Raw genomic sequence first — 52,118 nt, forward strand, 5'->3', positions numbered from 1 at the left:
GCGCGCGTGCGGAGTTTGAGCGCACTTCAACCAGCGTGTCTTCCATCTCCTGGATCATCAACCGCACCAACTTCTGCGGATCTTCAGCCTTTTCCAGCAACGCATTAATGTTGGCGTTCACGATGTCGGCAAAACGAGAAAAAATACCCATAATGTAATCCTCACTTACTGTTCTGATATCGGGCAATGCCCTGCTGCTGTTCTAATGCACTTCGCATGCCAACTTTTTAATCTATTGAATTATTTGAAAATATCCAATTTTACCTGTCGGGATAAATAGGGTAAATTGGTGAATAACACTAACAAATGGTGAATTTCATCATGGCAGGATACAAAGATAATCTTCTGGGCGAAGCGAACAGCTTTATTGAAGTTCTGGAGCAGGTTTCTCATCTCGCGCTGCTGGATAAACCTGTGCTGGTCATTGGGGAACGCGGTACGGGGAAAGAGCTTATCGCCAACCGCCTGCACTATCTCTCCCCCCGCTGGCAAGGCCCGTTTATTTCACTTAACTGCGCGGCGCTCAACGAAAATTTACTCGATTCCGAACTTTTTGGTCACGAAGCTGGCGCCTTTACTGGCGCGCAGAAACGTCATCCGGGTCGGTTCGAACGCGCCGATGGCGGCACGCTGTTTCTTGATGAACTGGCGACCGCCCCGATGCTGGTACAGGAAAAACTGCTGCGCGTTATTGAGTACGGAGAGCTGGAACGTGTCGGCGGTAGCCAGCCGTTGCAGGTCAACGTACGACTGGTTTGCGCCACCAATGCCGACCTGCCGCGGATGGTGAGTGAAGGCACGTTCCGCGCGGACCTGCTGGATCGTCTGGCTTTTGATGTGGTCCAACTCCCACCGTTACGCGAACGTCAAAGCGACATCATGTTAATGGCTGAACATTTTGCCATTCAGATGTGCCGTGAGATCGGGTTACCGTTGTTTCCAGGGTTTACCGACGAGGCCAAAGAAACGCTCCTCCACTACCGTTGGCCGGGCAATATTCGTGAGCTGAAAAACGTCGTGGAGCGTTCAGTTTACCGACACGGGACCAGCGATTACCCGCTGAATGAGATTGTGATTGACCCGTTCAGGCGTCACACCACACCGCCGCAGGCGCAGGAAACCAGAGCTGCATCCGTAACCTTACCGCTGGATCTGCGTGAATTCCAACAGCAGCAGGAGAAGGAATTTTTGCAAAGCAGCTTACAGCAGGCGAAATTTAATCAGAAAAAAGCCGCTGAATTATTAGGTCTGACCTACCATCAGCTCCGTGCGTTACTCAAGAAACACCAAATTTAGCGTACAGGGGCAGACGTTGGACGCGAGGGTTAAAACAGTTTACCATGATGCAATTACTGTATAAAAAAACAGGTTAATCATGATGACTCTGGCATTAGTTGGCGAAAAAATTGACAGAAACAGATTCACTGGTGCGAAAGTTGAAAATAGCACATTTTTCAACTGTGATTTTTCGGGTGCCGACCTCAGCGGCACTGAGTTTATTGGCTGCCAGTTCTATGATCGAGAGAGCCAGAAAGGGTGTAATTTTAGTCGCGCTATCCTGAAAGATGCCATTTTCAAAAGTTGTGATCTATCCATGGCGGATTTCAGGAATGTGAGCGCGCTGGGAATCGAAATTCGCCACTGCCGCGCACAAGGTTCAGATTTTCGCGGCGCAAGCTTTATGAATATGATTACCACACGCACCTGGTTTTGTAGCGCCTATATCACCAATACCAACTTAAGCTACGCCAACTTTTCAAAAGTCGTACTGGAAAAGTGCGAGCTGTGGGAAAACCGTTGGATGGGTACTCAGGTACTGGGGGCGACGTTCAGTGGTTCAGATCTTTCCGGCGGTGAGTTTTCGTCGTTCGACTGGCGGGCCGCAAACTTTACGCACTGTGATTTGACCAATTCAGAACTGGGCGATCTCGATGTCCGGGGTGTTGATTTGCAAGGCGTCAAACTGGACAGCTACCAGGCATCGTTGATCCTGGAACGTCTTGGCATCGCTGTCATTGGTTAATATTCAGGGAGCGGTGCCTGCCGCCCCCTGCCCTTAAACAATATTGTCCGCGCTGGCTTTCCCCCGCGGACGTTTCGACTCAGCGAACATAGACGTCAGAGAGTTCCGGTCCCCCCGTCAGAACACCATACCTGACCGGATGTATAGCTGTTCTCTTCAGCCGCTAAAGTGACATACAGAGGGGCAATTTCTACCGGTTGGCCTGGCCGACCGAGCGGCGCATTTGCGCCAAATTTCTCAATTTTTTCCTGTGGTTGGCCGCCGCAACACTGCAATACCGTCCAGTACGGTCCAGGCGCGACAGCATTCACACGGATCCCTTTGGGTGCCAGTTGCTTTGCCAACGATTTAGTAAATGCCACTATCGCCGCCTTGGTCTGAGCATAATCAAGCAGGATCTCACTTGGCTCATAAGCCTGTACCGACGAGGTGTTAATAATCACGCTGTCTCGTGAGAAATGAGGAACAGCCGCTTTGGTGATCCAAAACATGGCGTAGACATTGGTCTTGAATGTCGCATCAAACTCTTCTGTGGTGAGGTCTACGATCGATTCACAAAATTGCTGACGACCGGCGTTATTCACCAGGATATCCAACCCTCCCAGCGCTTCTACCGCCTGTTTTACCAGATGGTTACAGAAAGTTTCGTCACGAATATCACCGGGAATCGCCGCGACTTTTCTCCCTGCTTTTTTTATCAATTCGACAACCTCACGCGCATCGTCCTCTTCTTCAGGTAAATAATTAATCGCGACATCGGCGCCTTCGCGGGCATAAGCAATGGCAACAGCACGCCCAATACCTGAGTCACCTCCGGTAATTAATACCTTGCGACCATTTAACCTGCCGCTTCCCTGATAGCTTTCTTCGCCATGATCGGGACGCGGTTGCATTTTTCCAGCCAGACCCGGAAAAGGTTGTTTTTGATGTGGAAAAGGCGGCTGCGGAAAACGTTCTGAATTAGTTTTATTGGTGGTCTGTTTTCCTTTATTTAGGTCAGTCATTCAATCACCTCTCATGAGTCATCATTCATCGCAAAGACTAATAAGCGTAGAACAAAATGAATGACATGACCTTTATAATTTACCCACAACTTAATTTTTGCCAAATATTAACCTGGTCCTTACGATGATAACTTCACATTGCGTTGAGATATTTACTCGGATAAGTCCTGGTTTATTTATTTGTTCTTCCAGGCTGTAACTTCTTCAACCAATACCGCCAGGCTAAAACGTACCGCCTTTTCTATAACGTCCTGGCAATCCCCGGAAAAATATTCCCGTTTTGTTATTATCCGCCCGCGGAAATTCCACGCAAACCACACCGTTCCTGCGGGAGTACCATCCTCCCCACCTTCCGGCCCCGCATATCCGCTAATGGCTATGCTGATGTCGGTTTCGGCTTGCTCACGTATCCCTACAGACATCTCACTGACCGTTTGCTCACTAACGGCGCTATATTTCTCCAGCGTACTGGCCCGCACGCCGAGCATTTTCTGCTTGGCGCGATCGCTAAAGGTTATAACGCCGATATCATAAAATTCTGCGGTATCCGCCTGTGCACAAAGCGCGGCGGCCAAGTTACCTCCTGTACAAGATTCTGCGGTAGTCAACGTTAAACCGCGATCAATAAGCGTTTTTGCAACCCGTTTCGTCAGTTCATTGCGTGTTTTTGCGTCATTGTACTCCGTGTTCATTACCGCCTCGTTAATTCTCTTCAGGAATGACAGAAATATGTCCGTTACGTTCCAGAATGGCATACTTGATTTTACTGGATTCGGTAATCCCCTGATTTTGTCGCGCAGCGACTAATATATCGTCAAGAGAAACATCCACTTTCTTCATTTTATCCAACAAAGGTATCCCGTGATCAAGCAGGATAACCGGAGAGCCATCCAGTACAGATTCTGCCCCACCTACCTTTTTCTTAATGAAACCAAACAGAATATCAATAGTAACCAGTGTGACAATCGTGATCATGGCGCCGGTTAGCGAAAAATCATTACCCAATAAGGCTTGCTGAGTTGCTTCACTGATAATCAGTAATAAAATCAGATCGAAGCTGGTCATTTGTAACAATGCCCGGCGACCGGCTATTTTGAAAACCACCAGCAAAATAAGGTAAATGGCTAATGCCCGGAAGACCATCTCCATACCCACCTCCTAAGGATAAATAAATTGTCTGAAGCGGATTTCAGGTTCGCCATTTAGCCGGAGAAAACTCATTACACTTCCTGGCTTCACGGGCGTAACCTGCAGCCAGACAGTAAAATCCTGCGTTGCTTCAGAATCATTGTAGACAAGGTAAAGATCGTTACCCTTGCTGTACATGCTGTCTGGCTGCGGCCAAATATTTTCCATCTCATAAAACTTGTTGAAATCGCCGCCAATGCGCAACGTCATGTTCACAGAATCATGCTTCTGTGCCGAGATTTTAAATTGAAATTCCGTTTGCAAACGACCAAATTTTTCGAATTGTAACTCTGTTGTCTTTAAGGTGTTTTTTCTCGTTACCTCACTTAAATATCCGCCGGAAAACGCTCCCGCCGTAGCAAGTAAAACAATGCAGAGCAAACAGATAAAACCAATCTTGTGAAAGCCTGATTCAAAATTCAGAAAACGCTGACTCTCTTTCACTCCTTGCAAATGGGCTTTCTCTCTGTTCATTTCACCGCCTCGCTTATATCACACCAATCCTTTGTTTTATTGAAAAATTATCATTTGAGACTTATCCCACTCGCCAGATTAATAAATAGCAACCAAACTTAATAAGTCAAATCAATTTCTATGGAGGCTCTATGAAAATATCTTTCGCCCCCTTACTGTGTTGTTTTTTATTGCCATCAGCGTTTGCCGATGATAATGGTGGATTGAAAAAAGATACCGCCCCGCCACCTGCCCACGCACTGGATGAAGGATATCGCGGCACTGAAGATGCAAGAATCATGACCGTCCAACAAGCTAAAACTATGCATGACGGAGCGACTATCTCTTTACGGGGTAATCTCATTGAGGGTCAAGGAGGAGATAAGTTTATCTTCCGTGACAAAACCGGCACGATCAATACGCTTATTCCGCTTGCCGTCTTTGATGGCCGAACGGTAAAACCCGATCAAATGATCAGGATTAACGGTAGCCTTGACGCTAAAATGCAACCGCCGGTGGTACGCGTTAATAAAATCCAGAAGTAATTCGACATACGGGAAGATATTCACTCTTCCCGCCTCATTCTTGTTTATTTTCCTCTGATTCTGCAGACATTCCTCCCACACAACAGACTCATTTTTCCCGTCAGACACCTCCCGCCATTGAATCCGGCGTTTAAGCGAGTCAGAGGTGCCATGAAAATGCTAAGATAGCTAATAGAGGATATGCAAAGTGGATAGCAGGTATGAATTTTGACCAACTGGCGATGTTGAATTCGCGGTTATCAACCCTGCAGCCCCCAAACACAAACGGTAATGGCAAATGTCATTAAGTATTAGTAAGATAGCTTCTTTATATATAACCCTTTAAAATTATGCGCCTGGTTTTATCATCTCTGATCGTGATGGCTGGACTTCTGAGTGGTCAGGCTGCAGCTGCGCCTGAGCAGGCCTCGTACGCTGATATTCGTGACAGTGGCTTTGTCTATTGCGTCAGCGGGCAGGTCAATACGTTCAATCCACAAAAAGCGAGCAGCGGTCTCATCGTAGACACATTAGCGGCCCAATTGTATGACCGACTGCTTGATGTCGATCCCTATACTTATCGCCTGGTGCCAGAACTGGCTGAAAGCTGGGAAGTATTGGATAACGGCGCAACCTACCGCTTCCATTTACGTCGCGATGTTCCGTTTCAAAAGACAGCCTGGTTCACGCCCACCCGCAAACTGAATGCGGACGATGTGGTATTTACCTTCGAGCGCATCTTTGATCGCCAACATCCGTGGCACAATATCAATGGCAGCAGTTTTCCCTATTTTGACAGCCTGCAGTTCGCCGATAACGTCCAAAGCGTGCGCAAGCTGGACAACAACACCGTTGAATTTCGCTTAAATCAACCCGACGCCTCCTTCTTGTGGCACCTTGCCACACATTATGCCTCGGTGATGTCGGCAGAATATGCTGCCAAATTAGCCAAACAGGATCGCCAGGAATTACTTGACCGACAGCCCGTCGGCACAGGTCCGTACCAACTTTCAGAAAATCGTGCAGGCCAATATATTCGCCTGCAACGGCATGAAAAATTCTGGCGAGGTACCCCCTTGATGCCACAAGTCGTGGTGGATCTCGGCTCTGGCGGAACCGGCCGTTTATCGAAATTACTGACCGGCGAGTGCGACGTGCTGGCCTGGCCGGCTGCCAGCCAGCTCAGCATATTGCGTGATGATCCTCGACTGCGTTTGACGTTGCGTCCTGGGATGAATATCGCCTATCTGGCGTTCAACACGGATAAACCGCCGTTGAACAACCCTGCCGTACGACATGCGCTAGCGCTGGCCATTAACAACCAACGGTTAATGCAATCTATTTACTACGGTACGGCGGAAACCGCAGCATCTATTTTGCCTCGCGCCTCGTGGGCTTATGACAACGAAGCTAAAATTACTGAGTACAACCCGGCAAAATCGCGCGAGCAATTAAAAGCGCTGGGGCTGGAAAATCTGACGTTACAACTTTGGGTCCCCACCAGTTCTCAGGCCTGGAACCCCAGTCCGTTGAAAACCGCAGAGCTGATTCAGGCTGATATGGCTCAGGTGGGTGTGAAAGTGAAGATCATCCCGGTAGAAGGTCGTTTTCAGGAGGCGCGATTAATGGATATGAACCATGATCTGACGTTGTCCGGCTGGGCAACTGACAGTAACGATCCTGACAGCTTTTTCCGACCGATGCTCAGTTGTGCCGCCATTAACTCACAGACCAACTTTGCCCACTGGTGCCATCCGGAGTTTGACAGCATTTTGCGCAAAGCCCTCTCTTCGCAACAACTCTCCTCGCGAATTGATGCCTACGACGAAGCGCAAAATATTCTCGCGCGCGAGTTGCCGATCCTGCCGCTGGCCTCTTCGCTTCGTTTGCAGGCTTATCGCTATGACATCAAAGGGTTGGTGCTCAGTCCGTTCGGCAACGCTTCTTTTGCCGGGGTTTCCAGGGAAAAGGCTGACGAGGTGAAAAAACCATGATTATCTTCACCCTGCGCCGTTTTTTATTACTGCTGGTCACCCTGTTCTTCCTGACTTTTATTGGGTTCAGCCTGAGTTACTTCACACCTCATGCGCCGTTACAGGGCGCATCGCTGTGGAACGCCTGGGTATTCTGGTTCAATGGCCTGATTCACTGGGATTTTGGTGTGTCCAGTATTAACGGCCAGTTGATCTCAGAACAACTCAAAGAGGTGTTTCCGGCGACCATGGAACTGTGCATTCTGGCCTTTGGTTTTGCACTGATGGTCGGGATCCCGATAGGCATGTTGGCGGGCATAACACGTAATAAATGGCAGGATCGCTGTATCAGCGCATTGGCTCTGATGGGCTTTTCTATTCCGGTTTTTTGGCTGGCGCTGCTGCTGACGTTGCTCTTCTCACTGACCCTCGGCTGGCTGCCCGTTTCCGGGCGTTTTGATCTGCTCTACGAAGTTAAGCCCGTTACCGGATTTGCCATTATCGACGCCTGGATCGCCGACTCGCCCTGGCGCGATGAAATGCTGGTCAGTGCGATCCGCCATATGGTGCTTCCGGTGTTAACGCTCTCCGTTGCACCGACGACGGAAGTTATTCGTTTGATGCGTATCAGCACCATTGAGGTCTTTGATCAAAACTATGTTAAAGCGGCGGCTACTCGTGGTTTGTCACGGTTAACGATTTTACGCCGTCACGTACTGCACAACGCTCTCCCACCGGTTATCCCGCGCCTGGGTCTACAGTTTTCCACCATGCTGACGCTGGCGATGATCACCGAGATGGTCTTTAGCTGGCCAGGTCTTGGCCGTTGGCTGATTAACGCGATTCGCCAGCAGGATTACGCGGCGATTTCGGCGGGTGTGATGGTGATAGGCTCACTGGTTATCATCGTTAACGTCATCTCTGATATTTTGGGTGCTATGGCTAACCCTCTGAAACATAAGGAATGGTATGCCTTACGATAGCGTCTACAGCGAAAAGCGCCCGCCGGGTACGCTGCGCACCGCATGGCGCAATTTTTACGGCGATGCAACCGCAATGATCGGCCTGTATGGCTGTGCGGGGCTGGCGATTCTGTGTATTTTTGGTGGTTGGTTCGCGCCTTACGGCATCGACCAGCAGTTTCTCGGCTATCAGCTTTTACCGCCGTCATGGTCGCGCTATGGCGAAGTCTCTTTCTTCCTCGGGACTGATGACCTGGGGCGTGATGTTTTAAGCCGCCTGCTCAGCGGTGCGGCCCCAACCGTGGGCGGTGCGTTTGTCGTAACTCTCGCCGCCACGCTGTGTGGCTTGTTACTGGGGGTGGTTGCCGGAGCAACGCACGGTTTGCGTTCCGCGGTGCTGAATCACATTCTGGACACCCTGCTGTCGATCCCTTCACTGTTGCTGGCGATTATTGTGGTGGCTTTTGCCGGGCCGCATCTGACTCACGCGATGTTTGCCGTCTGGCTGGCGCTGCTGCCGCGGATGGTTCGCTCCGTCTACAGCATGGTGCATGACGAGCTGGAAAAAGAGTATGTTATTGCCGCTCGCCTTGATGGCGCAACCACGCTCAATATTCTGTGGTTCGCCGTTCTGCCCAATATTACCGCCGGGCTTATCACTGAAATCACCCGTGCGCTGTCGATGGCGATTCTGGATATCGCCGCGCTGGGTTTTCTTGACCTTGGCGCGCAGTTGCCATCACCGGAATGGGGAGCCATGCTCGGCGACGCGCTGGAGCTGATTTATGTCGCTCCGTGGACAGTGATGCTGCCAGGCGCGGTGATCATGATAAGCGTGCTGCTGGTTAACCTGCTGGGTGATGGCGTGCGCCGCGCAATTATTGCGGGGGTGGAATAATGCCATTACTCGATATCCGCAACCTGACCATTGAATTCAGAACCGGCGACGACTGGGTAAAAGCGGTTGACCGTGTCAGCATGACCCTCAATGAGGGGGAAATCCGCGGGCTGGTCGGCGAGTCCGGCTCCGGCAAGAGTCTGATCGCCAAGGCTATTTGCGGCGTCGCCAAGGATAACTGGCGCGTAACCGCAGACCGTATGCGCTTTGATGACATCGATCTCCTGCGCCTTTCCGCGCGTGAACGACGCAAGCTGGTCGGTCATAACGTTTCCATGATCTTTCAGGAACCGCAATCGTGTCTTGACCCGTCCGAGCGTATTGGACGACAGCTGATGCAAAATATTCCAGCCTGGACCTATAAGGGGCGCTGGTGGCAGCGCATCGGCTGGCGCAAACGCCGGGCGATTGAGCTTTTGCACCGCGTCGGGATAAAAGATCATAAAGATGCCATGCGCAGTTTCCCGTATGAACTGACCGACGGCGAGTGTCAGAAGGTAATGATCGCTATTGCACTGGCGAATCAGCCGCGCTTGCTGATTGCCGATGAACCGACGAACGCGATGGAGCCAACGACCCAGGCGCAAATATTTCGCCTGCTGACCCGGCTGAACCAAAACAGTAATACTACCATTTTGTTGATCAGCCATGACCTGCAAATGCTCAGCCAGTGGGCGGACAAAATCAACGTAATGTATTGCGGACAAACGGTGGAAACGGCGCCCAGTAAAGATCTGGTGACGATTCCACATCATCCTTATACGCAAGCGTTGATCCGCGCCATTCCTGATTTTGGTAGCGCGATGCCGCATAAAAGTCGTCTGAATACCATGCCAGGAGCGATTCCATTGCTGGAACAATTACCCATCGGCTGCCGTCTGGGGCCGCGCTGCCCTTATGCTCAGCGTGAATGTATTGAAACCCCACGACTGACCGGAGCAAAGAATCATCTCTACGCCTGTCATTTCCCGCTGAACATGGAGAGAGAGTGAGATGGTAGAAACCCTGCTCGAAGTTCGCAATCTGAGCAAAACCTTTCGCTACCGGACGGGTTTATTTCGCCGCCAGACCGTTGAGGCCGTTAAGCCACTCAGCTTTACCCTGCGCGAACGTCAGACACTCGCGGTCATTGGTGAGAATGGTTCCGGAAAGTCCACGCTGGCAAAGATGTTAGCTGGCATGATTGAACCCACCAGCGGTGAACTGCTGATTGACGATCATCCGCTCCAGTATGGTGATTATTCATTCCGTAGTCAGCGTATCCGTATGATTTTTCAGGATCCGTCAACATCGCTTAACCCTCGTCAGCGTATTTCACAAATCCTTGATTTCCCGCTGCGTCTGAACACCGACCTGGAACCTGAACAGCGTCGCAAACAGATTATAGAAACGATGCGCATGGTTGGACTGTTACCTGACCATGTGAGCTATTACCCGCATATGTTGGCGCCGGGGCAAAAACAGCGTCTGGGGCTTGCCCGCGCGCTTATTTTACGACCTAAAGTGATTATCGCCGACGAGGCCCTTGCCTCTCTGGACATGTCGATGCGTTCGCAGCTCATCAATTTGATGCTGGAATTACAGGAAAAACAGGGGATTTCGTATATCTATGTGACTCAACATATCGGCATGATGAAGCACATTAGCGATCAAGTATTAGTCATGCATCAGGGTGAAGTTGTTGAGCGTGGCAGTACCGCGGATGTTCTGGCTTCCCCGCTGCATGAGCTGACTCGTCGTCTGATTGCAGGGCATTTTGGCGAGGCGCTCACCGCCGACGCCTGGCGGAAAGATCGCTAACAAAGCCGCTGCCCTCCGAAACCGGAGGGCAATTGCGCCATCAGTGACCAACACCGGGTAAGAGCAGTGTCTCAACCTCGTGAAAAACGACTGACGGAAAAACGCTCCCCTGTATCGCCCAGACACCTGCCGCGCTGACGTCATCGATAAGTCGTAATGTTTCGACCCCCTCCACCGCAACGCGATCGCAATATTCCCGGATGTTTTTGATAAGCACCGGGAACATCGGCTTTTCTACCTGTTCAAGGAAGAAACCGCGATCCAATTTAACCACGTCAAAATGACCGCAAACCAGCGGACTTGCCCCGACGTTACCGGAGCCGAGATCGCCCAGCCATAGCGCGTTTGGACCGTCACAGAGTGAATTAATCAGCAGATTATTCAGGCAAATCGTACTCGACAGAAAACGCTCTGACAGTTCCAGTGCAATAAAGGGCATTGCGTGTAGGGCCGACTTGATGACCGGATCACCAATCGCCAGAAGCGCCATTTCATCGATGAGATGAAGGGTACAGAGCAGATTGTTGCTCTCAAACCAATCACGCTTTTCGGCAATTAACTGGATTTGCTTGAGCATGAAATTACGCTTTTGTTCGCTATTCCACGCTGAAACGACGAAATCTGCATGCAATGGGCGAACCGTATCTGCAGCAAACCGGGCGATCATCTCCACGCCCAGCAACTTATTTGTTGTGTCTCTCATCGGTTCCGCGATGAAATGATAGTGCATAAGACCACTCCAATTGATCATAACTTCCTGATAATGCACTTTTAATCACAATCAATCAATAATATCGATCAATGTATCGATATTGATCGATAAAAACAATATATCATAACAATCTGAATATATGCATGTTTTTTGTTTTAAGAAAGTTCCTACCTTGCTATGTTTATTAACATCAGCTAGCGCCTTAATAATACCATTTTAGCGCCTTTAAAGCCTTGTATTTTCTCATTGTCTTCAATGCAATACGGGTCAGGCAAAGCACAACCAGGGGAAGTAATATCCTCGCCATTTGCAATGAATGGTAAGGGGCATTTAGGGTTGATAACCATTCTAAAAAGAACAATGAGTAGGATATAATTTCAGCCCAATTTCGCGCGTTTTTGACATGGCAATCATCACGCTTTGATTGCTACGAAGAAGCAATGACCATAAGGATTAAAGCTATGGGTTTTCTTTCCGGTAAGCGTCTTCTGGTGACGGGTCTTGCCAGTAAATTGTCCATTGCATGGGGAATCGCTCAGGCAATGCATCGTGAAGGCGCTGAACTGGCGTTCACCTACCAGAACGACAAACTAAAAGGCCGAGTGGAGGAATTTGCCGCTCAACTGGGGTCCAGCATCGTACTACAATGTGATGTTGCCGAAGATGCCAGCATCGATGCGATGTTCGCTGAACTGAGCCACTCCTGGCCGAAATTCGACGGATTCGTGCATTCCATCGGTTTCGCGCCTGCTGACCAGTTGGATGGCGACTATGTGAATGCGGTCACCCGCGAAGGTTTTAAAATTGCTCATGACATCAGCGCTTACAGCTTTGTTGCGATGGCAAAAGCTTGCCGCTCTATGCTTAACCCTGGCTCTGCGCTACTGACGCTATCCTACCTGGGTGCAGAGCGCGCAATCCCTAACTACAACGTGATGGGTCTGGCGAAAGCGTCTCTGGAAGCCAACGTCCGTTACATGGCTAACGCAATGGGTCCTGAAGGTGTACGAGTGAACGCCATCTCCGCAGGTCCAATCCGCACTCTTGCCGCTTCCGGCATCAAAGATTTCCGTAAAATGCTGGCGCATTGTGAAGCGGTGACGCCGATTCGCCGCACCGTGACGATTGAAGATGTAGGCAATTCCGCAGCATTCCTGTGCTCCGATCTTTCTGCCGGCATCTCTGGTGAAGTCGTTCACGTAGATGGCGGCTTCAGCATTGCAGCGATGAACGAACTGGATCTGAAATAATCGTTTAGTCCTCTGTGGGCGGCCTGCCGTCGCCCATGATTTTCACCTCCTCCTCCACTGCCCTGTGCCATATATACTTTTCCGATATTTATTATCACGTAACAATCTTTCATCCCCCCATCGGCTTACGTCAGGATATTGCAGCGCAAACGATCCGGCGTAGGTGTATGACGACGTGTCCGGGTCGCCACTTTTTAGACCAAGGAACGCCCATGGAACAACGCCGCATTGTAGGCAAAAGCCACTGGTATCATGAGACGCAATCCAGCACGTATCCGCAAGATGTTCTGCCGCTGGTGCCGGAGGCCGCTCATGTTGACGACTGCTTTTTACTGGACCTGGCGATACCTCATGACGTGCTTTTACCCTTTCAATCCTGGTTAACCCCTGCCCGTAAACTTGCCCAACTTCTTTTCCCTGCTCACGTCGTACTGGATCGGATGCATACGTTCAGCGCCTATGAACGGATGAGTACAGCCCTGACCGTCGCTCAGGTGTATGGCGTGCAGCGATTGTGCAATCACTATGCCGCGCGCTTAACGCCGCTGCCGGGTCCTGATTCGTCTCGCGAAAGTAATCATCGACTGGCACAAATCACCCAATATGCGCGCCAGCTCGCCAGTTCACCGGCTGTGATCGGCGAGCGGGACCGTCAGCACCTGGATGCGGTCGGGCTGACCAGCTGCGATAGCATATTGATGAATCAAATCATCGGCTTCGTCGGTTTTCAGGCCCGGGTAGTCGCATTACTTCAGGCCTGCAGCGCTCACCCGGTACGTCGAATACCGGGCTTGGATATACAGCAATTCGCTCACGCTTCGCCATTTAGCGCCACCAACGCCAGCTGGCACGCTGCACCATTAGAACCCGAGCAGCTGCATACCCGCGCGAAACCGCGCGCGGATTATCCCAACGAACTGCACGCGCTGCTCCCCCTGCTAGCACATTCACCTGCCGTTTTAGATTTACTTGGGTCACTGATTTCCAGCACGCTACGCAGCGATATGCCGACGCGGGCATTTTCTCTGACGACCCTGATGACATCACGCATCAACGGCAGCGTGTCCTGCTTTAATGAACATGCGCATACGGCATATGAATTAACTGACATCATCACTGTCCTTCGTCAGGATGAACGTGAATTGCAGCGCTGGGAACAACGACATCCGGTTGAGCGCGTCACCCTGCAGGCGGTACAATGGCTCACCCGAGCGCCCGACCGCTTTAGCGCCGCACTGTTAACACCGTTGTTCGATCAGGGTATCTCTTCAGAACAGGCGATTAACCTGCTGGCCTGGAGTGGATTATGCGGATGGTTAAATCGCTTGAAAATCGCGCTGGGCGAGACGTATTAACCGATCCACTTACTTAAAGAGCGCTTGCTGCAACTGACAGAATCGCGTAAAACTGTCAGCCGCTCTTTTAGCCACGAAAATAGACAATTATGCTTCAGGACAACCCGCTGCTAGCGCAGCTTAAACAGCAACTACATTCCCAGACGCCGCGTGCTGAAGGGGTGGTAAAAGCCACGGAAAAAGGCTTTGGCTTCCTGGAAGTCGATGCACAAAAAAGCTATTTCATTCCACCGCCGCAGATGAAAAAAGTAATGCATGGCGACCGTATTGTTGCGGTGATCCATACGGAAAAAGATCGTGAGTCTGCTGAACCGGAAGAGCTAATCGAACCCTTCCTGACGCGCTTCGTGGGTAAAGTTCAGGGCAAAAATGACCGTCTGTCTATTGTGCCGGATCATCCGTTACTGAAAGAGGCGATCCCTTGTCGCGCCGCCCGTGGCGTTGAGCATGAATTTAAAGAAGGTGACTGGGCCGTGGCAGAAATGCGCCGCCATCCGCTGAAAGGCGATCGCACCTTCTACGCTGAACTAACCCAATTTATCACCTTTGCGGACGATCACTTTGTCCCGTGGTGGGTCACGCTGGCGCGCCATAATCTCGAAAAAGAAGCACCGGACGGCGTTGCGACCGAAATGCTGGACGAAGGTCTGGTGCGTCAGGACCTGACCGCCCTCAATTTCGTCACCATCGACAGCGCCAGCACCGAAGATATGGACGATGCGCTGTATGCTGAAGAACTGGCCGATGGCAAGCTACAGTTAACCGTTGCTATAGCCGATCCTACCGCCTGGATTGCAGAAGGCAGCAAACTGGATAAAACGGCGAAGATTCGTGCGTTCACCAACTATCTGCCGGGATTCAATATCCCGATGCTGCCACGTGAACTGTCAGACGATCTCTGTTCTCTGCGCGCGAACGAAGTACGCCCGGTTCTGGCTTGCCACATGATCATTACCGCCGACGGTACGATTGAAGACAACATCACCTTCTTCGCTGCGACTATCGAGTCTAAAGCGAAGTTGGCCTATGACAACGTCTCCGACTGGCTGGAAGGCACCGGCGACTGGCAGCCTGAAAACGACGCGATTGCTGAACAAATCCGTCTGCTGCATCGTATTTGTCTGAGCCGTGGTGAATGGCGTCACAACCACGCGTTAGTATTTAAAGATCGTCCGGATTACCGTTTTGTCCTCGGTGAAAAAGGCGAAGTGCTGGATATTGTGGCAGAACCGCGTCGCATCGCTAACCGTATCGTGGAAGAGTCAATGATTGCGGCAAATATTTGTGCTGCACGCGTTCTTCGCGACACGCTGGGCTTTGGAATTTATAACGTCCATATGGGATTTGATCCGGCAAACGCTGACGCACTGGCCGCGCTACTGAAAACCCATGGTATGCATGTAGATGCCGAAGAGGTCCTGACGCTGGAAGGCTTCTGCAAACTGCGCCGCGAACTGGATGCGCAGCCTTCCGGTTTCCTCGATAGCCGTATCCGCCGGTTCCAGTCGTATGCTGAAATCAGCACCGAACCAGGTCCGCACTTTGGGCTGGGTCTGGAAGCATATGCCACCTGGACCTCTCCTATTCGTAAGTATGGCGACATGATCAACCACCGTCTGCTTAAGGCCGTCATCAAAGGCGAAACGATTGCCCGTCCACAGGATGATACGACCCTGCAAATGGCCGAACGTCGTCGTCTGAACCGCATGGCTGAACGCGATGTGGGTGACTGGTTATACGCCCGCTTCTTGAGCGACAAAGCCGGCACCGACGTCCGCTTCGCGGCCGAGATCATTGACGTCAGCCGCGGCGGTATGCGAGTGCGTTTAGTGGATAATGGCGCAGTCGCATTTATTCCGGCCCCGTTCCTGCATGCTGTTCGTGACGAACTGGTATGCAGTCAGGAAAGCGGCACCGTACAAATCAAAGGTGAAGTGGTTTACAAAGTCACGGATGTGATTGATGTAACCATTGCCGAAGTGCGGATGGAAACCCGCAGCGTTATCGCACGTCCAGCCGTGTAATACTGATAAAGCTAACGGCCTTTCTCTTTCTGTGAAAGGTCGTTTTCTTTTCCCTCCCAAATCTCCACCACGCACTACACTTCTTTCATCCGGTCTAATTTATTTTTTACTATTTTCAGTTCCGCTAGCTTTGCTTTTTTTAGATTCTGCATTACATATAAATACATAAATAAAACAATACGTTCAGCCATAGTCACCCTGTATGAATCATGGCTAACTATACTTTTGAGGCTCTATGCGCTTTAAACGGGATAGTACACATCATGAAAGACGTCCGGGAGCGGGTTACGTTGTATAGCTATGTGGGCACTCATAACCCCTACTGGCGTTTGTCAGAGGATTGCAACATCCTGCATTTCTCTATCGACGAAGCGTCAGCAGTCGATCAGACCATCGAATTGTCAGCTGAGCAAGCCGACCGCATTCGCGAAATGACGGTGATTACATCGAGCCTGTTGATGACGCTTCCCATTGAAGATGACGACATTCCCGTGCATCTGGTCGGCAGGAAAATCAATAAGCGCGAATGGGCGGGAAGCGCATCCGCCTGGGATGACACCCCTTCCGTCGCGCGCGACCTGGCTCACGGCCTCTCTTTCGCTGAGCAGGTCGTTTCTGAAGCTAACTCCGTCATTGTCATTCTTGACCGCATGGGCAACATTCAGCGCTTTAATCGCCTGTGCGAAGAGTACACCGGTCTCAAAGAGCGCGAAGTGATTGGCCAAAGCGTTTTCACGCTGTTTATGAGCCGCCGCGAGGCCGCAGCCTCACGGCGCAACATTGAGGTGTTTTTTCGCGAAGGTAACTCTTATGAGGTCGAACGTTGGGTAAAAACCTGCAAAGGCCAGCGTCTGTTTCTGTTCCGTAATAAGTTTGTGCATAACGGTAGCGGCAAGAACGAAATATTTCTGATCTGTTCCGGTACCGATATTACTGAAGAGCGCCGCGCGCAGGAACGTCTACGGGTATTGGCCAATACCGACTCCATCACTGGTTTACCGAACCGCAACGCAATTCACGAGCTGATCAGCAACGCTATTGAAAACGCGGGCGATACGCAGGTTGGGATTGTCTATCTCGATTTGGATAACTTTAAAAAGGTGAACGACGCCTACGGTCATATGTTTGGTGATCAGTTGTTACAAAGTGTGTCGCTGGCTATCCTCAGTTGCCTCGACGACAACCAGCTACTGGCCAGGTTTGGCGGTGATGAATTCATTGTCCTTGCCACCGAAACGTCCCAGGGCGCGCTGGAGGCTACGGCATCGCGTATCCTGACGCGCCTGCGTCAACCTTTTCGCATTGGACTGATAGAAGTCTATACCGGATGTTCAATCGGTATTTCTCTCGCGCCACAGCATGGACAGGACGGCGAGAGCGTCATCCGTAACGCGGATACGGCCATGTACACAGCAAAAGAAGGCGGTCGTGGTCAGTTTTGCGTCTTCTCACCGGAAATGAATCAACGGGTTTTTGAATATTTGTGGTTGGATACCAATCTGCGTAAGGCGCTGGAAAACGATCAACTGGTTATCCACTATCAGCCAAAAATAACCTGGCGCGGAGAAGTTCGTAGTCTGGAGGCTCTGGTTCGTTGGCAGTCCCCGGAACGTGGTCTCATACCGCCATTGGAGTTTATCTCCTACGCCGAAGAATCAGGGCTCATCGTTCCGCTCGGTCGATGGGTTATTCTGGACGTCGTGCGCCAGGTGGCAAAATGGCGTGCCAAGGGGATAAATCTACGCGTGGCGGTAAACGTGTCTGCGCGCCAGCTCGCCGACCAGACGCTATTTACCGCTCTCAAGCAGGTGCTTCACGATCTCAACTTTGAATACTGCCCGATCGATGTTGAATTAACGGAAAGCAGTTTGATTGAAAATGAGCAGTTGGCGCTATCCGTCATTCAGCAATTTAGCCAGTTGGGGGCACAAATCCATTTGGATGATTTTGGCACCGGTTATTCGTCGCTATCTCAACTGGCCCGCTTCCCGCTTGATGCGATAAAACTGGATCAAACCTTTGTCAGAGATGTGCACAAGCAACCTATTTCGCAGTCGCTGGTGCGGGCCATTGTCGCGGTCGCGCAGGCGCTCAACCTGCAGGTCATCGCCGAAGGCGTTGAAAGTGCAAAAGAGGATGCGTTTTTGACCAAGAACGGCGTCAATGAGCGTCAGGGATTTTTATTCGCCAAGCCGATGCCTGCAGCTGCGTTTGAACGATGGTATCGACGACACCTGAATAAAAAAACGCGATAATGCAGAAAGATTCCTCGGAGAAAATAGCCATAAATGGACAATACGTGATGATTCTATCTGTATGTAATCACAGAATATATAATATTCTTCAATCATTCAAGTTAATACTATTTTTCCCTTCTCTTTTGCCATGAAATTCTGCATCATGAAATTCAAACTCTATTGCCCTTTGGATGATGACCATGTCTGATATCGACGCTCAGCGTCTGGCCGAACGCATTGATACCGTGCTGGATATCCTCGTTGCAGGTGATTACCACTCAGCCATCCACAATCTCGAAATTCTGAAGGCTGAACTGTTAAACACGGTCAAAGAAGATACTCAATCTTTGCCAACTAAACAGAAAGCTCCGTGGGAGATCTGATGACATTGCTCTCTTGATGTTACTGCTATCAGCAGACTTCCGTTTATTTTCCGATACGATATTGCTATAAAAATTAATACTATGAATTCCCGACAACAATCCATTTTGCAGATGGTGACCGATAAAGGTCAGATGAGCGTCGCCGATCTGGCAAAAATCACCGGCGTTTCAGAAGTGACAATTCGACAGGATCTGAATACGCTGGAAAAACAGAGTTATTTACGCCGTGCGCACGGATTTGCTGTTTCATTGAACAGCGATGATGTGGAAACACGCATGATGACCAATTTCACGCTAAAACGTGAGCTGGCCGAATTCGCTGCATCACTGGTCAGCCCCGGCGAGTCAGTTTTCATTGAGAATGGCAGCAGCAATGCGCTCCTGGCAAGAACCCTGGCGGAGCAAAAAGATGTCACTATCATTACGGTGAGCAGCTACATCGCTCACCTGCTCAAAGAAACACCCTGTGAAGTGATTCTCCTCGGCGGGATTTATCAGAAGAAAAGTGAGAGCATGGTCGGCCCCCTGACTCGCCAGTTTATCCAGCAGGTACACTTCAGTAAGGCCTTCATCGGCATTGATGGCTGGCAGGCAGAAACCGGCTTCACCGGACGCGATATGATGCGTTCTGATGTGGTTAATGCGGTACTGGAGAAAGGCGCAGAGGTTATTGTGCTTACCGACAGCTCAAAATTTGACGCCATTCATCCTTATACCCTGGGGCCTTTAGAACGATTCAGTCGCGTCGTGACGGACTCTAAGCTCAGCGCCAGCGTACAAATGCAGCTTGAACATTCAGGATTAACCGTCAATATCATTGATTCCAACGCATAATGGCTGCGCAAGATGATTTGTCGGCAGGCAAATCATCTCCTCTCTGAGAGTTATCTGACAACCCAATTAAGACTTTTTACCTGTTGTTAACAGGATAAACTCGTAGAATTAATATTAGCGATATAACAGGAGCGAACATCCAACTGCAGGATATTGGTTGTCATGCCTTCGCTAAACGGTTTCACGGAAATATCTTTGATAGTCGCGATTTAACGCTATCCTTAAAGAACACTGGATTCCGTGAATCAATAATTCAGGAGAAAGTATTATGTTAGTAACGAGCAAAAAAATGACCGCAGCCATTCTGGCGCTTACTCTGGCAATGTCTCTGAGCGCCTGCTCTAACTGGTCCAAACGCGATCGCAATACCGCTATCGGTGCTGGTGCGGGTGCAGTAGGTGGTGCAGTCCTGACCGATGGCAGCGCGCTGGGTACGCTGGGTGGTGCTGCTGTTGGTGGTATTATTGGCCATCAGGTAGGTAAATAATTTACGGTTGACCGGCTCGATATAATTAAACGTTTACTTTTTCAGCTCTGTATTTAAAAAGCCACGGATTATCTCCGTGGCTTTTTTATTAACCGCCAGCCAGTTTGACTTTCATGCCTTTGGCCTCCAGCAATGATTTTATCAGGTCACGTTTATCGCCCTGAATTTCAATCACGCCCTCTTTTACCGCTCCACCGCAACCACATTTTTTCTTCAGTTCCGCGGCTAATTTAGCCAGTTCCGCATCATCCTGATCAATACCAGTGATCAGGCACACGCCCTTGCCTTTACGACCGCTTGTCTGGCGTTGAATGCGGACAATACCATCACCCTTTGGACGTTCAGGGGCGACCTTCGGTTCATCAATGCGTCCGGAGTCGGTTGAATAGACCAGGCGAGAGTTTGAATCACTCATTTACACACCTCGTTTCAGAGAGGCATTGATCATCTTCAGCGTCTGCGCCGGGTCGGCAGACTGCGTGACCGGACGACCAATCACCATGTAATCCACACCGGCTAACTGCGCCTGCTCTGGCGTCATAATACGACGCTGATCGCCCACCTCGCTGCCTTCAGGACGAATACCCGGGGTCACTAACTTAAATGCCTGTCCAAACGCCTGTTTGAAACGTACCGCTTCCTGGGCAGAGCATACGACTCCATCCAGCCCGCAATGTTGGGTTAAACGCGCCAGTCTTTCAGCATGCTCCGCAGGTGACAACGTCACACCGAGATCGGCCAGATCGCTGGCTTCCATGCTGGTTAGCACCGTCACAGCAATCAGCAATGGCGCATCGTTACCAAAAGGCACCAGGGCCTCACGGGCTGCCGTCATCATGCGCGCCCCGCCAGAGGCGTGTACGTTAACCATCCACACGCCAAGGTCGGCAGCCGCAGCTACGGCATGTGCAGTTGTATTGGGAATATCATGAAATTTCAAATCCAGAAAGACGTCAAAACCGCGCTGTTGTAGTTCGCGAACCAACTGAGGTCCAAAAAGCGTGAACATCTCTTTGCCCACTTTCAAACGGCAATCACGAGGATCAATTCTGTCGACAAAAGCTAATGCTTTATCACGATTTGCGTAATCAAGAGCGACAACGACAGGAGAATCAGTAACAGCACGAGAAGAAGATGAAGCAGTAAACGTCATGACCAGACCTTCCTGAGGATGGGCGCCACCGGTGGCGTAAAATGGGTAAACGGCGTGCATTCTACCTGCGGCAATAGAAAATTAACAGGCGCGATTACATTTCTGCCAGGCGAACCGGCTGTGGAGGTTGATGATGGGACGATTACACCCTACAAGGATGTTGTAACTAAGTTGAAGTTTTTTTAAAAATTACAGCCCATCAAGCCCACGAATAGGTTTAATGGTTGACCATGAACGGCAGGATGGACAATGCCAGTACAGCGTATAAGCGGTAAACCCGCATTTCTGACAGCGATAGCGCGGCTTACTACGTACCTGCTCCCCGACCATATCGCGCAGCACCATCAGGCTCTCTTTGGCGCGCCCTTCTTCTGCTTCGTTAAGATGATAATCCATCAGCTTGTGGAATACACGCATCGTAGGATGGCGTTGCAGCTGACGAGTTATATAAACCTGAGCGGTATCAGTTCCCTCACGCGCCTCAAGGATATCTGCAAGCATCAGTTCAGCGGCGGCACCGGTATTTTCCTCAACCGCACGGCGTAAAAACTCTGCCCACTCATCGTTTTTGCCCAGATGCTGGTAGCAGCTTTGCAGCATTTCCAACGTTTCACTGACCAGCTCTTTATCCTGAGAAATCACCCGTTGCAGACTTTCAACCGCCCTGGAGTAATCGCCGTTCAACATATATACGCGCCCCATCATAATGGATACGCGGGCGCTGTTTTTGTCTGCTGCCGCCCCTTTTTTCAACAGCGTCATGGCACGATCCATATCGTCGTTGCCCATTTGCTGTAACGCCAGTTCGCAATAGAAATGCGCTATCTCAATGCGTTGTTTGTCTTTGCCAAGCTTTACCAGACGCTCTGCAACGTCAATGGCTTTTTGCCATTCGCTGGTTGCCTGATAAATTTGCAGCAACTGTTGTAATGCCCCAACGCGAAAATCTGTTTCATCAGTAAGCTGATTGAACATGTCTTCCGCACGGTCATACAGGCCTGCGGCCATGTAGTCCCGGCCCAGTTGTTGCACTGCCAGCAAGCGCTGTTCGTATGTCAGCGAGGCACTTTCCATAAGCGTTTGGTGGATGCGGATTGCACGATCGACTTCACCGCGCGAACGGAACAGGTTTCCGAGGGTGAGATGAGCCTCAACGGTGCCCGTATCCTCTTTCAGCATATCGAGGAACAGATCCACCGCTTTATCTTGTTGGTTGCTCAGGAGGAAGTTAACCCCGGCGACATAGTCACGGGAAAGTCGGTTGGCTTCATCCTGCTTTGTTTGTTGCGCACTTCTGCGACCCATATACCACCCATAGGCAGCGGCTACAGGTAAAAGCAGAAACAACAACTCCAACATAAATAATTATTCCTTTACAACCGACGAATCGGCGGGTACCGCAACGTCGGTCGCAGGCGCAAGCTGGTTTTCCAGTCGTTTGATTTTACGTTCGGCGCGCGCAAGAGACACTCGAACCTTCAGCCAGAAAAGGCCGCAAATTAGCCAACCAATCGCAAAACCTGCGGCAAACAATACAGCAAGCAGCGTAGAGATACGATACTCACCCTGAGCCAGCAGGTAATTAAACGTAACCTGTTGATCGTTTTGCGCACCTAATGTCACCGAAATAACAAAAATCGCCAACACCAGTAAGAAAATGAGTAAATATTTCACATTACTTCCCGTTATGTGGTTTAAGCGAATAAATCGTGTCCAACTTACCGCGTTGAGCCCTTTAAATTACCATTTTCACACCGAGTGCGAAATGGAAAAGCGCTTTATGCCTTCTGATTTAAGGGCAAAATTCGAAAAATCAATCATAGCTAACTTTCTTGCTCACGCTGCGCGATTTCTTTTGTCTCCTGCACTGGCGGTGTTAAGGGTCCGCATATCCGCTGCGCAAGCCAGGTTGCCAGGGTCACCAACAGCCAGGAAATCAGCGTTGCGACCACCAAATCACGGGGCCAGTGCATTCCCAGCAGCAAGCGGCTCCCCATCACACCCGTCGCCCAGATGAGTAAGAATGCTATAGTCAGCGTACGTCTGCGCGGCCACAGCAATCCTACCGCCAGCAAAGCCCAACTGGCAGCAAACATTGTATGCCCGGAGGGAAAAGCAAATCCTGTTTCTTTTTGCCAGTGCTTACGTAGAAACGTTGGCACGTCCCGCTGTTCGGCTAATTGTTCTTTGACTAAGTTCCCGCGATCTTTACGTTTTAAAGTGTAGAACTCATCCACCGGAATATGGTGCGTTTTTTCCAGCCATACAACAAATGGCCGCGGTTCCTGCACCTTATCCTTAACCCATGACTTCACGCCCTGCCCAACTAAAATCGCCACCGCCAGGATAGCAAACAGCATTACCGCCGCTTTCAGACGAAAACGCAGACACCATAAAAACCATGCACAGAGCGCTACGTGAGTGATAATCCCCCATGGCTGTGTCACCGTTTCCGTTACCCAGAACAGGGATTTTAACCACCAGACATTATGCCCTGGTTGCCAGTTCCAGCCTGATACCCATACAGCAACCGGCATGATAAGCAGCAGTCCGGCGCCGACTGCGGTGCGCTTTGCAATTGAAAGCATCGCCTCTCCTTTCGTTGATAAGTCTCACAATCATAACTGAAAAATGCGCACGCCGGGAAAATTGACAATTTTGTGCCATTCCAAAAGCGAATCCGTTGTCGCAATTAGGTGAACATCGCTGGCTTATGGCAAAATAGTGCAATACAGAACAGAAGCCAACAGGCGACGGCACGACAGTGCCAGCATAATCTGGAGAATTACATGCAGCTTAAACGTGTGGCAGAAGCCAAACTGCCAACCCCCTGGGGTGATTTCCTGATGGTGGGATTTGAAGAACTGGCAACCGGACACGATCATGTCGCACTAATTTTTGGCGATATTACAGGCCAAACGCCTGTCCTGGCGCGTGTCCACTCTGAGTGTCTGACTGGCGATGCGCTGTTTAGCCTGCGTTGCGATTGCGGTTTCCAGCTCGAAGCAGCCCTGTCGCATATTGCCGAAGAAGGGCGTGGCATTCTGCTCTATCATCGTCAGGAAGGGCGCAACATTGGACTGTTAAATAAAATCCGCGCCTATGCGCTGCAGGACCAGGGTTATGATACCGTTGAAGCCAATCATCAGTTAGGCTTTGCAGCAGACGAGCGTGATTTCACACTGTGTGCGGACATGTTCAAACTGCTGGGCGTTGACGAGGTACGTTTGTTGACCAATAACCCGAAGAAGGTGGAAATTCTGACCGAGGCGGGTATCAATATCGTTGAACGCGTGCCGTTGATTGTGGGCCGTAACCCGAATAATGAACATTATCTGGATACCAAAGCCGCGAAAATGGGCCATTTGTTAAATAAATAATTTCCATTTACCCGGTACAGAAAAAAGCCTGCTCACGCAGGCTTTTTACATGTCAGTTCAACATATTACGAATGACGTAGTGCAGAATGCCGTCGTTCTGGTAATACGTTAACTCCGTCGCGGTATCGATGCGGCAACGGCATAAAATCACCTCTTTATGCCCATCCGCACGGGTCAAACTTACCGGAACTGTCGCCCCCGGTTTAATGTTTTGCAGATCCGTAATATCAATCGCTTCCTCACCGGTTAATCCCAGCGTTTTACGCGTAACCCCCTGTGGGAATTCAAGCGGTAAAATCCCCATGCCGATCAGGTTAGAACGGTGAATTCGCTCAAAGGACTCAGCAATCACCACGCGCACACCCAGCAAGCGTGGGCCTTTCGCAGCCCAGTCACGACTGGAGCCAGAACCATATTCCTTACCGGCAATGACCGCCAGCGGAACATTCTCCTGTTGGTATTGCATGGCCGCATCATAGATAGCTACCACTTCCGTCCCCGGTAAATGCCGCGTCATTCCGCCTTCCACGCCAGGCACCATCTCATTGCGGATACGTATATTGGCAAAAGTACCGCGCATCATCACTTCATGGTTTCCGCGGCGGGAACCGTAGGAGTTAAAGTCTTTGCGCTCAACGCCGTGGCTTTGCAGATACCGACCGGCCGGGCTATCCGCTTTAATGCTACCGGCTGGAGAAATGTGATCGGTGGTCACCGAGTCGCCTAACATCGCCAAAATGCGTGCGCCATGAATGTCCTGTACCGGATCCGGCGTAGCCTGCATACCATCAAAGAACGGCGACAAACGAATATAGGTCGAGTCAGACTGCCAGCCATAGGTGTCAGCCCGATCAACTTGAATCGCTTTCCATTCCGGCGTGCCTTCAAATACTTCGGCATACTCTTTATGGAACATCGCGGTAGAGACCTGCTCGACGGCCCGGGCGATTTCCTGGGCAGTTGGCCAGATATCTTTCAGGTAAACGGGATCGCCTTTTCTGTCATGACCTAACGGGTCTTTCGTCAGGTTAATATTCATATTCCCCGCCAGCGCGTAAGCGACTACCAGCGGCGGTGACGCCAACCAGTTCGTCTTGACGAGCGGATGGATGCGGCCTTCAAAATTACGGTTGCCGGAAAGCACTGCGCCGACCGTGAGGTCGCCTTTTTTGATAGCCGTCTCAATAGGATCGGGCAACGGTCCGGAATTACCTATACAGGTGGTACAGCCATAACCCACGAGGTTAAAGCCCAACTCGTCAAGATACGGTGTGAACCCGGCCTGCGCAAGATAGTCAGAAACGACTTTAGAGCCAGGCGCCAGCGAGGCTTTAACCCAGGGTTGACGTTTCAGACCGAGCGTAACCGCTTTCTTCGCCAGCAGCCCCGCCGCCATCAATACGCTTGGGTTAGAGGTGTTGGTACAGGAGGTGATCGCCGCAATCACCACCGCGCCATCCGGCAACAGGTATTGATGCCCGTTCATTGTATAATCCACTGGCTGACGATCTTTTAGCGAGCTATTCACCTCAAGCTCGTTACTCGCCGAGAACGCTTTCGGGACATCTGCGAGTGCCACTCGATCCTGTGGACGCTTCGGTCCGGCAAGGCTCGCTTCCACACTGCCCATATCCAGCTCCAGCGAACTGGTAAATACAGGTTCATCGCCTGGGTTACGCCACATCCCCTGCGCTTTAGCATAAGCGCCGACCAGGTCGACCTGCTCCTCACTGCGTCCGCTCAGGCGCATATATTCAAGCGTGATGTCATCAATCGGGAAGAAACCACAGGTTGCGCCATATTCCGGCGACATGTTCGCAATGGTTGCCCGATCGGCCAGCGGTAAGGTATCCAGGCCATCACCATAGAATTCAACAAATTTCCCAACCACACCATGCTTACGCAGCATTTGGGTGACGGTCAGCACCAGATCGGTCGCGGTGATACCTTCCCGCAGTTTACCTACCAACTTGAAGCCCACCACGTCAGGGATAAGCATAGAGACCGGCTGGCCCAGCATCGCGGCTTCGGCTTCAATGCCGCCGACGCCCCAGCCCAGCACACCGAGACCATTTATCATCGTAGTATGGGAGTCAGTACCGACCAGCGTATCCGGATAAGCCACCCATTCACCGTTTTGTAATTCGCTCCAGACGGCTTTACCCAAATACTCAAGGTTAACCTGGTGGCAAATCCCCGTTCCCGGCGGCACGACGCTGAAGCGACTGAATGCTTGCTGTCCCCATTTCAGGAACACATAGCGCTCATGGTTACGTTCCATTTCCAGACGGACGTTCTCTTCGAAAGCGTCATCATCACCGAAACGATCCACCGTTACGGAGTGGTCAATGACAAGATCCACTGGCGAAAGCGGATTCACTTTTGCCGTATCCCCGCCCAAACGTTTTACCGCTTCGCGCATAGCGGCCAGATCGACCACTGCGGGTACGCCAGTAAAGTCCTGCATCAAAACGCGAGCAGGTCGATAGGCAATCTCACGGTCGGCATGCGCGGTTTTCAGCCAACGCGCCAGCGCATGAATATCGTCTTCGGTAACGGTATTTCCGTCCTGCCAGCGAAGCAGGTTCTCCAGCAAAACTTTTAGCGATTTGGGCAGGCGGGTGATATCACCCAGTGTTTGTGCGGCCAGAGGCAAGCTGTAGTAACGGTAGGTTTTATCATTAACCTGCAATGTGTCCATACTGGCTTCGCGTAGGGTCGACGACATAGCTCCTCCTTAAATGACAGGGTTAGATCCCCTGATTTTCTTCAGGGTTAGTATTAAAGATAACACAAACAAAATGTAACGCTTTGATAACAACTCAAATTGATAAAAGTGTAAACATCGGAAGAGCGGAGTGCGGTGTGAAATACGCGGGGAAGATTCGAGAGCGGAAGTTGATAGCGTTAATGTGTAACAGGCATGTTGGTAGTCGATAATATGCTGATTAGAGTGGACATCGCGATTGTACGTAATAAGTCATACGAGATATCAGACAGAGGACGAATAATAATGACGATAAAATTCGTATTAATTACTGTTTCTGTTCATCATCAGTAAACAGATCAATAAACGCGCGTTGTTCAGGGGAAAGCGTCCAGGAGGTGGGGATTTCCGGCCCATTCTCTGCGCCGGTATTGCTATCTGGTTCATTTTCATGGGGAGATGGCGTCACGGTGGTGTGTTGTTCCGGTGCGGACATGACCTACCCCCACACTTGCCAGGCCACGAGCGCGACGACAATCCAGAACACTGCGGAGCCGAGAAAAACAGCAAACCAGGCTTTACGTTTCATCACGGGATCCCTGCGTGCTGGCTGGTTTCCTGAAGGCATCGCTAACCTCATACTATCGAAATCACTTATCATTTAGGCACCAAACAATCGGTACAATTAATCATCAGATAGGAGGAATCCTAATAAAAAAGGCAAAAAAAAGCCAGTTAATTTTCGGACTCGTCCTGATAAATAAATCGATTGTTTGATCGGTTATCAATATTTGAAAGGAATTTTTGGCAAGCTGACTAATTTGAAACTACTTTAGAGAACCTTTTCCATAAACTATATATGGTTAATTTATTCACAGTAAATTATCGATTAATTCAGCGTCTCCCGTCGGTATCGCTTTATGCAGAAGGATACCGACGAGGTAACTGCCGGTATTATTTCTCAGGCAATTTAATATCTTTAAACATGGCTTCTATATCATCGTTAGAACGCAACGCTACCGCAGTATCCACCACATCTCGCGTCAGATGCGGCGCGAAACGTTGAATAAAATCATACATGTAACTGCGTAAAAACGTGCTGCGACGAAAACCAATTTTGGTGGTGCTATGACTGAAGATATCGTGCGCGTCAACACGTACAAGATCAGGGTCGGAGACGGGATCAACCGCCATGCTGGCAATCACCCCCACCCCAAGCCCCAGACGCACATAGGTTTTAATGACATCGGCATCGGTCGCGGTAAATACTATACGCGGTTCCAGACCCGCACGGTTAAACGCGGTATCCAGTTCCGAACGCCCGGTAAAACCGAAGGTGTAGGTGACCAGCGGATACTGCGCTAACTCTTCAATAGAAACGGACGCTTTTCCCGCCAGCGGATGATCCGGCGTCACGACGATCGAGCGGTTCCAGTGATAGCAAGGCAGCATCACCAAATCGTCATACAGATGCAGGGCTTCTGTCGCAATGGCAAAGTCTGCATTCCCTTTCGATACCGCTTCGGCGATTTGCGTCGGCGATCCCTGGTGCATGTGCAAAGAGACGCGAGGGTAACGCTCAATAAAACCTTTAATCACGTTTGGCAGTGCGTAACGTGCTTGCGTGTGGGTCGTCGCGATGTATAACGAGCCTTTGTCCGGCCAGGTATGTTCGCCGGCCACCGACTTAATGGCATCCACCTTCGACAGAACCTCACGCGCAATACGGATGACTTCCTGCCCCGCTGGCGTAACCTGCGTCAGGTGCTTGCCGCTACGGGCAAAAATCTGGATGCCAAGTTCATCTTCAAGCATACGAACTTGCTTACTGATGCCTGGCTGGGAGGTATAAAGCCCTTCCGCCGTTGAGGAGACATTAAGGTTGTGGTTCACCACCTCAACAATGTAGCGAAGCTGCTGTAATTTCATGTCAAGCCATCCCGATTTATGCCATCAGATCATCGTTTCAGAGCAGGCTAGTTAGCGCTGCTAATACGATTTAATAATAAAAAACGTGTTAACTATAACCACTATATCATTTCTATGTAAGCTGTATAGGCATGACAAAAAATAATACATCAGAAACAAAAAGGGCCGCTTACGCGACCCTTTAAGGAGAAATTCAGGCGGAATGCCGTTATTTCTTCCCTTCTACCCATTTACCGTCAACAAAGAACGCTGACCAACCGGTCGCCTTACCGTCTTTCTCAGCGGCAACGTATTGCTGCTTGGTTTTACGGCTGAAACGAACCATGGACTTGTTGCCGTCCGGGTCAGTCTGCGGCGCATCTGCCAGATAGCGCAGTTTTTCCGGCAGACGATCGCGGAAGCGGTACAGCTCTTCCACTAACGGCGCGCGGGTCTCACGTGATTTCGGGAACGTATTTGCCGCCAGGAAGATACCTGCCGCGCCATCACGTAACACAAAATACGCGTCAGATTTTTCACACGGCAGTTCCGGCAGCGGAACCGGATCTTCTTTCGGCGGAGCGACTTCACCGTTACGCAGGATCTTACGAGTGTTTTTGCACTCGTCGTTGGTACACGCCATGTACTTACCGAAACGCCCCATTTTCAGGTGCATTTCAGAACCACATTTTTCGCACTCAACGATAGGACCGTCATACCCCTTGATGCGGAATTCACCCTCTTCGATCTCGTAGCCGTCGCAGGTCGGGTTATTACCACATACATGCAGCTTACGCTTAGGATCGATAAGGTAGCTGTCCATCGCCGTACCGCACTTCTGGCAGCGACGTTTGGCGCGCAAAGCGTTCGTTTCCGCGTCGTCGCCTTCCAGCACGTTCAGCACTTCGTTTTCCGGCACCAGGTTAATGGTGGTTTTGCAACGCTCTTTCGGCGACAGCGCATAGCCGGAACAGCCGAGGAAAACGCCGGTGCTGGCGGTACGAATACCCATCTTGCGTCCGCAGGTCGGGCAATCAATACTGGTCAGCACCATCTGGTTCGGACGCATACCGCCCTCTTCAGGATCTTTTTCGGCTTTATCCAGTTGTTGAGTAAAATCGGTGAAGAAGTTATCGAGTACGCCTTTCCATTCGGCTTCGTGATTCGCCACCTGGTCGAGGCTGTCTTCCATCTGCGCGGTAAAATCGTAGTTCATCAATTCGCGGAAGTTTTCTTCCAGACGATCGGTGACGATTTCACCCATTTTTTCAGCATAGAAGCGACGGTTCTCAACACGAACATAGCCGCGATCCTGAATCGTGGAAATAATCGACGCATACGTTGATGGACGACCAATACCCCGCTTTTCAAGCTCTTTAACCAGCGAGGCTTCACTGAAACGTGCAGGCGGTTTGGTAAAGTGTTGCGCTGGCGTCAGTTCGACAAGCGTCAACGTATCGCCTTTATCCACGGCCGGTAAGATGCGATCTTCATCGCCCTTACGCAATGCAGGCATCACTTTGGTCCAGCCATCGAAACGCAGAATACGACCACGCGCTTTCAGGCGGAAATCACCCGCGCCCACGGTTAAGGTGGTGGAGTCGTATTTCGCCGGCGTCATCTGACAGGCAACAAACTGACGCCAGATCAGCTGGTACAGTTTTTGCGCATCAGCTTCCATGTCTTTCAGCGATTCCGCCTGTACGGCGACATCGGAAGGACGGATAGCTTCGTGCGCTTCCTGAGAGTTCTCTTTGCTGGCGTACTGGTTCGCGCTCTCCGGCAGATATTTTTTGCCAAAATTATCGCTGATGTACTCGCGAACCATGTTCACCGCATCCTGGCTCAGGTTGGTTGAGTCAGTACGCATATAGGTGATGTAGCCCGCTTCATACAAACGCTGCGCCATCATCATGGTTTTCTTCACGCCAAAACCCAGTCGCGTACTCGCAGCCTGCTGTAGCGTGGAGGTAATAAACGGCGCGCCTGGCTTGCTGCTGGTCGGTTTATCTTCACGTTCCAGAACGCTATAGCGCGCTTTTTCCAACAGGCTGACAGCGGCAAGCGTTTGTTCCCGATTGACCGGGCGGAACGGTTTATCATTCTGGTGCGTCACCTCAAGCGGCAACGCATCGCCTCCAGGCGTGGTCGTGTCAGCACCAATTTCCCAGAACTCTTCTGGAACAAATGCTTTGATTTCGCGTTCGCGCTCAACCACCAGACGCACGGCAACCGACTGTACGCGGCCTGCTGACAGACCACGCGCAATTTTTTTCCACAGCAGCGGCGACACCATATAGCCCACCACGCGGTCCATAAAGCGGCGCGCCTGTTGCGCGTTAACCCGGTCGATGTTCAGTTCGCCCGGTTTTTCAAACGCCTGACGAATAGCGTTTTTAGTAATTTCGTTAAACACCACACGGCTGTAGCGTGCGTCATCGCCGCCGATTACTTCCCGCAGGTGCCATGCAATGGCTTCCCCTTCGCGGTCAAGGTCGGTTGCGAGATAGATGTGGTCGGCTTTTTCAGCCAGTTGCTTCAGTTCAGAAACAACTTTCTCTTTACCAGGCAGCACTTCATAGCGCGCATCCCAGTTGTGCCACGGGTCAACACCCATGCGGTTGACGAGAGCGCCACGTTCATCCTTTTTGGGCTTTTTAGCCGTTTTGGTGGAGGTTGAGTCGGCGCTCTTTTTAGTTGCTGAGCCACTGGTCGGCAAATCACGGATATGACCAACGCTGGATTTCACCACGTAGTCATTACCCAGATACTTGTTGATCGTTTTGGCTTTTGCCGGGGACTCAACGATGACAAGAGCTTTACCCATATTCACCTTTACCTAATTTGATTCTTCCAGAATGCGTCGCACGTTGATTCACCTTCCACTGGCGACGAGACATTGATATGGTCTCTGCGTCGGCGGATATCAACCCCTTAAACTTTTTCGCGCTTGTAATGTAACTCTCATGTAACTGAGTTAACAGGCTTTTTTGCTCACAAACGCTATAGCACGACGAAGTATTGGTCGAATGTCAAGCAAATCTGTTGCCAGATTGACGAAAGCGTCACACTGTACCTGATAAAATGCGTTACGCAACTTTATTAGCATGCAAAAACAAATCCCGCCAGTTGCAACCCCGACGTAAGACCTTCATTTATGTCAGGGAATATTTGCCCATAAGCCGGGCTCGGCGTAGACTAATGTCCTTGTTTAAGGAGTAAATAATGCATAAAGACACGCAACCTATCGATCGCGAAACGCTGCTGATTGAAGCCAACAAAATCATTCGTGAGCATGAGGACACGCTGGCGGGGATTGTCGCCACCGGCGTTACGCAGCGAAATGGCGTGCTGGTTTTCAGCGGAGATTACTTTTTAGACGAACAAGGGCTTCCGACGCCCAAGAGTACGGCGGTGTTTAATATGTTTAAGCACCTGGCGCACGTACTTTCTGAAAAGTATCACTTGATCGATTAATACAAGAAATGATTTGCCGGATGGCGGCTCCGCCTTATCCGGCCCGGGATGTTACGATCCTCAAGGCCGGATAAGATGCTTTAGCATCACCATCCGGCAATGACAATTTTACATCAGCGGTTTCTGTCCTCGCTGCCACCAGCGCAGTAGCAAACGATCGGCGCTCTCGGCCGCACTCCCGGTAAAGCGATCCATCAGTTTTTTGCGCTGCATATAGCGAACGCTTAACACTTCGCGACCTTCCATTAGCCCGAGGATCACTTCGTCGCTGGTATTGATTTCATCCACCAGCCCGTTTGCCAGCGCCTGTTGCCCAAACCAGTGTTCGCCGGTAGCTACCTGTTCAATGTCCAGAGTCGGACGCATGCGCTGCACAAAATCTTTAAACAGGTGATGGGTTTCATTCAGATCTTCGCGGAATTTCTGCCGCCCTTCTTCCGTATTTTCACCCAGCAGCGTCAGCGTACGCTTATACTGCCCGGCGGTGTGCAGTTCGATATCAATATCCTTCCCTTTCAGAAAGCGGTTAAAGTTCGGGATCTGCGCCACGACGCCAATAGAGCCGACAATAGCAAACGGCGCTGAGACAATTTTATCGGCTACGCAGGCCATCATATATCCACCGCTCGCGGCGACTTTATCCACCGTTACGGTCAACGGAATCTGCTTATCGCGCAAACGCTGTAACTGCGACGCAGCCAGACCATAACCATGGACCACACCGCCCGGGCTTTCCAGGCGAACCACCACTTGATCCTGCGGTTTAACAACCGCCAACACCGCCGTCACTTCCTCACGTAACGCGCTGACCTCATGGGCGTCCATGCTGCCTTTAAAATCCAGCACCCATACACGTGGTTTATCAGATGATGTACTGTCTCCCAGCTTCGCTTTTGCCTTGGCTGCCTTTGCTTCCAGTTTCTGTTTCTTTTTCTGCGCCTTATGCCAGAATTTTTGCTGATGCCCGTCCAGTAGCGCCAGCGACAGATCATCCTTCATCTCTTTATATTGCTCGCTGAGGTTAATAACCCGCAGCTCCCCGCGCTGACGCTTGCGTTGTGTCGCGTTCACAATCAGCATCACAACTACCGCAATAGCCACCACGACAGTGACAATTTTTGCCAAAAACAGCCCATATTCAGACAACAATTCCACGAGACCCACCTTGGTTAAACAACGCTATTTCCGCTCAGTGTACAACAGGCTGCTTAACCCGTCTTGCTTCATCCATCCTGGCGCAGAATCAGCAAAAAGCATGACAAAGCGTTCATTTTGCGGTGTTATTGCCTTTGGCTGATTGAAAAAGAACAGGGTTTAAGGCATAAAGCCGAAACGTTATCGCGAACGAGAAGGCCAGAGCGTTGCCGAGGAGTAGCCGTGCATTATCAACCTAAACAAGACCTTTTACAGGACCGCATTATTCTGATTACCGGTGCCAGTGATGGTATCGGACGTGAAGCCGCACAGACCTATGCGCGATACGGCGCGACCGTGATTCTGCTTGGGCGTAACGAAGAAAAACTGCGCCAGGTTGCCCGCACTATTGCCGATGAAAACGGTACGCAGCCACACTGGTTCACGTTGGATCTGCTCACTTGTACGTCTGAAGAATGCCACCAGCTTGCACAGCGCATTGCCGCACATTTTCCACGTCTGGATGGTGTTCTCCATAATGCCGGATTACTGGGTGATATTTGTCCGATGAGCGAACAAAATCCGCAGGTCTGGCAAGATGTCATGCAGGTAAATGTGAATGCCACCTTTATGCTGACCCAGGCATTGCTGCCGCTATTGCTGAAATCCGATGCTGGATCGCTGGTCTTTACCTCTTCCAGCGTCGGTCGCCAGGGACGCGCCAATTGGGGAGCGTATGCCACTTCCAAATTCGCTACCGAAGGCATGATGCAGGTTCTGGCAGATGAATATCAGAACCGTCACCTGCGCGTAAACTGTATCAATCCAGGCGGTACGCGTACCGGCATGCGAGCCAGCGCATTTCCAACTGAAGATCCGCAAAAATTGAAAACTCCCGCCGATATTATGCCGCTCTATCTGTGGCTGATGGGCGATGACAGCCGCCGTAAAACCGGTATGACTTTCGATGCCCAACCGGGCCGTAAACCAGGAATAGCTCAATGAGTGAAGAACGCTACCAGCAACGCCAGCAGCGCGTTAAAGAGCGGGTTGATGCCCGCGTTGCCGCTGCAAAGGATGAGCGCGGGATCATTATCGTGTTCACCGGAAACGGTAAGGGTAAAACCACCGCAGCGTTCGGGACCGCCACGCGCGCGGTGGGCCATGGTAAAAAAGTCGGCGTGGTGCAATTTATTAAAGGTACCTGGCCAAACGGTGAACGAAACTTACTCGAACCCCATGGCGTAGAGTTTCAGGTTATGGCGACAGGATTTACCTGGGACACGCAAAACCGCGAGTCGGATACCGCAGCCTGTATGGCCGTATGGGAACATGGAAAGCGAATGCTGGCTGACGCTCAACTGGATATGGTTATCCTGGACGAACTGACCTATATGGTGGCGTACGACTATCTGCCGCTTGAAGAAGTTATCAATGCCTTAAATGCGCGCCCAGCCCATCAAACGGTGATTATCACCGGTCGGGGATGTCATCGCGATATTCTGGAGTTAGCAGATACGGTCAGCGAGCTGCGCCCGGTTAAGCACGCGTTTGAAGCGGGCGTGAAAGCTCAGATGGGAATTGATTACTGACAGCAGGCCGGATAAGGCGCTTGCGCCGCATCCGGCTCCACGCTAACGCCTGATGGCGCTTTGCTTATCAGGCCTGGTCATGATTAACCGTTGTTGCTGCGACCGCCCGGACGACGGCTGCTGCCGACCTGTGAGTGGCGCTTCACCGCACGACGGATCTGGTTCGCTTTCATCCGACGACGATCTTTCTCGACGGCAACTTTAGAGGTCGTTTCCGGCTTCAGCTCCACCAGTTCACGCAAATAGTTGGTCTGCGCAAGATCAAGCTCCGTCCAGCCGCCACGCGGCAGGCCTTTCGGCAGCGGGATATCGCCGTAACGGACACGGATAAGACGGCTTACCTGCACGCCTACAGCTTCCCACAGGCGACGTACTTCACGGTTACGTCCTTCGGTCAGCGTGACGTTGTACCACTGGTTGATCCCTTCACCACCGCTGAACTTGATTGTTTTAAACGCCGCCGGACCATCTTCCAGCTGTACGCCACGACTCAGATCGCGCAGTTTCGCGTCATCAACCTGACCAAACACACGCACCGCATATTCACGCTCAACTTCACGGCTTGGATGCATCAGACGGTTTGCCAGTTCACCGTCGGTAGTGAACAACAGTAAACCGCAGGTATTCACATCCAGACGCCCCACGGCAATCCAGCGCGCATCGCGCAGTTTTGGCAGACGATCAAACACGGTCGGACGACCTTCCGGATCGTTACGGGTACACAGTTCACCTTCTGGTTTGTAATAGGCCAGGACGCGACAGATTTGTTCCGCAGACTCTTTAACCGAAATCAGATGACCGTCGATACGGATTTTCAGCCCCGGCGTCACTTCAACGCGATCGCCAAGCGTGGCAATTTTGCCATCAACGCTCACACGGCCCGCGGCAATAATGGTTTCAATTTCACGGCGAGAACCGTGGCCGGCGCGCGCCAGCACTTTTTGTAACTTTTCGCTCATAGAGCTTCCTTTAGATGTCGCCTTCACAGGCGTCGAACAGGAGAATCAACGGCGCCAGTCAGCGCCATTTTAAGGCCGCGTAGTATAGCGGTTCACGCCCTTATAAGAAAGGTCTAACGTCGCCGACGCCTTCACGCAAGACCACCGGAGAATCGTCAGTTAAATCGATGACCGTGGTCGGCTGCTGGCCGAGATAGCCGCCGTGGATAATCAACTCCACCTGCTTCTCCAAGCGATCCTTAATCTCTTCCGGGTCAGATTCGGTAAATTCGCTGCCCGGCAGCATCAGCGACGTAGAAAGCATCGGTTCGCCCAGCGCTTCCAGCAGCGCCAGCGCAATCGGATTCGACGGCACACGCAGGCCGATGGTCTTACGTTTTTCCTGCAACAATCGGCGTGGCACTTCTTTCGTCCCTTTCAGGATAAAGGTGTAGTTGCCCGGCGTGTTATTTTTAATCAAACGAAAAGCCACGTTATCGACAAACGAATAGGTCGACAGTTCGGACAGATCACGGCACATCAGCGTAAAGTTGTGTCCGTCCGGCAGGTGGCGAATGCGACAAATGCGCTCCATTGCGCCTTTATCTTCAATTTTGCAGCCCAACGCATAGCCGGAATCGGTTGGATAGACAATCACCCCGCCCTTACGCACGATTTCAACGGCCTGATTGATCAGCCGCTGCTGCGGGTTTTCGGGATGAATATAAAAAAACTGGCTCATACTTTCCTCTCTGTAATCTCAGGCTGTTCCCAAAGTTGCCAGACGCCTTCTACGCCTGCGGGCAACCAGAGTTTACGACCCAGTTCAATCCACGGGCAGGGCTGATGAAAATCAGATCCTTGCGATGCCCACAATTGATGCTGGCGCGCAAGCGTCGCCAGATGGGTGCGTTCATTGGGAGACTGTTGGCACTGCGCCACTTCCATCGCGTCACCACGGTGTTCAGCGAAATATGCAACCAGTCTTTTCAGCCACTTAGCGCTAAGATCGTACCGCCCCGGATGAGCCAGAACTGCCTTACCGCCAGAATGATGAATGACATCAATAGCTTGTTCTATTGTACACCACTGCGGCGGAACGTAACCGGTTTTCCCACGGGCAAGGTATTTTTTAAAAACATCTGCAATAGTCGTGGCTTTTCCGCATTCCACCAGAAAACGCGCAAAATGTCCCCGCGTGACCGCCCCGCCATCTGCCAGACGCAACGCGCCTTCCCATGCGCCGGGAATATGCGCTTTGTCGAGTCGTTCAGCAATCAGGCGCGCGCGCTGCTGACGACGCTCCGTTTGTTGCGCCAAAAACTCGCACATCAATGGATGAGAAATATCTATATTCAGACCCACAATATGGATCTCATGATTTTCCCACACCGTTGAAATCTCGACGCCCGAGATCAGATTTAACGCTAAACCCGAACGTGAAATTTCTTCTCTTGCCGCCGCAATACCGCCCGTGGTGTCATGATCGGTGATCGCCAGTGTGCCGACTCGCATCTCTACCGCACGGTGTACTAAGGCTTCAGGGGTTAATCGCCCATCAGAGGCTGTAGTATGACTGTGCAGGTCATAAATCACTGCGTAATTCGTGTCGCTCAAGGCGGCTCCCATTTCAATAAATGTCGTAACACGCCCATCATAGCGGTTTCGACAAATTTACTGAAATCAGGTGTTGACTTTACTCCACCGAACTAGTTAACTAGTACGCAAGTTCACATGAAGAAGGTATCTGAGATGAAAGCAACATTTGTTCTGCACGGTTGGTGGCGCACTTCCTGATTTCGGGCAGTGTCTTACGTCTGCAATATGCAACCAGATACCCGGCCCGCCAACTGAGCGGGCTTTTTTTTGAACAAAATTAATGAGAACAACGATGCAAACACCAAAACCGACACTCGAACTGCTTACCTGCGATGCCGCCTACCGTGAGAATCCGACGGCGCTGTTTCATCAGGTATGTGGCGCTCGTCCAGCGACACTGCTGCTTGAATCTGCAGATATCAACAGCAAAGATGATCTGAAGAGCCTGTTGCTGGTCGACAGCGCGTTACGCATCACCGCCCTGGGTGACACCGTCACTATTAAGGCGCTCTCCGCGAACGGCGCATCGCTGCTGCCCCTGCTGGATGCAGCGCTGCCTGCTGGCGTTGAAAACGAACAACAGCCGAACATACGCCATTTGAAATTTCCCAACGTAAGCCCGTTGCTGGATGAAGACGCCCGCTTATGTTCCCTTTCCGTATTTGATGCTTTCCGTTTATTGCAGGAACTGGTCAACGTCCCTGCGCAAGAACGTGAAGCGATGTTCTTCGGCGGTCTGTTTTCCTATGACCTGGTCGCCGGTTTTGAAGATTTACCTCAGCTTGAAGCAGGTAACCGTTGCCCGGACTACTGCTTCTATCTGGCTGAAACGCTGATGGTCATCGATCACCAAAAGAAAAGTACCCGCATTCAGGCCAGCGTATTTACCCCCAGCGATGGCGAAAAACAGCGTCTGAACGCTCGTCTGGCGCAACTGAGTCAGCAGCTTACCGAGCCAGCTCCGCCACTGCCCGTGACAGAAATCCCGCAGATGCGCTGCGAATGTAACCAGAGCGATGAAGAATTTGGCGCTGTGGTGCGCGGGATGCAAAAAGCCATTCGCGCAGGCGAGATTTTCCAGGTGGTTCCGTCCCGCCGATTCTCATTGCCCTGCCCGTCACCGCTGGCGGCCTACTATGTGCTGAAGAAAAGTAATCCCAGCCCGTATATGTTTTTCATGCAGGACAACGATTTCACGCTGTTCGGCGCCTCCCCGGAAAGCTCGCTGAAATATGATGCCACCAGCCGGCAGATTGAGATCTACCCGATTGCCGGGACGCGTCCGCGCGGTCGCCGTGCGGATGGCTCGCTGGACCGCGATCTCGACAGCCGTATCGAGCTGGAGATGCGTACCGATCATAAAGAGCTTTCCGAGCACCTGATGCTGGTTGACCTTGCGCGTAACGACCTGGCGCGCATCTGTACGCCGGGCAGCCGCTACGTTGCAGACCTGACCAAAGTGGATCGCTACTCCTTCGTGATGCACCTGGTTTCCCGCGTGGTCGGCGAACTGCGTAGCGATCTGGATGTGCTGCATGCGTACCGCGCCTGTATGAATATGGGCACGCTAAGCGGCGCGCCGAAAGTTCGCGCCATGCAGCTTATCGCCGAGGCCGAAGGTCGTCGCCGTGGTAGCTATGGCGGCGCGGTAGGCTACTTTACCGCCCATGGCGATCTGGATACCTGTATTGTGATTCGTTCCGCACTCGTGGAAGACGGTATTGCCACCGTACAAGCCGGTGCCGGGATTGTTCTGGATTCTGTACCGCAGTCTGAAGCCGATGAAACCCGTAATAAAGCGCGTGCGGTTTTACGTGCTATCGCCACCGCGCACCACGCACAGGAGCCCTTCTAATGGCTGACATTCTGCTGCTCGATAACATCGACTCATTTACCTATAACCTGGCGGATCAGCTGCGTACTAATGGTCACAACGTGGTGATTTACCGCAACCATATTCCGGCCCAGACGTTAATTGACCGCTTAGCAACCATGAAAAACCCGGTGCTGATGCTCTCTCCGGGACCCGGTGCGCCAAGCGAAGCGGGCTGCATGCCGGAGCTGTTAACCCGCCTGCGCGGTAAGCTGCCGATTATTGGTATTTGTCTGGGGCATCAGGCGATTGTTGAAGCCTACGGCGGCTATGTCGGTCAGGCCGGAGAGATCCTGCACGGTAAAGCATCCAGTATTGAACATGACGGTCAGGCAATGTTCAGCGGTCTGGCAAATCCATTGCCGGTAGCGCGTTACCACTCGCTTGTTGGCAGCAACGTTCCAGCCGGTTTGACCATCAACGCCCACTTTAACGGCATGGTGATGGCGGTCCGTCACGATACCGACCGCGTGTGTGGCTTCCAGTTCCATCCGGAATCGATCCTCACCACCCAGGGCGCACTTCTGCTGGAGCAAACGCTGGCATGGGCGCAACAGAAACTCGAACAGACCAATACGCTGCAACCTATTCTGGAGAAACTGTATCAGGCTCAGACGCTGTCCCAACAGGAAAGCCACCAACTGTTCTCGGCCGTAGTACGCGGTGAACTGAAGCCGGAACAGCTCGCTGCGGCCCTGGTGAGCATGAAAATTCGTGGCGAACACCCGCATGAAATTGCCGGCGCGGCAACCGCGCTGCTGGAAAACGCCGCCCCGTTCCCGCGTCCTGATTATCTGTTTGCCGATATTGTCGGTACCGGCGGCGACGGTAGCAACAGTATCAATATCTCCACGGCCAGCGCCTTTGTTGCGGCGGCCTGTGGACTGAAAGTGGCCAAACACGGCAACCGCAGCGTCTCCAGTAAATCGGGCTCTTCGGATCTGTTGGCGGCATTTGGCATTAATCTGGACATGAACGCCGATAAATCCCGTCAGGCGCTTGACGATCTCGGTGTGTGCTTCCTGTTTGCACCGAAATACCACACCGGTTTTCGCCACGCCATGCCGGTACGACAACAGTTAAAAACCCGCACGCTGTTTAACGTGCTCGGTCCGTTGATTAACCCGGCGCATCCGCCGCTGGCGCTGATCGGCGTTTACAGCCCGGAACTGGTGCTGCCGATTGCCGAAACGCTGCGCGTATTGGGGTATCAACGTGCCGCGGTCGTACACAGCGGCGGCATGGATGAAGTTTCGCTGCATGCGCCGACTATTGTGGCAGAGCTGCATGATGGCGAAATCAAGAGTTATCAACTGACGGCGGAAGACTTTGGCCTGATGCCGTACCATCAGGAACAGCTGGCGGGCGGTACGCCGGAAGAAAACCGTGACATTCTTAGTCGCTTGTTACAAGGTAAAGGTGAAGCCGCTCACGAAGCAGCCGTTGCCGCGAATGTCGCCATGTTAATGCGCCTGCACGGTGAAGAAAATTTAAAAACTAATGCGCAAACCGTGATTAATGTGCTGCGTAGCGGCGCGGCCTACGACCGTGTTACTGCGCTGGCAGCAAGAGGGTAAATGATGCAAACCGTTTTAGCGAAAATTGTCGCTGACAAGGCGATTTGGGTAGAAGCCCGTAAACAGCAACAACCGCTGGCCAGCTTTCAGAATGATGTACAACCCAGCGCTCGTGATTTCTACGATGCGCTGCAAGGCGCACGTACCGCCTTTATTCTGGAGTGCAAAAAAGCCTCGCCATCGAAAGGTGTGATCCGTGATGACTTCGACCCGGCACAGATTGCGGACGTGTATAAACATTATGCTTCAGCGATTTCCGTACTGACCGATGAAAAATATTTCCAGGGCAGCTTTGATTTCCTGCCCATCGTCAGCCGTATCGCGTCGCAACCCATCCTGTGTAAGGACTTTATTATCGATCCTTACCAGATATACCTGGCGCGTTTCTACCAGGCGGACGCCTGCCTGCTGATGCTGTCAGTACTGGACGATGAGCAATATCGTCAACTCGCCGCCGTGGCCCATAGCCTGAAAATGGGTGTTCTGACCGAGGTCAGCAACGAAGAAGAACTGGAACGCGCGATTGCGCTTGGCGCGAAAGTCGTCGGTATTAACAACCGCGATTTACGTGACCTGTCGATTGATCTGAATCGCACCCGCCAACTGGCGCCACGTCTGGGCCATGGCGTAACCGTCATCAGCGAGTCCGGTATTAATACCTACGGCCAGGTACGCGAACTCAGCCACTTCGCCAACGGTTTTCTGATTGGCTCCGCGCTGATGTCGCATGATGACCTGCACGCCGCTGTGCGTCGGGTTCTGCTTGGCGAGAACAAAGTCTGCGGTTTGACCCGGGCTCAGGATGCAAACGCGGCATATGAAGCGGGCGCAATATATGGCGGGTTGATTTTTGTGCCCTCATCTCCGCGCGTAGTTAGCGTTGAGCAGGCGCGGGAAGTGATGAGCGGCGCGCCATTACAGTATGTCGGCGTGTTCCGCAACACCGAGATTACCGAGGTGCGCGACAAAGCGTTGGCCCTGGGACTGACTGCGGTGCAACTGCATGGGAGCGAAGATCAGACCTATGTTGACGCTCTGCGCGATGCGCTGCCCAAACAGGTGCAAATCTGGAAAGCGCTGAGTGTTGGCGAAACGTTGCCGGCCCGGGATTATCAGCATGTCGATAAATACGTGTTCGACAACGGCCAGGGTGGTAGCGGTCAACGCTTCGACTGGTCGCTTTTAGGCGGGCAATCGCTGGAAAACGTTTTACTGGCTGGCGGACTTGGCGCTGATAACTGTGTCAACGCGGCAAAAACCGGCTGTGCCGGGCTCGATTTTAATTCTGGCGTAGAGTCACAGCCGGGCATCAAAGATGCACGACTTCTGGCTTCGGTCTTTCAGACGCTGCGCGCATATTAAGGAAAAGGACATGACAACATTACTCAATCCGTACTTTGGTGAATTTGGCGGTATGTATGTGCCACAAATTCTGATGCCTGCTCTGCGTCAACTGGAAGAAGCTTTCGTCAGCGCGCAAAAAGATCCTGAGTTTCAGGCGCAGTTTACCGATCTGCTGAAAAACTATGCTGGTCGTCCAACCGCGCTGACCAAATGCCAGAACATTACTCACGGGACCAACACTACGCTGTATCTTAAGCGTGAAGATTTACTGCACGGCGGCGCGCACAAAACTAACCAGGTGTTGGGTCAGGCGTTACTGGCGAAGCGTATGGGGAAAACGGAAATCATCGCCGAAACCGGTGCAGGTCAACACGGCGTCGCATCGGCGCTAGCCAGTGCGCTGCTGGGTCTGAAGTGCCGTATATATATGGGTGCGAAAGACGTTGAGCGTCAGTCGCCTAACGTTTTCCGTATGCGTCTGATGGGGGCAGAAGTCATTCCTGTTCATAGCGGTTCTGCAACGCTGAAGGATGCCTGTAACGAAGCCCTGCGCGACTGGTCTGGCAGCTACGATACCGCGCACTATATGCTCGGGACGGCGGCAGGACCGCATCCCTTCCCGACCATTGTACGTGAATTCCAGCGCATGATCGGCGAAGAAACAAAAGCGCAGATCCTGGAAAAAGAAGGTCGTTTGCCGGACGCTGTTATCGCCTGCGTGGGCGGTGGTTCTAACGCCATTGGTATGTTTGCCGATTTTATTAATGAAACCAGCGTCGGTCTGATTGGCGTAGAGCCAGGCGGTCACGGGATCGAATCCGGTGAACACGGCGCACCGTTAAAACACGGTCGTGTCGGGATTTACTTTGGCATGAAATCCCCGATGATGCAGACCGAAGAAGGACAGATTGAAGAGTCTTACTCTATTTCCGCAGGTCTGGATTTCCCGTCTGTCGGGCCGCAGCATGCATACCTGAACAGCATCGGTCGCGCCGATTATGTTTCAATCACCGACGATGAAGCGCTGGAAGCCTTCAAAACGCTGTGTTTACATGAGGGGATTATCCCGGCGCTGGAGTCCTCCCATGCCCTGGCACACGCCCTGAAAATGATGCGTGAAAATCCGGAAAAAGAGCAATTACTGGTGGTAAATCTCTCCGGTCGCGGCGACAAAGACATTTTCACCGTACACGATATTCTGAAAGCGCGAGGGGAAATCTGATGGAACGTTACGAAAATCTTTTTGCACAGTTGAAGGACCGCAAAGAAGGTGCTTTTGTCCCCTTCGTAACCCTGGGCGATCCGTCAGTTGAACAGTCACTGAAAATCATTGATACGCTGATCGAAGCCGGCGCTGATGCGCTTGAACTCGGCATTCCGTTCTCCGATCCGCTGGCGGACGGTCCGACCATACAGGAAGCCACACTGCGGGCATTTGCCGCAGGCGTGACACCGTCACAATGCTTTGAGATGCTGGCATTGATTCGCCAGAAACACCCCACCATTCCAGTTGGTCTGCTGATGTATGCCAACCTGGTGTTCAGCAAGGGTATTGACGAATTCTACGCTCAGTGCGAGAAAGTCGGTGTCGATTCTGTTTTGGTGGCAGATGTGCCTGTTGAGGAGTCTGGACCATTCAGAACTGCGGCACTCCGCCACAACATTGCACCTATTTTCATCTGCCCCCCTAACGCTGATGAAGAACTGCTCCGCCAGATTGCCTCTTACGGTCGCGGCTATACCTATCTGCTTTCACGTGCTGGCGTGACCGGTGCTGAAAATCGTGCGGCGTTACCGCTCCATCATCTGGTGGAAAAACTGAAAGAATACGGTGCTCCTCCGTCATTACAGGGATTTGGTATCTCTGCGCCAGACCAGGTCACCGGCGCGATTGAAGCCGGTGCTGCCGGGGCAATTTCCGGCTCAGCGATTGTGAAAATCATTGAGAAGAATGTTGCCGCACCTGAGCAGATGCTGGCTGAGCTGAAAGCCTTTGTCAGCGCAATGAAAGCGGCCACGCCTTACTAAGCTAAATCAACCGCCAGAGACTTCTGGCGGTTTTACCCTTCTTTGGTGTTCTTCATTTTGTACATGGCGTTATCCGCATTCTGAATTGCCACATCCAGCTCGCCGTTCACTTCCGCAATCCCCCACGACACTGACAATGGCACGGTATGACCGTCCACCACAAACACATGGCTGGTCACCTGCCCGCTAATACGCTGAGCAATGGCGATAGCGTCACTTGCCTGCGAGCGAAACAGCAGGATCATAAACTCATCCCCGCCGGTACGAATCACAATATCGTGGCTGGTTCGGGTGTTAGACAGCATTCTGTTAGCAATAATTTGCAGCGCCCGGTCACCTGCCGCATGGCCCCAGGTATCATTGACAGCCTTGAACTTATTGCAATCCAGTAACACAACCGAGCAGTGCGATAAATCACGACGCTTGATGATGTCGAGAATTCGGCGGTTAAAACAACCGGTCAGCGTGTCGATATAAACCTTGAGGTCGCTTTCATTCAGCCAGGATTTTAGTGAGAAACTGATGATGACGAAGAAGAACGGCGCCAGCAGGATCACAATTCCGGCATGCGAATCACGCACCATAAAACGGCCTAATGACAGCGAATAGTGCAGCGCATATTTCTCCGAAAAATTGCGCACCATATAGCGGGACTGGCCTGTACATCTACCGGATAAACAAAGGCTCTCATTGTTGGTCAAATTCACCAACTCCACATTCAGCTCAGGTGGAAGGTGGTAGTCAAAAGCTTGAGCCAACGCTTCCTGCAGTTCCGGCTTTGAATGGTCATAGACCAGATAGGCCACGATTTGGTCTGATATCTCTTTACCCGACAGATCGTAGATATAGCTCACCACGCTGTAAGCTTTTTCACCGGTAATTTTATCGGTATAGAAGTTCGTTGAACTAAGGGCTTTGTTTTTGACGTTTTTTTGCAACAGTCGGGTATAGAAATCGTCAGGTGGATAGAAAAAGTTGGTGATATCCCGCGCCATTTCAGAATTGGAGAAGCTGAAATGGCGCGAATCGGAAGCCATAAACCAGTAAAAATAATCTGAGTTTTTGGCGATAATGTAACGATGCGCATCGAAGCTCCCCGGGTTTAGCTCATTGACCATCCCGCGAATAAACTCCGCCGCCGTATACATACACAACGCATTATGACTGGTTCTCTGGGCAATAATTGTCCCCGTCGCCGAATGCAGCCGCTTTGGGTCGGCGTTAATGCCCCATTCATCATCATTGCGGGGAACAAATTGTGAAATATCGCCACATTGCTCGCCCGTTTTGATATGGTGATAGCGCTCGCCAATCGCGTCGGCGATCAGCTCGTTATCGTTAAAAATGTCCATCATGCGCGCTTGCAGGCGATTAACACCTTCACTGGCTGCCGCTATCCGCTGCTCATAGATAATAAACAGAAATAACGAAGTAAATATCAACGTAATGAGCCCTGATACCAGCAATGCCTGCTTGTTTCTGAGCTTATCCTGCACAATCTTCACGAGTCCACCCTGCTAGTTAACATATTGCCAAACCGGTTACCCGTTTATGTTGTTGCATAACTGCGCTGTACGTTGATTGAGAATATTTACCGCCCCTTCGCTGATGAGTAAAAGCTCGCCGTTGCGCGCGCTGAAGTTACCGATTTATACAACAAAAGCACATATTTGTTAACATAAATGCAAACTAAGCATCGCCTTCAATGGGATACCCTGCCCGACGGATAGCCTCACGGCAGTCGTTCACACCAGCGGCGTACCCCGCTTCAATCTCACAAACCGGGCTGGCGCTGCAATAAGGCAGTTTAACCGGAGTGGCCATAAGTTTCTCCAGAATCTCCATTTTATCCATGTAATTCAGCAGCTCACGAGCCACGCTTACGGCAAATTCGGCCGTATCATCGCCGGTGAACGGTTCCAGAAACGTGATTTTTTGTTGGAGTTGATGGCGGGTTAGCATCGTCAATACCCTCAAAGCCAGTTTGCTTAAAGAGTAGCATTACATCGAAGAAGAGAAATACACCACTGACGATTCAGGGGGGCTAATCTTAATCACAGCCTTCACAGTTATGGCTGAAACCGGGCACGGTATCCTCGTATTTTTACAGAACATATTCATAGGTAGCGAATAGCTCTGCCCATCCCACATCCGATCTGAGATGTTGCCGTTGTTTGCAATGTTTAAGAGATGAGCAGCGAAACGCTGAACGCATCAATATCATAAAGTTTTAGTAATGATTTACGTAAATATCATATTAAATGTGAATATTGCATTGGCTCATCAAGACTAAAATCATTATAGTATCAGAGTAATAGCGTTATTTTTGCAAGGTCTTGATAATTTCACTTAGGTCATGTTATTAACGTGTAAATTAGTTGTTTATAAATGCAGGATGCACCAAGACTATTTGCACTTAACTCAAATTCACCTTTTAAAAATATTCAGAAAGCCAAAGGGATCAAACCACAGGATAACGACTAAATAGCATTGAATAAAACGACATAACGGCGATCACACCTGAGACAGGTCTGTGAGGTTGCTACATGTAACTTATTCACCCTCAATAATTGCATAAGTAAACAATAAAAGCACATAAGAAGAAAATTCTTATGTTTAAAACATATTTTGTTTGTCAGGATATCTGGGTCCATAAATTAAAAATCATGTCTATCCAATTTAACCTTCAAATGGTCAGAAGTGGTTTACGCCCACTTAAAATTATTCCGCTAATTATTTCTGTGTTAATTATTGCCAGTGTTAATATATTAACTGCAAAATATAACACTGTGATTAATCGGACACTTGTGTTTTTCATGATCATGCTTTCATTACGATGCCTACAGTATGTCTTTTTCAGAAATATTCTGGCTGCTTTAATTTTAATACCCGTCGCAGCTGATATCACTCTTCAATTGCATGCCTGGAATAATTACAACTCAGAATTTAGTTATGGATTTGCGTTAAGTGTTTTAAATACAACTCCCAGTGAAGCAATAGCGATGCTGAGATTATATTGGCGCGACTGTGTTACGTTCTTTACACTTGTAATGTTTTTTATTTACTCTATAAACACTGGCGCGAGACCTGTACCCTATCGATTTCGTCACTACCCAATAGTTATTTTGGGCTTGATAATTTTCTTTTTGTTTTCGCAAGCTTATCTCCACCAGATAAGGAAAAGTAATGTTGAAAGTCTGGTGCAACGAGTCATCCGCTCTACTCCAGTAAGTACCGGAAAAGAGTTCATGCAGGCTATGCAAGATAACGCCATAATTTCTGATATCGGTACAAACATTCCCAATTATAAGATAACAGTAACTGATACAGGGATCGAAAACTATATACTGATCGTCGGGGAATCTGCGCGTGCGTTAAATATGGGAATATATGGATACACAAGGGATACCACCCCTGAACTTATCAAACAAAAGCAGCAACTTTTACTGTTTCATAACGCGATTGCGCCTGCACCGGTAACAATCATGGCCGTCCCCCTGGCACTTACTGCTGACTCAGTGCAAGCCCGTCACCCGCGCAATTACAGCGATAATATTATTAATATCACCAACCAGGCTGGCTATGATACATACTGGTACAGTCGCCAGGGAAATGGAGGGGCGCATAACAATATAATTACCGGGATTGCCATGAATGCACATCAGCATGAATGGATAGAATATGGCTATGATGAGGCGTTGTTGCCGTTATTACATAAGGCATTGCAGAAGCCAGGTAAGAAACTTATTGTCCTGCATTTATATGGCAGTCATGAACCTTCCTGTCAACGTTTTCCAGAAAGTCATACTGTCTTATTTGGCCAGAGTAAAGCTGACGATTGTTATGATAACTCAATTCGCTATACTGATGAACTGATGGGTACTATATTCAATGCGCTGGAAAACACTCGCTCATCAGTAATGTATTTTTCCGATCATGCGCTGATCCGTGATCCCGCTCGCTCGGTGGTTTATTCTCATGGTGGTGTTAGACCGCCTAAAGAGGCATTACAAATCCCGATGTATATTTGGTACAGCCATTTAGTCGATGAGAAAACAAAGTTCACTGGAGATTATAATACGCCGTGGTCTGCCGATGATCTTAACTCTCTTGCAGAATTGTGGCTTGGCATCCATCGTCAGGGCAACGCGAAAAAGTCAATGAAATCCTGGTTAATAAACTACCAAAAGGAGATTTTCATCATGGACACAACGGGTAAAAAATACCATTGGAATGATGTTCGTTAATGCTGAAGAGTTGGCAAAACTGGTCATCAAATGACCAGTTTTGCCGAAGGGCTTTGCAGAAGAGCTTAAAAACGATAACCCGCAGAGAACATAAACACCCACGGATCGAGACGTACGCTGTCTCGCTGCTGGACGCCACCCATTTTATAACTTGCGGTGGTGTCGATATCCATGTACCAGACCGATATACATCTGATTTTACACTATCATTATGAATTAAAAGCATTTTATTGATTTTTTGCCATCTCTAAATCAACATTTTGAAGGTGTTGTAAGCTTATGATTCGCCGATAGATTTAAATTGTTTTGCAGAACATATTTTATAAGATATTCCTTGAGCACCTACTCTTTCAGTCTAGAGACTGGAGGTGTGTATGTGTGGACGTTTCGTTCAATCAATGACGCGTGAAGATTATCTTGTCCTGCTCGCTAATGAATCAGAACGAGACATTCCATTCGATCCAGAACCCATCGGAAGATTTAACGTAGCGCCAGGAACAAAAGTTCTGCTTCTTAGCGAACGTGATGATCAGCTGCATCTTGATCCAGTTATCTGGGGATACGCTCCCGGTTGGTGGGATAAACCGCCGCTCATTAACGCACGGTCTGAAACTGCGGCCACCAGCAGAATGTTTAAACCACTCTGGCAGCATGGTCGCGCAATTTGCTTTTCTGATGGATGGTTTGAGTGGAAAAAGGAAGGTGACAAGAAACAACCCTATTTTATTCACCGGGCAGACGGTCAGCCGATTTTTATGGCGGCGATCGGCAGCACACCATTCGAACGTGGAGATGAAGCCGAAGGTTTCCTGATAGTGACAGCTGCGGCCGACAAAGGCCTGGTAGAAATTCACGACCGTAGGCCACTGGTTTTGTTACCGGAAGCGGCCAGGGAGTGGATGCGTCAAGATGTAGGAGGGAAGGAAGCCGAAGAGATAGCTGCTGACGGAACAGTGCCCGCTGACAAGTTTATCTGGCACCCAGTGTCACGCGCAGTTGGAAATCCTAAAAACGATGATCCAACTCTAATCATTTCTTTAATTTAGTTTAATATCATACAATTCTTCCTTAGAATGCCTTTCAACATTTAATCTTAAAAACATGGAGTAAGTAACATTATGGGAAATTCTATTTCATCATTTATTACAAAGTTAGTTCCACTAATCAATAAAGAACGAGAAGGTTTATTGTTTATTGACGGGCGTTGGGGTTCTGGTAAAACATACTTCATTCATAACAGGCTAAAATCTTATTATTCCGATCAACCTATTTTTTACATTTCATTATTGGGAATAACATCCCTTGCTGATTTCAAGTCAAAAATAATTGAATGTTACTATCTTGAAGGCGCTGAAAACCTTGCAAATGATTTTAATTCCTTAGCTGATGGCGTCAGTTTACTCAGGGGGAAAGCCGATGAGTCAGGGGTTTTAAGATCATTTTTTAGTTCTATAGGCACAAGTGTAAAAGGAAAGGTATTATCCAGTTTATCAGGATTGTTTATTCTTGATGATATTGAACGTATGAACGACAACGAACTAACATCCAATATATTGAATTATTGTCACTCTTTATATTTTCAAAGAGAAAATCGATCATTAGATTTTATAGTTGTAGGAAACACCACGAAGGAAGCAAATTTTGAAATAAAACATAAAGAAAAAATAATCTCAGATACTATTTCATTTGAGTTAAATCATCAAGACTTATCAGAAATAATCACGCCAAATCTAATTTCTTTCCCTGATGATGATAAAAAAATATTCCTTAAGATAATTGAACGCCAAGAGCTTTTTAATCTTAGAATAATAAACAGATGTATTAACAAAATCGAACCACTTTTCAAATACATAAATTCAAACCCAGATAAAATATGGACTGTTCGCTCTGAAGATATTATCGAATGTATTACTTCAAGTATCATACTACAATTCCAATTTAAAAAGAGCATTGATGAGTTAAAAGAGAAAAAACCAGAAAATTATTTATTCACTATCGATGATGATGCGACTTACGCTGAGAAAAACTTATGGGATTCATATCGTAAATATGCAGTACCCAACGTCGTACGTGAGTATAGCATGGGACTTGAATCTGTAATGACCGTACAACATTATATATTTTCAGAACCTAAGAAAATAACTATTGACTACATAGCAACCGCAGATCGCCCCCATATATTCGATATTGACGAAACCTCACTACAACAATACTTACTAGACGTCATAACCAGAAATAAAACTGTCACAGTTACCACATGGCTATTGGTTGTAAACAACTACCTATTCCTAACTAAAAATGAATATCTTGCAGTATCACCTTCCATCACTCATAGTTTTATTGAACAAAAAGCAAATGAATTTAGCATTGATGATATATCTATATTTATAGATGAAAAGGGAGGGATTGACAATCTACGTCGTTATGGAACTTCTTCGCTTTATGGTAACCCATACATTAGCTTGTTCATCAAGAAATATGAACTATATGATACAAATGAAAAAATTAATACGTTGCGTAACATTATTGAAAAAGATGGATGGTATCATGTTAACGTTAGTGACCATATAGATAACATTGATCATAACTCAAAATATAAGCCGTTGGAAATTATTGGCACCTCTTTTCTCGCAAAACACATATTGACCACATGGAAGCCAATAGACATTGAATCTTTTGAGTCTTATTTACAAAATTTGTACAACTTTAATAACATTAAAGATTTCTTATCTGGAGAAAAATTTCACCTAATGAAGCTGGAAATGTTAACGAGTATATTTTTATCGTCACACAGGCCAAGTCTTAAATTCGGAGCATTAAAAAGCCTTAACCATAAATTAAATGAAATCCTAAGCCGTCTTTAGTAACTTCATAATAAGGTCGATTATTTGACCTTATTATTTAACCCTTAATAGATCAGCATAGCGTGTTGTGTATCGTGGCGAGAGCATCTCTCTCTTCATCGCCCATTGTCGCTGGATCCCCTGTCCGGCGAAATAAAGCGCCCCCTTTCCTTCCTTTGCATTCAGATGATCCAGAACTTCCATCAATTTC

The 52,118-nt window shown here is 50.0% G+C and carries 51 protein-coding genes, 1 pseudogene and 1 other annotated feature (1 of these 53 running past the window's edge); of the genes and pseudogenes, 28 read left to right on the top strand and 24 right to left on the bottom strand.

Annotated features, from left to right (window positions below):
• Positions 1-151 carry the start of a phage shock protein PspA gene (gene pspA / locus OGV69_RS14410; RefSeq protein WP_003020532.1) on the bottom strand. 518 nt of this gene lie to the left of the window's left edge, so the window shows 151 of its 669 coding nt (coding positions 1-151); its start codon is at positions 149-151; its stop codon lies off the left edge, out of view.
• Between the two features lie 155 nt (positions 152-306).
• Here pspA and pspF point away from each other — a divergent pair, with 155 nt between their 5' ends.
• Both pspF and OGV69_RS14420 read left to right on the top strand, forming a co-directional pair.
• Positions 307-1,296 (top strand): phage shock protein operon transcriptional activator, encoded by a 990-nt coding sequence (gene pspF, locus OGV69_RS14415; protein ID WP_176722622.1) that lies wholly within the window; start codon positions 307-309, stop codon positions 1,294-1,296.
• 82 nt (positions 1,297-1,378) lie between these two features.
• Positions 1,379-2,023, top strand: a complete 645-nt coding sequence (locus OGV69_RS14420) for a quinolone resistance pentapeptide repeat protein QnrB12 (protein WP_038640920.1) — start codon at positions 1,379-1,381, stop codon at positions 2,021-2,023.
• Positions 2,024-2,118: 95 nt separating this feature from the next.
• Here OGV69_RS14420 and OGV69_RS14425 read toward each other — a convergent pair whose 3' ends face one another.
• The 4 genes from OGV69_RS14425 to OGV69_RS14440 all read right to left on the bottom strand — a co-directional run bounded on the left by OGV69_RS14425 (position 2,119) and on the right by OGV69_RS14440 (position 4,689).
• Positions 2,119-3,027, bottom strand: a complete 909-nt coding sequence (locus tag OGV69_RS14425) for an SDR family oxidoreductase (protein WP_069324989.1) — start codon at positions 3,025-3,027, stop codon at positions 2,119-2,121.
• A 176-nt stretch (positions 3,028-3,203) separates the two neighbouring features.
• Positions 3,204-3,719: a 2-oxo-tetronate isomerase gene (locus OGV69_RS14430; protein ID WP_038640923.1), complete on the bottom strand. Its 516-nt coding sequence runs from the start codon at positions 3,717-3,719 to the stop codon at positions 3,204-3,206.
• 10 nt (positions 3,720-3,729) lie between these two features.
• Positions 3,730-4,176, bottom strand: a complete 447-nt coding sequence (locus OGV69_RS14435) for a DUF421 domain-containing protein (RefSeq protein WP_038640925.1) — start codon at positions 4,174-4,176, stop codon at positions 3,730-3,732.
• Between the two features lie 9 nt (positions 4,177-4,185).
• A complete protein-coding gene (locus OGV69_RS14440) occupies positions 4,186-4,689 on the bottom strand; it encodes a hypothetical protein (RefSeq protein WP_069324988.1) in 504 nt (167 codons plus the stop codon).
• A gap of 131 nt (positions 4,690-4,820) precedes the next feature.
• Here OGV69_RS14440 and OGV69_RS14445 point away from each other — a divergent pair, with 131 nt between their 5' ends.
• The 6 genes from OGV69_RS14445 to sapF all read left to right on the top strand — a co-directional run bounded on the left by OGV69_RS14445 (position 4,821) and on the right by sapF (position 10,825).
• Positions 4,821-5,213, top strand: coding sequence for a YdeI family stress tolerance OB fold protein (locus tag OGV69_RS14445; RefSeq protein WP_069324987.1), 393 nt, complete (start codon positions 4,821-4,823; stop codon positions 5,211-5,213).
• Positions 5,214-5,542: 329 nt separating this feature from the next.
• Positions 5,543-7,186 (top strand): ABC transporter substrate-binding protein SapA, encoded by a 1,644-nt coding sequence (gene sapA, locus OGV69_RS14450; RefSeq protein WP_069324986.1) that lies wholly within the window; start codon positions 5,543-5,545, stop codon positions 7,184-7,186.
• Positions 7,183-8,148: a peptide ABC transporter permease SapB gene (sapB, locus tag OGV69_RS14455; protein WP_038640933.1), complete on the top strand. Its 966-nt coding sequence runs from the start codon at positions 7,183-7,185 to the stop codon at positions 8,146-8,148. Before sapA ends, sapB begins: the two co-directional genes overlap by 4 nt.
• Positions 8,135-9,025, top strand: a complete 891-nt coding sequence (gene sapC / locus OGV69_RS14460) for a peptide ABC transporter permease SapC (protein ID WP_069324985.1) — start codon at positions 8,135-8,137, stop codon at positions 9,023-9,025. The genes sapB and sapC overlap by 14 nt, the downstream gene beginning before the upstream one ends.
• A complete protein-coding gene (sapD, locus tag OGV69_RS14465) occupies positions 9,025-10,017 on the top strand; it encodes a peptide ABC transporter ATP-binding protein SapD (protein WP_003020556.1) in 993 nt (330 codons plus the stop codon). Before sapC ends, sapD begins: the two co-directional genes overlap by 1 nt.
• A gap of 1 nt (position 10,018) precedes the next feature.
• Positions 10,019-10,825, top strand: coding sequence for a peptide ABC transporter ATP-binding protein SapF (gene sapF, locus OGV69_RS14470; RefSeq protein ID WP_038640937.1), 807 nt, complete (start codon positions 10,019-10,021; stop codon positions 10,823-10,825).
• 40 nt (positions 10,826-10,865) lie between these two features.
• Here sapF and OGV69_RS14475 read toward each other — a convergent pair whose 3' ends face one another.
• Entirely contained in the window at positions 10,866-11,555 is a 690-nt protein-coding gene (locus OGV69_RS14475; protein WP_069324984.1) for an EAL domain-containing protein, read from the bottom strand.
• A 443-nt stretch (positions 11,556-11,998) separates the two neighbouring features.
• On the opposite strand from OGV69_RS14475, the gene fabI reads away from it, so the two are divergent.
• The 7 genes from fabI to osmB all read left to right on the top strand — a co-directional run bounded on the left by fabI (position 11,999) and on the right by osmB (position 20,107).
• On the top strand, positions 11,999-12,787 hold the full coding sequence (fabI, locus tag OGV69_RS14480; protein ID WP_038640941.1) for an enoyl-ACP reductase FabI: 789 nt from the start codon (positions 11,999-12,001) through the stop codon (positions 12,785-12,787).
• 212 nt (positions 12,788-12,999) lie between these two features.
• Positions 13,000-14,142: a carboxymuconolactone decarboxylase family protein gene (locus OGV69_RS14485; RefSeq protein ID WP_069324983.1), complete on the top strand. Its 1,143-nt coding sequence runs from the start codon at positions 13,000-13,002 to the stop codon at positions 14,140-14,142.
• A gap of 89 nt (positions 14,143-14,231) precedes the next feature.
• The gene (locus OGV69_RS14490) at positions 14,232-16,166 is read left to right on the top strand and encodes an exoribonuclease II (RefSeq protein WP_069324982.1); all 1,935 of its coding nucleotides are present in this window, start codon (positions 14,232-14,234) and stop codon (positions 16,164-16,166) included.
• Positions 16,167-16,429: 263 nt separating this feature from the next.
• Positions 16,430-18,421, top strand: coding sequence for a cyclic di-GMP phosphodiesterase (pdeR, locus tag OGV69_RS14495; protein WP_038640944.1), 1,992 nt, complete (start codon positions 16,430-16,432; stop codon positions 18,419-18,421).
• Between the two features lie 182 nt (positions 18,422-18,603).
• Positions 18,604-18,786, top strand: a complete 183-nt coding sequence (locus OGV69_RS14500) for a YciZ family protein (RefSeq protein WP_069325013.1) — start codon at positions 18,604-18,606, stop codon at positions 18,784-18,786.
• 81 nt (positions 18,787-18,867) lie between these two features.
• On the top strand, positions 18,868-19,620 hold the full coding sequence (gene yciT, locus OGV69_RS14505) for a DNA-binding transcriptional regulator YciT (protein ID WP_069324981.1): 753 nt from the start codon (positions 18,868-18,870) through the stop codon (positions 19,618-19,620).
• Between the two features lie 268 nt (positions 19,621-19,888).
• Positions 19,889-20,107, top strand: a complete 219-nt coding sequence (gene osmB, locus OGV69_RS14510; protein ID WP_038640946.1) for an osmotically-inducible lipoprotein OsmB — start codon at positions 19,889-19,891, stop codon at positions 20,105-20,107.
• An 88-nt stretch (positions 20,108-20,195) separates the two neighbouring features.
• On the opposite strand, the gene yciH is transcribed toward osmB, so the two are convergent.
• From yciH to pgpB, 5 genes are all read right to left on the bottom strand, one after another.
• Positions 20,196-20,522 (bottom strand): stress response translation initiation inhibitor YciH, encoded by a 327-nt coding sequence (gene yciH, locus OGV69_RS14515; RefSeq protein WP_038640947.1) that lies wholly within the window; start codon positions 20,520-20,522, stop codon positions 20,196-20,198.
• Positions 20,523-21,260, bottom strand: a complete 738-nt coding sequence (gene pyrF, locus OGV69_RS14520; RefSeq protein WP_141700248.1) for an orotidine-5'-phosphate decarboxylase — start codon at positions 21,258-21,260, stop codon at positions 20,523-20,525.
• A gap of 189 nt (positions 21,261-21,449) precedes the next feature.
• Positions 21,450-22,619 carry a lipopolysaccharide assembly protein LapB gene (gene lapB / locus OGV69_RS14525; protein ID WP_038640951.1) on the bottom strand — a complete coding sequence of 390 codons (1,170 nt, stop codon included), beginning with the start codon at positions 22,617-22,619 and terminating at the stop codon, positions 21,450-21,452.
• Positions 22,620-22,625: 6 nt separating this feature from the next.
• Positions 22,626-22,934: a LapA family protein gene (locus OGV69_RS14530; protein WP_038640953.1), complete on the bottom strand. Its 309-nt coding sequence runs from the start codon at positions 22,932-22,934 to the stop codon at positions 22,626-22,628.
• Between the two features lie 149 nt (positions 22,935-23,083).
• Positions 23,084-23,848: a phosphatidylglycerophosphatase B gene (pgpB, locus tag OGV69_RS14535; RefSeq protein ID WP_038640956.1), complete on the bottom strand. Its 765-nt coding sequence runs from the start codon at positions 23,846-23,848 to the stop codon at positions 23,084-23,086.
• Positions 23,849-24,049: 201 nt separating this feature from the next.
• On the opposite strand from pgpB, the gene ribA reads away from it, so the two are divergent.
• Positions 24,050-24,640: a GTP cyclohydrolase II gene (gene ribA / locus OGV69_RS14540; RefSeq protein ID WP_038640958.1), complete on the top strand. Its 591-nt coding sequence runs from the start codon at positions 24,050-24,052 to the stop codon at positions 24,638-24,640.
• 52 nt (positions 24,641-24,692) lie between these two features.
• Here the strand turns inward: ribA and acnA are convergent, their stop codons facing one another.
• The 5 genes from acnA to topA form a co-directional block, all read right to left on the bottom strand.
• Complete coding sequence (acnA, locus tag OGV69_RS14545) at positions 24,693-27,368, bottom strand: aconitate hydratase AcnA (protein WP_038640960.1); 2,676 nt, start codon at positions 27,366-27,368, stop codon at positions 24,693-24,695.
• 307 nt (positions 27,369-27,675) lie between these two features.
• Complete coding sequence (locus OGV69_RS14550; protein WP_176722621.1) at positions 27,676-27,843, bottom strand: YciX family protein; 168 nt, start codon at positions 27,841-27,843, stop codon at positions 27,676-27,678.
• Between the two features lie 3 nt (positions 27,844-27,846).
• The gene (locus OGV69_RS14555) at positions 27,847-28,008 is read right to left on the bottom strand and encodes a YmiA family putative membrane protein (protein ID WP_165353571.1); all 162 of its coding nucleotides are present in this window, start codon (positions 28,006-28,008) and stop codon (positions 27,847-27,849) included.
• Between the two features lie 293 nt (positions 28,009-28,301).
• On the bottom strand, positions 28,302-29,276 hold the full coding sequence (cysB, locus tag OGV69_RS14560) for an HTH-type transcriptional regulator CysB (protein WP_042308079.1): 975 nt from the start codon (positions 29,274-29,276) through the stop codon (positions 28,302-28,304).
• Positions 29,277-29,484: 208 nt separating this feature from the next.
• On the bottom strand, positions 29,485-32,082 hold the full coding sequence (gene topA / locus OGV69_RS14565) for a type I DNA topoisomerase (protein ID WP_038640964.1): 2,598 nt from the start codon (positions 32,080-32,082) through the stop codon (positions 29,485-29,487).
• Between the two features lie 398 nt (positions 32,083-32,480).
• Here topA and OGV69_RS14570 point away from each other — a divergent pair, with 398 nt between their 5' ends.
• The gene (locus OGV69_RS14570) at positions 32,481-32,732 is read left to right on the top strand and encodes a YciN family protein (RefSeq protein ID WP_003020616.1); all 252 of its coding nucleotides are present in this window, start codon (positions 32,481-32,483) and stop codon (positions 32,730-32,732) included.
• 108 nt (positions 32,733-32,840) lie between these two features.
• On the opposite strand, the gene sohB is transcribed toward OGV69_RS14570, so the two are convergent.
• On the bottom strand, positions 32,841-33,887 hold the full coding sequence (gene sohB / locus OGV69_RS14575) for a protease SohB (protein ID WP_069324978.1): 1,047 nt from the start codon (positions 33,885-33,887) through the stop codon (positions 32,841-32,843).
• Positions 33,888-34,109: 222 nt separating this feature from the next.
• Here sohB and OGV69_RS14580 point away from each other — a divergent pair, with 222 nt between their 5' ends.
• Complete coding sequence (locus OGV69_RS14580; protein ID WP_038640968.1) at positions 34,110-34,871, top strand: YciK family oxidoreductase; 762 nt, start codon at positions 34,110-34,112, stop codon at positions 34,869-34,871.
• Positions 34,868-35,458 (top strand): cob(I)yrinic acid a,c-diamide adenosyltransferase, encoded by a 591-nt coding sequence (gene cobO, locus OGV69_RS14585; protein ID WP_069324977.1) that lies wholly within the window; start codon positions 34,868-34,870, stop codon positions 35,456-35,458. Before OGV69_RS14580 ends, cobO begins: the two co-directional genes overlap by 4 nt.
• Positions 35,459-35,541: 83 nt before the next feature.
• Here cobO and rluB read toward each other — a convergent pair whose 3' ends face one another.
• The 3 genes from rluB to rnm form a co-directional block, all read right to left on the bottom strand.
• The gene (gene rluB / locus OGV69_RS14590; RefSeq protein ID WP_038640972.1) at positions 35,542-36,417 is read right to left on the bottom strand and encodes a 23S rRNA pseudouridine(2605) synthase RluB; all 876 of its coding nucleotides are present in this window, start codon (positions 36,415-36,417) and stop codon (positions 35,542-35,544) included.
• A gap of 100 nt (positions 36,418-36,517) precedes the next feature.
• Complete coding sequence (locus tag OGV69_RS14595) at positions 36,518-37,138, bottom strand: L-threonylcarbamoyladenylate synthase (protein ID WP_038640974.1); 621 nt, start codon at positions 37,136-37,138, stop codon at positions 36,518-36,520.
• Positions 37,135-38,013: an RNase RNM gene (gene rnm / locus OGV69_RS14600; RefSeq protein ID WP_069324976.1), complete on the bottom strand. Its 879-nt coding sequence runs from the start codon at positions 38,011-38,013 to the stop codon at positions 37,135-37,137. The genes OGV69_RS14595 and rnm overlap by 4 nt, the downstream gene beginning before the upstream one ends.
• 135 nt (positions 38,014-38,148) lie before the next feature.
• Here rnm and trpL point away from each other — a divergent pair, with 135 nt between their 5' ends.
• The 6 genes from trpL to trpA all read left to right on the top strand — a co-directional run bounded on the left by trpL (position 38,149) and on the right by trpA (position 44,817).
• Positions 38,149-38,193: a trp operon leader peptide gene (trpL, locus tag OGV69_RS14605; RefSeq protein WP_012905981.1), complete on the top strand. Its 45-nt coding sequence runs from the start codon at positions 38,149-38,151 to the stop codon at positions 38,191-38,193.
• Positions 38,170-38,264, top strand: a sequence feature (Trp leader region). (Overlaps the previous gene by 24 nt.)
• 23 nt (positions 38,265-38,287) lie before the next feature.
• The gene (locus OGV69_RS14610; protein WP_069324975.1) at positions 38,288-39,850 is read left to right on the top strand and encodes an anthranilate synthase component 1; all 1,563 of its coding nucleotides are present in this window, start codon (positions 38,288-38,290) and stop codon (positions 39,848-39,850) included.
• Positions 39,850-41,445, top strand: coding sequence for a bifunctional anthranilate synthase glutamate amidotransferase component TrpG/anthranilate phosphoribosyltransferase TrpD (trpD, locus tag OGV69_RS14615; protein ID WP_069324974.1), 1,596 nt, complete (start codon positions 39,850-39,852; stop codon positions 41,443-41,445). Before OGV69_RS14610 ends, trpD begins: the two co-directional genes overlap by 1 nt.
• Before the next feature lie 3 nt (positions 41,446-41,448).
• Positions 41,449-42,807 carry a bifunctional indole-3-glycerol-phosphate synthase TrpC/phosphoribosylanthranilate isomerase TrpF gene (gene trpCF / locus OGV69_RS14620; protein WP_069325012.1) on the top strand — a complete coding sequence of 453 codons (1,359 nt, stop codon included), beginning with the start codon at positions 41,449-41,451 and terminating at the stop codon, positions 42,805-42,807.
• Positions 42,808-42,817: 10 nt separating this feature from the next.
• A complete protein-coding gene (gene trpB / locus OGV69_RS14625) occupies positions 42,818-44,011 on the top strand; it encodes a tryptophan synthase subunit beta (protein WP_038640982.1) in 1,194 nt (397 codons plus the stop codon).
• Positions 44,011-44,817 carry a tryptophan synthase subunit alpha gene (gene trpA, locus OGV69_RS14630; protein ID WP_069324973.1) on the top strand — a complete coding sequence of 269 codons (807 nt, stop codon included), beginning with the start codon at positions 44,011-44,013 and terminating at the stop codon, positions 44,815-44,817. The genes trpB and trpA overlap by 1 nt, the downstream gene beginning before the upstream one ends.
• Positions 44,818-44,849: 32 nt before the next feature.
• Here the strand turns inward: trpA and OGV69_RS14635 are convergent, their stop codons facing one another.
• Together OGV69_RS14635 and OGV69_RS14640 are read right to left on the bottom strand one after the other, a co-directional pair.
• The gene (locus OGV69_RS14635) at positions 44,850-46,322 is read right to left on the bottom strand and encodes a GGDEF domain-containing protein (RefSeq protein WP_069324972.1); all 1,473 of its coding nucleotides are present in this window, start codon (positions 46,320-46,322) and stop codon (positions 44,850-44,852) included.
• A gap of 184 nt (positions 46,323-46,506) precedes the next feature.
• Positions 46,507-46,779 carry a hypothetical protein gene (locus OGV69_RS14640; RefSeq protein WP_038640988.1) on the bottom strand — a complete coding sequence of 91 codons (273 nt, stop codon included), beginning with the start codon at positions 46,777-46,779 and terminating at the stop codon, positions 46,507-46,509.
• Positions 46,780-47,429: 650 nt separating this feature from the next.
• On the opposite strand from OGV69_RS14640, the gene OGV69_RS14645 reads away from it, so the two are divergent.
• Positions 47,430-49,064 (top strand): phosphoethanolamine transferase, encoded by a 1,635-nt coding sequence (locus OGV69_RS14645; RefSeq protein ID WP_309243507.1) that lies wholly within the window; start codon positions 47,430-47,432, stop codon positions 49,062-49,064.
• Positions 49,065-49,129: 65 nt separating this feature from the next.
• Here the strand turns inward: OGV69_RS14645 and OGV69_RS14650 are convergent.
• Positions 49,130-49,252, bottom strand: a pseudogene (locus OGV69_RS14650) (OmpW family outer membrane protein); the annotation flags it as partial.
• A 186-nt stretch (positions 49,253-49,438) separates the two neighbouring features.
• Between OGV69_RS14650 and OGV69_RS14655 the strand changes: the two are divergent.
• A complete protein-coding gene (locus tag OGV69_RS14655; protein ID WP_069324971.1) occupies positions 49,439-50,110 on the top strand; it encodes an SOS response-associated peptidase in 672 nt (223 codons plus the stop codon).
• A gap of 72 nt (positions 50,111-50,182) precedes the next feature.
• Positions 50,183-51,928, top strand: coding sequence for a P-loop NTPase fold protein (locus OGV69_RS14660; RefSeq protein ID WP_069324970.1), 1,746 nt, complete (start codon positions 50,183-50,185; stop codon positions 51,926-51,928).
• 33 nt (positions 51,929-51,961) lie between these two features.
• Here the strand turns inward: OGV69_RS14660 and OGV69_RS14665 are convergent.
• Positions 51,962-52,118 (bottom strand): DUF4113 domain-containing protein (locus OGV69_RS14665; RefSeq protein ID WP_286469318.1); only part of this gene is annotated, 157 nt, incomplete at its 5' end.

The sequence above is a fragment of the Citrobacter sp. Cc139 genome, assembly GCF_030334645.1.
Classification (GTDB): Bacteria; Pseudomonadota; Gammaproteobacteria; order Enterobacterales; family Enterobacteriaceae; genus Citrobacter; species Citrobacter werkmanii.

Excerpts from the sequence above, each read along its gene's own strand:
- OGV69_RS14655 (WP_069324971.1), top strand. The coding sequence starts at position 49,439 with ATGTGTGGACGTTTCGTTCAATCAATGACGCGTGAAGATTATCTTGTC.
- OGV69_RS14660 (WP_069324970.1), top strand. The coding sequence starts at position 50,183 with ATGGGAAATTCTATTTCATCATTTATTACAAAGTTAGTTCCACTAATC.
- osmB (WP_038640946.1), top strand. The coding sequence starts at position 19,889 with ATGTTAGTAACGAGCAAAAAAATGACCGCAGCCATTCTGGCGCTTACT.
- trpB (WP_038640982.1), top strand. The coding sequence starts at position 42,818 with ATGACAACATTACTCAATCCGTACTTTGGTGAATTTGGCGGTATGTAT.
- trpA (WP_069324973.1), top strand. The coding sequence starts at position 44,011 with ATGGAACGTTACGAAAATCTTTTTGCACAGTTGAAGGACCGCAAAGAA.
- sapA (WP_069324986.1), top strand. The coding sequence starts at position 5,543 with ATGCGCCTGGTTTTATCATCTCTGATCGTGATGGCTGGACTTCTGAGT.
- yciT (WP_069324981.1), top strand. The coding sequence starts at position 18,868 with ATGAATTCCCGACAACAATCCATTTTGCAGATGGTGACCGATAAAGGT.
- pdeR (WP_038640944.1), top strand. The coding sequence starts at position 16,430 with ATGAAAGACGTCCGGGAGCGGGTTACGTTGTATAGCTATGTGGGCACT.
- pgpB (WP_038640956.1), bottom strand. The coding sequence starts at position 23,848 with ATGCTTTCAATTGCAAAGCGCACCGCAGTCGGCGCCGGACTGCTGCTT.
- cysB (WP_042308079.1), bottom strand. The coding sequence starts at position 29,276 with ATGAAATTACAGCAGCTTCGCTACATTGTTGAGGTGGTGAACCACAAC.
- pspF (WP_176722622.1), top strand. The coding sequence starts at position 307 with ATGGTGAATTTCATCATGGCAGGATACAAAGATAATCTTCTGGGCGAA.
- OGV69_RS14435 (WP_038640925.1), bottom strand. The coding sequence starts at position 4,176 with ATGGAGATGGTCTTCCGGGCATTAGCCATTTACCTTATTTTGCTGGTG.
- acnA (WP_038640960.1), bottom strand. The coding sequence starts at position 27,368 with ATGTCGTCGACCCTACGCGAAGCCAGTATGGACACATTGCAGGTTAAT.
- sapD (WP_003020556.1), top strand. The coding sequence starts at position 9,025 with ATGCCATTACTCGATATCCGCAACCTGACCATTGAATTCAGAACCGGC.
- yciH (WP_038640947.1), bottom strand. The coding sequence starts at position 20,522 with ATGAGTGATTCAAACTCTCGCCTGGTCTATTCAACCGACTCCGGACGC.
- topA (WP_038640964.1), bottom strand. The coding sequence starts at position 32,082 with ATGGGTAAAGCTCTTGTCATCGTTGAGTCCCCGGCAAAAGCCAAAACG.
- ribA (WP_038640958.1), top strand. The coding sequence starts at position 24,050 with ATGCAGCTTAAACGTGTGGCAGAAGCCAAACTGCCAACCCCCTGGGGT.
- trpCF (WP_069325012.1), top strand. The coding sequence starts at position 41,449 with ATGCAAACCGTTTTAGCGAAAATTGTCGCTGACAAGGCGATTTGGGTA.
- OGV69_RS14500 (WP_069325013.1), top strand. The coding sequence starts at position 18,604 with ATGTCTGATATCGACGCTCAGCGTCTGGCCGAACGCATTGATACCGTG.
- fabI (WP_038640941.1), top strand. The coding sequence starts at position 11,999 with ATGGGTTTTCTTTCCGGTAAGCGTCTTCTGGTGACGGGTCTTGCCAGT.
- OGV69_RS14550 (WP_176722621.1), bottom strand. The coding sequence starts at position 27,843 with ATGTCCGCACCGGAACAACACACCACCGTGACGCCATCTCCCCATGAA.
- OGV69_RS14420 (WP_038640920.1), top strand. The coding sequence starts at position 1,379 with ATGACTCTGGCATTAGTTGGCGAAAAAATTGACAGAAACAGATTCACT.
- lapB (WP_038640951.1), bottom strand. The coding sequence starts at position 22,619 with ATGTTGGAGTTGTTGTTTCTGCTTTTACCTGTAGCCGCTGCCTATGGG.
- sapB (WP_038640933.1), top strand. The coding sequence starts at position 7,183 with ATGATTATCTTCACCCTGCGCCGTTTTTTATTACTGCTGGTCACCCTG.
- OGV69_RS14440 (WP_069324988.1), bottom strand. The coding sequence starts at position 4,689 with ATGAACAGAGAGAAAGCCCATTTGCAAGGAGTGAAAGAGAGTCAGCGT.
- OGV69_RS14475 (WP_069324984.1), bottom strand. The coding sequence starts at position 11,555 with ATGCACTATCATTTCATCGCGGAACCGATGAGAGACACAACAAATAAG.
- trpD (WP_069324974.1), top strand. The coding sequence starts at position 39,850 with ATGGCTGACATTCTGCTGCTCGATAACATCGACTCATTTACCTATAAC.
- sapF (WP_038640937.1), top strand. The coding sequence starts at position 10,019 with ATGGTAGAAACCCTGCTCGAAGTTCGCAATCTGAGCAAAACCTTTCGC.
- OGV69_RS14640 (WP_038640988.1), bottom strand. The coding sequence starts at position 46,779 with ATGCTAACCCGCCATCAACTCCAACAAAAAATCACGTTTCTGGAACCG.
- OGV69_RS14430 (WP_038640923.1), bottom strand. The coding sequence starts at position 3,719 with ATGAACACGGAGTACAATGACGCAAAAACACGCAATGAACTGACGAAA.
- OGV69_RS14610 (WP_069324975.1), top strand. The coding sequence starts at position 38,288 with ATGCAAACACCAAAACCGACACTCGAACTGCTTACCTGCGATGCCGCC.
- OGV69_RS14555 (WP_165353571.1), bottom strand. The coding sequence starts at position 28,008 with ATGATAAGTGATTTCGATAGTATGAGGTTAGCGATGCCTTCAGGAAAC.
- pyrF (WP_141700248.1), bottom strand. The coding sequence starts at position 21,260 with ATGACGTTTACTGCTTCATCTTCTTCTCGTGCTGTTACTGATTCTCCT.
- OGV69_RS14595 (WP_038640974.1), bottom strand. The coding sequence starts at position 37,138 with ATGAGCCAGTTTTTTTATATTCATCCCGAAAACCCGCAGCAGCGGCTG.
- OGV69_RS14445 (WP_069324987.1), top strand. The coding sequence starts at position 4,821 with ATGAAAATATCTTTCGCCCCCTTACTGTGTTGTTTTTTATTGCCATCA.
- OGV69_RS14425 (WP_069324989.1), bottom strand. The coding sequence starts at position 3,027 with ATGACTGACCTAAATAAAGGAAAACAGACCACCAATAAAACTAATTCA.
- sapC (WP_069324985.1), top strand. The coding sequence starts at position 8,135 with ATGCCTTACGATAGCGTCTACAGCGAAAAGCGCCCGCCGGGTACGCTG.
- OGV69_RS14485 (WP_069324983.1), top strand. The coding sequence starts at position 13,000 with ATGGAACAACGCCGCATTGTAGGCAAAAGCCACTGGTATCATGAGACG.
- OGV69_RS14645 (WP_309243507.1), top strand. The coding sequence starts at position 47,430 with ATGTTTAAAACATATTTTGTTTGTCAGGATATCTGGGTCCATAAATTA.
- OGV69_RS14570 (WP_003020616.1), top strand. The coding sequence starts at position 32,481 with ATGCATAAAGACACGCAACCTATCGATCGCGAAACGCTGCTGATTGAA.
- rluB (WP_038640972.1), bottom strand. The coding sequence starts at position 36,417 with ATGAGCGAAAAGTTACAAAAAGTGCTGGCGCGCGCCGGCCACGGTTCT.
- OGV69_RS14490 (WP_069324982.1), top strand. The coding sequence starts at position 14,232 with ATGCTTCAGGACAACCCGCTGCTAGCGCAGCTTAAACAGCAACTACAT.
- cobO (WP_069324977.1), top strand. The coding sequence starts at position 34,868 with ATGAGTGAAGAACGCTACCAGCAACGCCAGCAGCGCGTTAAAGAGCGG.